Here is a 57671-nt window from a genome sequence, read left to right as displayed (position 1 = left end):
AGCACATAGAAAAAAGATGCTTGCTGCCTCCTTTCGCCTATTTGCAAGGTTTGGCTTTGACATGGGAGTGGCTGGACACATCACGGCAAGAGATCCTGAATTAACAGATCATTTTTGGGTAAACCCGTTTGCGAAGGACTTTAGTCAAATCAAAGTGTCTGATTTAGTATTAGTAAATCACCGGGGAAAAGTGGTAGAAGGGGACCAGCCGATCAATAAGGCGGCCTTTGCGATTCATTCGCAAATCCATGAAGCGCGCCCGGATGCAGTGGCTGCGGCTCACTCCCATTCAACCTACGGAAAAGCATGGTCAGCGCTGGGGCGACTGCTTGACCCTATTTCTCAAGACGCGTGTGCGTTCTACGAGGATCATAGCCTGTTTAATGACTACACGGGAGTGGTATATGAGACGGAAGAAGGACAGCGAATTGCTAATGCGTTAGGAGATAACAAAGCAGTCATTCTTCAGAACCATGGTTTGTTAACCGTGGGAAACTCTGTTGAATCCGCTGCATGGTGGTTCATATCCATGGAAAGAGCTTGCCAAGCGCAAATGCTGGCAGAGCAAGTGGGAAAACCAATTGCGATTGAAGAAGAAAATGCCAAGAAAACATGGGAGCAAGTCGGGTTCCCGCAAGCAGGTGTTATCAACTTTGAACCTCTCTATGAACGCATTGTAAAGGAAGAGCCAGATTTTATCGATTAATCATTAATGAATGACAGGTCGCGGAGGCTTTCTCCGCGGCCCCATTTGTATCTAGAGAAAGTTTTTTATATCATAGGAACATCTACTCATTTAGGAGGGTCAACATATGATTACACTGCAAGAATTGCTGGCTGGTAATAAGGTGAAGGCTCGAAACCATAACAAAACACTAGTGAACCATGTATGGGATCGCTACTGGGGATGTACTGATCATGTGAGCGAGGTGGAAACAGTACTTGTTCACCGGCCCGGAGAAGAGGTGTTAGAATTTCAGAATGCTTCCTATGATGAGAGATTTGATGCCCTCTTTCTTAAAGGGGAAAACGGAGAAATTAACAGTTACATACTCGGCGACACTCCCCCTGACCTTGAATTAATGCAAAAACAGCATGATACGTTGACAACAATTTATAGACAGCACGGCATTGACGTTATTGAACTAGAAGATAGTCCGAAACTTTTAACGAACCGTTTGTTTCCAAGAGACGTTGGTATGGTCATCCCTGGAGGGGTCGTACTGTCACGTTTTGCCCTCCCTATGAGATATGCAGAAGTAAGAAACGCCCAAAAAACATTTGCCAAACACGAGATACCTATACTCGGGACGATTCAAGGGAAAGGGACCATGGAAGGCGGCAGCTTTATTATGATTGACCCTAACACCGCTGCAGTTGGGACATCGGTCCGCGTCAACCAGGAAGGAGTTCAACAACTTCGATCCATACTTGCAATGCAGGATATCGAATTAATAGGTGTAGACTTGCCTTCTAATTTAATTCATTTAGATGAAGTGTTTATGATGGTGGATCATAAAACGGCATTGGCCGATTATTCAAAACTTCCTCACTGGTTCATAGAAACGATGAAAGAAAAAGAAATAGAATTGATACCAACGGATAACAGAGATCCAGAATTAACAACGAATTGTCTGCCGATTGCTCCGGGGAAAGTTATCTTTTCCACGAACGGCACTTATACCATGCAACGTCTTAAGGATCATGGCATTGAAGTGATCGAGATTGATATATCGGAAATTAATAAAATGGGTGGAGGTATTCACTGCAGTACGCTCGTCTTAAAGCGGAAATATTCAGCATGGGCTGACATGGAAGAAGAGTGAGCTATCAGAGGATAGTCTGTCGTAGTATAATGAGGTGGAGACGTGTCTTACAAAGCTGATATCAGCATGTTAGCTTACGGTTTGAAGGGCCGTGCGTCGTCCATCTTACATCCTTTCCAGAAGCAACAACTTTGTTAGAAAATGAAGGAGGATCATCATAGTGTCTTTACAGCACGTACAAACAACAAGAGTTCCTGAAGCTTCCATTGTATTTAAACGTATGATGGAAATGGATGAATTTGAAAGGCTAGAGTATCTGACAGAAGTACTTGTTTCGATTCCCAGCGTAAACGGAACAAGCGGCGAAGCGGACATCGCTGAATACTTGATAGATTTACTTCGTCAGGCTTCTTATTTTCAACAGAATCCCGAATATTTGTGGAGCGTACCATTGAAGGATGATCATCTGGGCAGGAAAAACATATTTGCTTTTCTGAAAAAAGAAAATGCAGAAAAAACGATCATTTTTCATTCTCACATGGACACAGTAGGTGTGGAGGACTTTGCAGATCTGCAGAAGTTTGCTTTTTCTCCCCGGGACCTACAAGAACATTTTAAACAACAGACTCAGTTTCCAGAGCTGAAAGAATGTGCCGAAAGTGGCGAGTGGATGTTCGGACGCGGGGCGACGGACATGAAATCAGGTGCGGCAGTCCACATCTCTAACTTATTGTATTTTATGGAGCATCCAGAAGAATTAGAAGGTAACCTACTTCTTATGCTTAATCCTGTAGAAGAAAATGAACATACAGGTGTAATTGAATCTGTAGCTGAACTGCAAAGCTTGCGTGAGAAACATAACATAACCTATAAAGCAGCGATTAATAATGATTTTGTGACAGATTTATACGAAGGGGATTCTTCTATTAATATATACACTGGTGCGGTAGGGAAACTTCTCCCGTGCTTTTCGATATATGGCAGAGAAGCTCATGTCGGAGAGACACTGCATGGAGTGGACCCGTCTCTCGTATCGGCCGAAATTAACCGACGCATTAATAACAATATGGATCTTGCGGAAAAGATGGAAGGAGAACACATGCTGCCTCCCACTTGTTTACAACAAAGAGATTCCAAAGATTTTTATAATGTCCAAACGGCGTTAAAAAGCCGCTTATACTTTAATCTGTTTATTTATGAACGATCTCCGAAAGATGTAATGGATCAATTAAAAGAACAAGCGGCGGAAGCATGCCGTGAAGTTGAACAATACATGAAAAAACAATACGAAGCTTTCATGCAAAGGGGAGGATACCCTCGTGGAGAGACTCCGGATTGGAACGTAGATGTATTTACGTTTGATGAATATAAGGAGTATCTACAAAATATTGGAGTCCAAGCAAATCAAATCATCAATGATATGACTGCGGATTATAAAGGAGAAGAAAAGCGTGAAGTAGCCTTTGCCATTGTAGAAGCGTTACAACAAGCAGATCCAAACAGAAAACCCAAGGTTGTTATTTTCTTTGCTCCGCCATATTGCCCACATAATTATTTGCGAGAAGAGGTCGAGGAGGAAGAACGCCTTCTTCACATTCTGAAAGATATTGCTGAAACCTATGAAGGAGCTCTTAAAAAACAACTGAATAAAGAGTTTCAAGTAAAGAAATTTTTCCCGTTTTTATCTGATAGCAGCTACCTCTCACTGCACGATACAGAAGAAGAGATAGATTCATTAGTAGAAAATTTTCCTGGCTACGAGACGATTTACCCCGTCCCAGTCAAAAAGATCCGCGAAGCTAATATTCCGGCTATTAATTTAGGTGTATATGGAAAAGACGCCCATCAAAGAACAGAACGGTTATATAAACCATATTCTTTTGGCCTTCTGCCGGAATTAACGAGGGAAGCGGCAAAATTAATGCTAAAATAGAAGAAAGATACGCGACTAACGAACGTTTGTTCTGTTTAAAGTTCTATGCTATAATCAAAACAGCTGTTATAAAGGGAAACGGCGGTACCTTGCTTTCTGTTGTTCTCCTCTCCGGAGACGGGAAGGGGGTGCCGCTATTGGTAACTCTGTTCGAAATGCTGATGGTGATGATTGCTTTTGGCGCTCTCGTTGCAACCATTGTTTCGGAAAAAAGAAAAAAGTAACCCCATTATCCTCTGGCCGGAGGCAGGTTACTTTTTCCAGTGATCCGATTTTCATTACCGCCGCTTCTCTTTAGCAGCCGTCTTGAACGTCAGAGGACAATGTCCCTGGCGTTCCTTTCTTTTCTCTATTTATTATAAGCCACCTTCCCGTGAAAATCAAAAATTGCTGCAGGTTAAACGCTTTGTTGTAACTGTAAGAGAAAGAGGAGGATGCAAGTGAAATGCCGGATTGGGATACTTATTGCCGTCATAAGCATGGTATTTACTATGCCGCTCCATGCTGAAGAAAATAATACACTTACTGTAGCGTATGATCCTCATTTGCCGCCAATGCATATAAACGAAGATGATCGTGTCACAGGGTTTTCTGTTGAATTATTAAATCACGTCGCTAAACATACAGGTTATTCCGTGGAATATATCCCTATGACCCAGGAAGAATCATTGAGAGCGATGGCGAATAATGAAATCGACATGATTCTATCTATTCCTTTTTCAGACCGAAACGCAGAAGTGGTGGAATTTAGTGATTCTATTTTATCCACCTCGTCAGGACTTCTCGTGCCGAAAGAGGCGGATATACATGGAATTTCAGATTTGTCGTCTCACACGGTTGCATTGCAGCGACATAGTGTAGAGGAGGAGTTTTTAAGAAATATTAGAAGGCTCCGCTACCAAGCTACGAGTAACCAAGAGACGGCGCTGCGTGTCTTTTTGCAAGGAAGAGCGGACGCTTTTGCTGGAAACGTGTTAATGGCTGAATACTATGTGCAAAACCATGCTCTTCACGATTCGTATACGTTTGTAGAAAAACATATGTTACCGCTTGAATATACTATTGGCGTCGGCAAAGAACGTTATTCATTGTTAAATACTGTAAATGAAGGTCTTCGAGAGGTAAAGAGCAATGGGACATACCTTGAGTTGTACGAAAAATGGTTTGGTGAAAGAGAGAGCCTCATCGTTGATCAACTGTGGAATGCCGTCCGAATTATAGGGACATTGCTTGTCATTGCTGTTATACTCATACTCATTTGGGTGAGATGGAATCGGCAGCTCCAAATAGAGGTAAAACGAAAAACAACTGATTTGAACGTTCTCAACCAATCTCTGCAAGAACAAATCAAACAAACGAAGAATAGCACGGAATTTCAACGACAGATATTAAATTCCAGCCCGCGAGGAATTATTACCATTGATGAGGAAAAAAAGATTACCTCTATTAACCCGAGAGCAAAGCATATTCTTGGTATGGAAGGAAAATATACAGGCAAGTTTTACACAGAGCATCCATTTTTAAAGGAGGTACTCCATTCCAAGTTCTCTCCTGTGATTGAAGGAGACGGAACACAATATTTAGGGTTAGAAACGACTTGGATAAGAAACGGCGATCAGAAATTATACTTACGTTATTATGTTTATCCTTTAAACGATTTTACCGGTGACGTGAAAGGGATAATTTTTGGATTAGAAGATAATACAGAAGAACAGAAGATGAGGATGCAAATTTTTGAGCAAGAGAAGAGCCGAGCGTTGATTCGAGTAGTGGCAGGAATTGCTCATGAAATCAGGAACCCTTTATCCTCTATAAAAACATTTGTGGAGTTGCTCCCGAAAAAGTTTCAAAATGAAAAATTTAGAGAAAAGATGAGTACATTTTTACCACAAGAAATTGATCGAATTAACCAGCTAATTGAAGGATTAATGAATTACTCACGACCACCTCGACAAAAAAGGGAAGTAGTCAATGTAGCAACTATCATTCAAGACTGTGTCGTATTGTTTGAAAGTGCTATGGAGAAAAAGGGCTTTATCCTTTCTTGGTCAGCTCCAGAACACTTATATGTTAAGGTAGATGCAGACCAATTAAAGCAAGTCATTATTAATTTAATGATTAATGGAATGGATGCCATGGAGGAAAAAAATAGAGAAGGGTTAACTTTTACTATTCGGGCATGGAAAACAACGAAAATGGTTCACATCGTTCTAGAAGATGAAGGAACTGGCATCTCCGACAATGCAAAACAAATGTTATTAGAGCCATTTTATACAACGAAAGAAAAAGGAACTGGGCTTGGCTTATCGATTGCCCATCAGTACGTGACAGAGAACAAGGGACAGCTAATAATAGATGGAGAAGAAGGAGAAGGGACGCGTATTGAATTAATATTTCCATTCGTCGAAACAAGAAAAGATGTGATAAATGACTAGAGGAGGTGCGATATGGCCAATATTCTTATTATTGATGATGAGCCATCCATTTGTTCTGCTTTGGAGTTTGCGTTAGAAGATGAGTACAGTGTGACAAGTACGACAGACCCCGATAAAGGCCTTCAATGGATGAACGAGAATACGATTCATTTATGTTTATTAGATTTGAAAATAGGGAATCGGGATGGCTTGGAAATACTAACTGAAGTGAAAAAGCGTCATCCTGATACGCTAGTAGTAATGATCACCGCTTATGGTTCCATTGACTCGTCTGTTGAGGCTTTACAAATGGGGGCCTACTCTTATTTAACCAAACCGATCAATACGGAAGAGTTAAACTCAGTCATTGAAAAAGCACTTCATTACAGTGAACTTAATCGAAGAGTAGAGTACCTTACGGAAGAATTAGAGAGAAAGTATAACGAGGAAGGCATGATTGGGACAAGCCGATCAATGACTGAAGTGTACCAGATGATTCACAAGGTGAAAGAAGTAGATACGAATGTATTAATCACTGGAGAAAGCGGCACAGGAAAAGAACTCGTAGCCCGTTCCATTCATTTTTCAGGGAAGAGAAGGCAAGGCCATTTGGAAACCATTAATTGTGCAGCAATTCCTGAGAATTTGCTTGAAAGTGAATGGTTTGGTTATGAAAAAGGAGCTTTTACAGGCGCTGAGGGAAAAAAGCAAGGTAAATTCCAACTGGCTGATGGTGGAACGATCTTTCTTGATGAAATTGGAGATATGCCCTTATCTTTGCAGGCAAAACTATTAAGAGTTCTTCAATTAAAAGAAGTTACGCCATTGGGGTCAAATAAAACAGAAAAAGTAGACGTGCGAGTGATTGCAGCAACTAACAAAGATTTGCAGCAAGCAGTAAAAGATGGATCCTTTAGAGAAGATTTATACTTTCGCCTTCACGTCATCCAAATCGAACTTCCTCCGCTACGAGAGAGGAAAGAGGATTTGCCTTATTTAATCAAACACTATTTAACGATATATAACAACGAAATGGGAATGAGAATAAAAGGATTATCAAAAGAAGCGGAAGAATGTCTCTTTCAATATCATTTCCCGGGAAATGTACGAGAACTGGCAAACATTGTCGAAGCTGCGATGGTAATGGCGGATGGAGAAATAATAGAAAAAACAAACTTACCTTCCTACGTGCAAGGAGTACACATGTCGCCGTTATCGAAAGAGGAAGCAGCAGAAGCGTTTGTAGGAATGACGATGAAAGACGTGGAAAAAAGAATCATAGAAGCTACGTTAAAAGCAAATGATGGACATCGAAAGCGAACAGCATCAATGCTTGGAATTAGTGAACGCAGCCTTCGTGACAAAATAAAAACATACGATCTCTCTTAAATGAAACGGCAAAAGATGCCACTTCGGCATTATTTGCCGTTTTTATAATGTTCAAAGAGAGTAAAAAAACTGAATTGAAAGCGTTTTTATTTTGGCATAAATATTGCAATGTAATGATGTAGTAATAAATAAGGGGGAAACAACATGAAAAAATTATTGACGGCAGTGTTATCCAGTGCGCTCTTACTTACGGCTTGTGGGGAAGATGGAAGTCAGTCAGCCGATGGAGGAAATTCCGGTGGAGCAAGTACTAGTATTTATACAATAGCTACAGGCGGTACGTCCGGAGTATATTATCCAATCGGAGGTGCGATTGCAAATATTTTGGAAGAGAGTGAAGTAGCAGATACTTCTGTACAAGCAACAGGAGCTTCTGTAGAAAACATTAATCTCTTAGATACAAATCGAGCGGAGCTGGCATTAGTAATGTCAGATAGTGCATTACAAGCGTACGAAGGAAGTGGCGCGTTTGAAGAAGAAGAACCTCGAGAGCATTTGACAGCTATCGGAAACCTTTATCCGAACTATGTGCAAGTAATTGCTCCTGCAGATTCTGGCATTGAAAGTGTTGCTGATTTAGAAGGGAAAAAAGTCGGTGTTGGTGCAGCCGCGTCCGGTACAGAGCTTAACGCACGCCTTATCTTGGAAGCGTATGGCTTAAGCTATGATGACATTGAAGAAGATTATCTTTCTTTCGCTGAATCTGTAGACCAAATGAAAAACGGTATGATTGATGCAGCTTTCATTAACAGTGGGGTACCGAATTCAGCTGTTATCGATTTCTCTACTCAAAATGATGTGAATGTGCTTCCGATCGAAGGAGAGGAAATGCAAGCTCTGTTAGATAAATATCCATTCTTCCAAGAAGGGGTAATTGAAGCTGGAGTATATGAGAATGAGGAAGATATAAATACAGCAATTATTCAAAATGTGTTAATGGTAAACTCCGAACTAGGTGAAGAGGAAGTATATAATCTCACGAAATCTATTTTCGATAACATTGAGTCCTTGCAAAACGCTCACAATGCTGCAGCTGATGTTTCGCTTGAAGGGTCGGCAGATGGTGTTGTTATACCTCTCCACCCTGGCGCTGAAAAGTACTACCAAGAAGAAGGTGTGCTTGAATAGAATGAATTGGTATAAGGATGGAAAGGCCTCTGTGAAGGCCTTTTCATCCATCCTATTAGCATTACCTATATTGCTTGCTTCCTGTCAATCCACTGAGTATTGGGTTGTAGTCAAGCACCAGGAGACGGGTGAGACATATTGGGAAGAAGAAGCGGAAATAGGAGAAAAAATCACTATCAGTTGGACTCATTCCGTTGAAAAAACATTATGGGAGGACCAATTGAAAGTAGACGAAGAAGGAGAATTAATCCTTACGCAAACTCGCTTTCAATCTTATGGAGCGGGTGTAGATCATGAAAATGATGAAAAGGTCACGTTTAAAGATGGAAACGTTGTCTATGAAGATATCAACAAAAAGTTAGACTGCTATCAATGGATTCATTCGCATGATGCAGAACACAAGGTTACTTTCCGTGAGGAGCACTCGCTTATGAAAGAATTACCTCATCATGAACCAATCGAAATATGTATAGAAAGTAGGTGAACGGGATGGAAAAAAAGGAGAAAAACGTTACGTATGATCCTGACCTCACCCCGGACAACAGTGTAGATGAAGAAACATTAAGAAAATATGACAGTGAGTCACGATTTCGTACATTTAAGAATCCATTAGTACCAAAAATAGTCACTATACTAGCCGTGTTTTTATCTGTTTATCATTTATATACTTCTTATGCCGGGATGCCGCAGACTCTTCAGCATCGCTCCTTGCATGTGGCAGTGGTACTTGCCTTAATATTTATTCTTTACCCGCCTTTTAAAAAGTCGAAATCAAAAAAAGTACCGATTTATGACATTGCATTTGCTCTTATCGCATTTTCTACCACCATTTATTTCTTTATCGATTACACAGCAATCATGAATCGCGGAGGACTGCCGAACAGTACCGACTTAATTTTTGGTATTATTCTCGTATTGCTTGTATTAGAGGCAGCTAGACGTGTGACAGGCTGGGCTCTCCCTACCCTAGCCATACTGTTTTTCCTCTATGGAATGTTCGGAAACTTAATGCCTGGTATTTTCCGTCATCGCGGATATACATGGGAAGATTTAGTTGGTTTTATGTATGTGACAACCGAAGGGGTTTACGGTACAGCTATTGGAGTTTCTGCGACTTATATATTCTTATTTATTTTATTTGGAGCTTTTCTTGGAAAATCAGGGATGGGTCAATTTTTCAATGATTTGGCATTAGCTGTAGCAGGACAGTCAAAAGGCGGTCCAGCAAAAGTGAGTGTAATCGCTTCAGGTTTTCTTGGCAGTATTAATGGCTCTGCTATTGCGAATGTTGTAACTACCGGTTCATTCACTATACCGCTCATGAAGAAAATTGGGTATAAACGAAACTTTGCCGGAGCCGTGGAAGCTGCAGCTTCGGTAGGAGGTCAAATTTTACCTCCTATTATGGGGGCATCGGCATTTATTATGGCCGAAATGTTAGGCATACCATATAAGGACATTGCATTGGCTGCGTTGCTTCCGGCTATATTATTTTACGTAGCAAGCATTGTTCAAATTCATTTGAGAGCTACGAAAGAAGGATTGCAAGGTATTTCTCGAGATAACTTGCCGCAAGTGAAGCAAGTAATGAAAGAACGAGGACACTTGCTTATTCCATTGCTGTTTTTAATGTATATGTTGTTTTTCAGTGGTCGCACGATTATCTTCTCTGCATTGCTGACGATCGTTGTAACAGTCGTAGTAGCCATGTTTAGAAAAACAACCAGAATGTCGTTGAAGGATATTGTGGAAGCCCTTGAGGAAGGGGCTCGTACGGCGCTTGCTGTTGCTATTGCCTGTGCCGCTGTTGGGATCATAGTTGGTGTCGCCACAATGACTGGTTTTGGTATTAAGCTTGCCAACGCCATTGTCACATTAGGAGGAGCCAACTTATTGCTGACACTGATCTTCACGATGCTTGCATGTATCGTGTTAGGAATGGGACTTCCAAGTATCCCAACATATATCATTACTGCAACGATGGCTGCGCCTGCCTTGGTGGAGCTTGGAATTCAACCACTAGTTGCTCATTTATTTGTATTTTATTTTGGTATTTTCGCAAACATTACGCCACCGGTTGCTCTTGCTGCTTTTGCCGCAGCAGGTATAGCAGGCGGGCAAGCCATGAGGACAGGGTTCATATCGATGAAACTGGCAATAGCAGGGTTCATCGTACCTTACTTGTTCGTATTTAATGAGTCTCTTTTACTCACAAATACGACGTTAGGAGAAGGCATTGTTGTTGTTATTACGTCCGTGCTAGGGGTAATCATGCTCGGAACAGCAACAGAAGGATTTTTTATGACACATATAAACCCGCTGCTGCGCGTTTTATTATTCGCAGGGGCCTTGATGTTTATGACCCCGGCACTCCTTCAAGATATTATTGGATTATCTATCATTATCGTCGTTGTCGGCTTGCAGTGGCTGAGAGCGAAGAAAGAAGGAGTTGCGTCCTTAAAAGCAATCTAAATACGATGAAGGGCTGGGACATAACTAGCCAAACATGACTTGAAAAGGGTTCCAATCATCAATTCTTGATGGTTGGAACCTTTTCTGATTTGAATGTTTGTCATCATCTCAGGTAGGATTTGTCTTCTCGGCGAAGGTATCCTTTTTGTGGGAAAATGAATACTTTCCATCTATAAACGCATGGATTGTCAAAAATCATGAGACGCCTGCGGGAAAAGCAAGAGCGGAAGATCCACCGACGATGGTTTTCCGTCGGTTAGCTGACGCCTTGCCCGAGGCAAGCGAATGTATTTTTATACAATCTATACTTAGACGCAGAACACACTCACTTATTGTGAGCGCATTATTCATTTACTGGGTTTGGTCCCAGGCTCTTTTACGTGCTTCGGGCATATGGACCTCCTTTTCAGGGAAAAGTGTTAGTACATAGTTAATGACATTTGAAAAAATAGCATGTTATGAGTAACGCAAGACTATAATGAAGGTGGAAAATGAATAGAAAAGTGGGGCGTCATGATGAATGGCATGAATCCAGCGGAAGAACGAATCCTTGTGTGCGTTGATTATGGACATACCGGGAGAAAATTAATCAGACGTGGCGGCTATCTAGCCCGAAAATTAAATGCTGAGCTCATTATATTGGTTTTCGATTCCTTGCCTGATGAAGAGTATGAATATCACAAAGAAGTCGATATTCCCATTTTTAAGCAGTTGGCAAAGAAATATGGGGCAAAAGTGATCATAAAGAAAGCAAAAGCTATTGATATCACAAATGTTGTGATAGACACTGCTCGTAAGGAAGAAGTTACTCAAGTCATCATCGGCCAAGCTGCGGAAAGTGTATGGACTCATTTGCTCGGTCGCTCCATCATTGATTTATTATTAAAAGAGCTGCCTGATGCAGATTTACATGTCGTACCTAAGGAGCGATCGGAAGAAGAAGAGGATTGGGAATATGCGAAAGGAAGAAAGGCTTATTTATTCAAAAGGGATGATGGTACGTACACGTTAAAAGATACAGACCCAAATGAGAGAGCGAATTATGAGGGAGTGTTTTTCAGGCACATACACACTGACTTTGATAATGGAATTTTTGCTTTCGTAGCAAATGAGGATAAGACGATAGAGGTAAGAGTGAAAGAAGGCATTGTTTATTCTCTCAAAGACATAGAAGAGGATACGTAAGAATAAGAGAAAAAGAGGAAGGCGCCTGTCCGTCGTGACAAGCGCGGAAGAGACCCTGCTGGGACAGAACATGGTTTCTCTAACATCTGAGTAACGGCTGTCCCTGCTTTCGACAGCCTTCTCCTTTCTCTATGACCTACCCGACGCGAGACGGAGCAGGTACCGACTTCTGATTGATACCATTTTTTCGTCCCTTCTCATAGCCAGTCACGAATGCTTCATCGACAGAAAGATCAGCTAGTTCGAAAGCTGCTTCAAGACACTCATCTAGTAAACGGTTGTCGACTTCCTTCTCTTTCAGTTCTGCTTGAAGGATGTGGAGTGCTTCTGTATACTTTTCCCACTTGTCTTCAAACAAAATATGCCGTACAGGAAGTTCTTGCATATTTATCCCTCCTACCTAAATGGTATGGTGTTGTCCGGTCTTGTATTCTATTTCTATTCTAAACAAGAAGGGAGAATTCTAAACAAATGGAAGGCAATAAAGATTTTAAGTCTAGGAAAGTATGATTATTTGTTTATTTAATAAAAAATTTGTAAGATACAAGTAGAGAAAATCATATCCTGATCACGAAGCGGGGGCTGGCCAATGAATGTGAATCCTGAAGAAGAGCGCTTGTTAGTGTGTGTTCGTTATGGCTATACAGGAAGAAAACTGATAAAAAGAGGAGGACATCTGGCAAGGAAATTAAACGCTGACCTAACGATTCTCATCTTTGATGCGATGCCTGATGATGAGTATGCTTATCACAAGGAGATAGATATTCCTATTTTTAAGCAGCTTGCCAAGGAATATGGGGCAAAAGTAATCATAAAAAAAGCTCGTTCCTTTGACATTACTAGAGTGATAGCAAAAGCCGCGGAAAAAGAAAAAGCCACTCAAATTGTTATAGGGCAAGTGGTAGAGAGCGTGTTGACGAACTTGTTAGGTCGTTCCATCGTAGATGTGCTCCTAAAAAAACTTCCGAACGCAGATCTTCATGTTGTCCCAATTGAAAGGTCTTTCGGCACAGAGTTTGATTATGATCTTGGAACGAAAGCGTATTTATTGGAAAAGCCAGACGGTACTTATCATATGACATTCATTGATCCAAAACATCGAGCTGCAAAGCAAGGTATCTTTTTTAAATCGCTGCACACCGATTTTAATAATGGAATATTTGCGTATCATACGGAAGACGATCAAATTATTGAGACGAGAGTCAAAGAAAATATTGTTTATTCCTTAGAAGATATCGATGTGGATGAAGATCATTAACGAAGGAAGCGGAGAACAAGGGAGTTCTTGTCCTCCGCTTTTTTACGTCTTTGGATTAGGAAATGACAAAGCCGATTTTTCCAAACTGTTCCGCCTCGTCTAACCGTTGAAATGCCTCTTTGTATTGATGTAATGCGTATGTTTTATCCATCACAGGCTTAATATGATGTGTTTCAATAAATTGAAGCATTTCTTTGTACTCTTCTCCGCTCCCCATCGTAGAGCCGAGCATGTTAAACTGTCCATAGAAAAATGTACGCAAATTTATTTTAATCTCGTCACCTGCAGACGCTCCAAATGTAACAAGAGTACCACCTGTTCGAACTTGTGACAGGGACTGATTAAACGTGGCAGCTCCGACTGATTCAATAACCAAGTCCATTTTTTCACCGTTTAGTTCTTTTTCCCAATCACTATTGCTGTTTATTGCTCTGTCGGCTCCTAGCTCAAGCGCTTGTTGAAGTTTTGTTTCTGAACGGGAAGTAACGTACACTTCGGCGCCAGCTGCTTTCGCAAACTGCAGCAAAAATGTCGCGACACCGCTTCCGATTCCAGGAATGAGTACTTTCATGCCTGGTTTTACGTCTCCTCTTGTGAATAACGCTCGGTAAGCTGTAAGGGCAGGAAGCGATAAGACCCCAGCTTCTTCCCAAGTTAAGTGAGAAGGCTTTGTAACTGCATTTTCCGCTGGAATTACAATTTGTTCGGCAAACGTTCCATCGTCTGGCAGCCCGATAATTTCAAAGCCTTTTGGGGGGGCATCGCTATTTTTATGCCAACCCAATCCGGGGTTTATTACTACTTCATCTCCAGGGCGAATCCCTGCTACACCTTCACCTACTGATTCCACGATACCCGCCCCATCGGAACCAAGGACGAGGGGAGGATCTTCTGGCTTGTGACGATGGAGCACAAACAGGTCTCTATGGTTCAAACCAGCTGCTTTTACATTCACTCTCACTTCACCAGCTGATGGAGAAGGTGCTTCGGCATCACGATAAGACAAGCCTTCCATTCCTGGCGTTTTTTCATGAATTAATGCTTTCATTTCTATCACTCCTGCGTTATTATTCCATTGCCATCGTACCATAAAAAAGATTCTGACGACGATAGGAATGTGCTGGAGACCGCTGACAACGTCCGCGAATCATATTATCCTAGAAGAGACAAGCTTTCATACGCCGCTAGTTAAGTGGACGTTGGAAACGCTACAGGGAAGGAGTAATAGAATTTGCCCGCTATATACTGAATAAGAAAGGAGGCATCTATAAATGACGCAGTCAAGTACGGCAGCTGGTGAAGATTCTTTTATAAAATATAAAGAAATAGCCAAACGAGCTATCTTCCATTATCCGGGTAATGATCAGGCAACAGTAGAGTTACTAGATTACTCCGAAAACTATACATACCTTGTAACCAATAACGAAAATAGGAAGAAAAAAATACTGCGTGTCTGCCGCCCGAATTATCATTGCAAACTACAAATTGAGAGTGAGCTGAAATGGATCCAAGCCGTCGATGAGCAAGTGCCTGTCGAAGTGCCCATTCCTATTGAAGGCAAAAATGGGAAACTCATACAAACGATTAATATGGAGAATGATCCTTTTGAATATTATTGTGTCATGTTTACTTTTTTAGAAGGAGAAGCACCAGACGAAAAGAAAGAAGAAGAATTAATGATTCAATTTGAGAGGTTAGGAGAAATCACAGCTCGACTTCACAACCATACGCAACACTGGAAGGAAGCCGCTACCTTACATAGGGAGTCGTGGGATTTCGATGCGATTCTTGGGGACCATCCTAAGTGGGCACGATGGCAGGATGGGATTGGTATTACTCCAGAAATAAAGGAACTGTTCCAAAATGTTTCGAATATAGTAAAACATCGTTTGGAACGATTCGGGAAAGGACCGGATCGTTTCGGTTTAATTCATGCGGATCTACGTTTGGCAAATCTATTAATAGAAGGAAAATCAATAAAAGTGATTGACTTTGATGACTGTGGGTTCGGCTGGTATCTATTTGACTTAGGAGCAGCCTTAAGTTTCATCGAACACAAACCATATGTTCCTCATCTCGTTCGAGCGTGGGTGAAAGGATATCGTAAATGGAGAGCGCTCTCTAAGGAAGAAGTAAATGAAATTCCGACATTTATTATGATGAGACGTCTTATGCTTATTTCCTGGATCGGCAGCAGAAATAATAACACAACGAAAGAATTAGGAGAAGAGTATACAAAACAAACGATTCCGCTAGCAAACAAATACGTAAAAGACTTTAAAGAATAGTAGAACTAGTAGTTACAAATATAGATAGATCGGGTACAGATGAAATAACTCGCTGTCTACATGTTGTACGTCATATGATGAAATGATTGGAATTTCTATTTTTCCTTTGAAGGAGAGGGGAATGTGTATGCTTAAAAAAGCAAAGTTGTGGCTTGTTACAGGTGCCGTATTTATGGGGTTGACGCCGGTTGTCGAGGCGGAAAGAAGTTTCCAAGACATCCCGGAGTCCTACTGGGCTTATGAAGAGATGGAGGAAATGGCGGAAAAAGGGATCGTAAATGGTTATCCGGATGGTACATATCGACCGCAAACCCCTGTCACTAGGTCACAAAGTGCTGTCATTATTGGACGAGCTCTTGAGATAGACGTAGGAGGACGGCCAGATCCCGGTTTTGAAGATGTTTCAAAAGAGATGAGCAGTTCTCCATATATTGCAGCCTTAGTCGAGGAAGGGGTATTCGATCAAGCGAGTCATTTTCGACCAGGGGAGAGCTTGACTCGAGCCCAAATGGCAAAGGTATTAACCGAAGCATTTGATTTAAAAGGAACAAGCAGTCACTCTTTCAGAGACGTGGATGAGGATCATTGGGCTTACAGTTATGTTAATACTTTGCTTTCTAATGACATCACGACCGGAACGTCACCAACGACATTCAGCCCAAACGATCCGGTAACACGTACACATCTAGCAGTGTTTATTTATCGTGTACTAGACGAGGAAAGTGATGAGCCTCCTCAGGAGGATCCCCCTGATGAAGAGGATACCGAGGAGCCAGGAAACAACCAACCTAGTGTTATAGAAAATATCGATGATATCCGTGAGGCTTACAGTAGTGAGATGACAACGATGGAAGCGGAAGTCTTACGCTTAGTGAACGATATTCGCAGGGAGCATGGCTTGCAACCTTTGAAAGCGGAGCCGGATGCTGTGCGTTTATCACGTTTTAAATCAGAGGAGATGAGAGATCAAAATTACTTTGATCACGTTTCACCTGATTATGGTATGGACATTGGTTATGACGAAACATTTGATGCTCCTATACAAATCCACGGTTCGAACATTGCAGCCGGTCAGCCTACCCCTGAAGCAGTCGTCGATGCGTGGATGAACAGTCCGGGGCACCGTGAGAATATATTAAGAGATTATTATGATGGTATTGGTATCGGGCTTGCTGAGGGAGGAAGCTACGGGTATTATTGGACACAATTATTTACAGTAGATTGATAGGAGAGGATCTGGCTAATAAAATAAAACTGTCAAAAAATATATCAATATATATTTGCGTGAAAAAGGAGGCTGGCACAAAACTAGAATAGTCAACTCTAAAGACGAACGATCACATGTTGAAGGAGTCACCCGTTTCATAAACGCAGTGTATCAGCGTAGTCAAAATACGTAGACTCCAGCGGGAACAGCACGAGCTGAAGATCCCGCAGGAAAGCCGTTTTCGCTTTCCTAGGAAGCTGAAGCCGTGCCCGCGGAAAGCGAAGTATTTTGACAAAGCGACAACATAAGTTGTTCGGATTTATCTTTCATTTAAATACTTTTGTCCCAGCCTCTTCCTTATTGTTTACTCCAATGAAAACTTCCACCAATCATGGTAGCTTCTACGCTCATTTCTAACAGTTCTTCCGGAGGGACATCTAAAATGGGTTTGTCTAAAATGATAAGGTCAGCCACTTTTCCTGATTCAATACTGCCTTTCCAGTCTTCTTCAAAACTGGCATAGGCTCCGTTGATCGTATACTGTTCAATGGCTTCATAAATAGAAATTTTTTGGTTTTCCCCGACACTTTGTCCTGACTTTGTTTTTCTTGTTACGGCAGCGTAAAGGCCAACAAAAGGATTAACAGTAGTGACCGGATTATCTGAACCGATAGCGGGGCGGACTCCTAAATCAACAAGATCACGTGCTGGGAACATATCATGTACACGTTCGCCGTAATCTTTCAGGTAACCATCCCCGAACTCATAGAGAAAAGCCGGGTTTAGAATAGGAGTTGCTTTTGCTTGTTTTATTCTTTCTCTCAGATCAGCTGGGGCGATGCCGCAGTGTTCAATCCGATGTCGAAGCCCCTCTTCACTTATTTCGTTGGCTTTCTCAATACAATGTAAGAGCATGTTGACTCCTTTATCCCCCATCGCATGAGAAGTGATTTGATTTCCCATTCTACTCGCTTTTACAAGCGTTTGTTCCAGTTCTTCCTGTGTATAATAAAGAACTCCGGAGTCTTCAGGATCACTGGTGTAAGGGTCGCGAGTGGCAGCTGTCGGACCGCTGCTGCTTCCGTCAATAAATAGCTTAGCAGGACCGACAGTTAAATGACGATCTCCCATTCTTGTAAGTAAGCCGCCTTCTAGTGCTCTTTCTAGTACTTCCCTCGAACGGCTGAGCGATCCCATCATCATATATAAGCGAGTGGGAATACTATTATTAAGAACCCCTTTCTGCAGCCATTGAAAATGAATATTTCCATACCCTCCGGCTTCGTGCACACTTGTTATCCCGTTCTCTAAGTATTCCCCGGAAGCTAGCTCGTAACCTTTCATAATTTCTGATTCGCTGTACTGGGAAAATTCATACATATCCATATGAATCGACTCGAATAATTGCCCGTTAATGATCCCATTTTCACGGCCAAGTTTGCCGCCTTCCGGGTCTGGAGCGTCATCGGCTAATCCGAAGCGGGAGAGGGCTTCACTATTCACAACGGAAATATGATTACATGTCCTTGTTATCATAATAGGATGATCAGTAGAAACTTCGTCAAGCTCCCAACGTGTAGGATGTCTTTGTTCGGTTAATTGTTTATGATTGTATCCCCAACCGCGTATCCATTCCCCGGCAGGAGTATCAGCGGCTCGCTTAGACAAGGATGCTTGGATGTCTTCAATCGAGTGTAACTCTTTACAATTCACACCTAACTTATTCGTGCCATTGATCTCAATATGGGCGTGCGAATCAATAAATCCGGGTAGCAAGCTGTTTCCTTCTAAATCTATTCGTTTTGTTTGTTCATCCGCATAAGCTAAAATTTCCTCATTAGCCCCTGTATCTAAAATTGTCTCTCCTTTTATTGCGACAGCCTGATGGATATTACGGTTGGCATCCGCTGTTACTATTTGTCCATTATAAAATACGATGTCCGCTCTCATGAGGACTCCCCCTTCTCCCAATTACACATTTTTCTATGGTTATCAGTAAGTATATAGGGACCGTTCGTTTATTGTCAAAATAGATTAAAAATATATTTTATTTTTATATCAGATCGTAAACTACATAAAAAAGCCGCACTCTACGTGATGGATCTCACGTACGAGAGCGACATTCCACTAATTATGACTCAGGGAGAACATAGCGGTTTCTGGATGCTTTTAATCCGGCAGTAAGAATGATAAGCACAGCAACAAATAATACAATAAGGAACGGTTTCCAAGTTCCGAATACGTCATACAAAAAGCCCATAAATATAGGTCCTGTTGCTGCAAGTAAATATCCAAATGACTGAGCCATTCCTGATAGCATGGCTGCATGCTTTGCGTTTGCCGCTCTGAGACTTAAGAGAGTGAGCGATAAACTGATGGCGGCTCCTTGAGAAATGCCCATCAGAAGTACGGAGATAATAATAACGGTAAAATTAGAAATGAAGAGAAGTCCGAAAATACCAATGATATACAATGTACAAATAGTAATGACAATCGGAGACTGATTCTCCAACTTATCCGCCAGGATAGGAGTGAAAAAACTAAATGGTATCCCGATCAGTTGAAGAAGAAATAACATCCAGCCGCCTATTGTTAAGCTAACATTTAATTCTTGCAAGACATCAGGAATCCAAGTAATCAAAGAGTAAAATAAGAACGATTGAAACCCCATGAATAGAGTGACTTGCCATGCTAAAGGGGAAGACCAGATCGATCTTCTTGATTGTGGTTCCGTTTCTGGCTTCACTGTTTTATCTCTTTTTTTATCTTTTCTAATTTGAGGAAACCAAACGACTAATGCTAAAAGTGCCATTAGTGACCAAACTCCGAGTGTGATTTCCCAGCCAAGTCCTATGTTTTCAGAGAGAGGGATGCTTACACCTGAGCCAAGACTTGCGAATAACCCCATTGTCGCTGTATAGAGACTTGTCATAATACCGACTTTTTTGGGGAAGCTAGATTTAATAATACCTGGAAGTAGAACATTGCAGATAGCAATACCAATCCCCACCATAGCCGTCCCTAGAAATATAACCGCTATAAAACCGGTAGCTCGTATAGCTGCGCCTGTCGTTAATATAAGTAACGCTATAAAAATAGCGGTGTGATTTCCGTATCGTAATCCAAGTCTCGGAGCCAGGAGAGAAAATACGGCGAAAGAAAGCAACGGTATAGTAGTCAGGAGTCCAGCTGCGCTATTACTCATACCAGTATCTTCCCGAATAATAGGTACGAGTGGCCCGACTGCTGTAATGGCGGGTCTTAAATTAAAAGCAACAAAAATAACTCCAGCTATTAATAAAAACTGGCGTTTTCTCTGTTCCTCTTCTTCTGTTTGTTGAGACGAGAGAGAAGTCATAAATTTCATAAGTTCCTTTCTACGAATAGTGGCGTGCATTATTACCATTATATATCTTACCTAGAAGTAAAGAAAGCCGACGAAAAGACAATACTTTTCGTCGGCATCACGTCCGAGTTTAGAATTAAACATTAAGCATACTGTTGGAGATGCTGGTTGCGGCAAATTTCTTCGTATGCATCAACTAACTTGGTTAAAGCTTCTTTCCTTGTTTCTGGATCAATACTGCCTTCTTTACGGATGGTGTGTGATAAAGCAAGAAAACTAACATGTGGATTGGAAGAGGATAGCATGAGTTCAACGTACAGCTTGTCATCTTTCATTTGAAAGCCCCCTATTTCTAGCTGGTAAAATATTCATTATAAATACATATTATCATGTAATATGTTTGTAATAAACATTAGGATAGTCGGATTTTTAAAAGGTTAATAGGGAATATATAGGCGGATGGACGATCAGTTTTAATTTTATTATGGTAGGTAATGGTATTCCATCAAGAAGGGAAGGATTATTCATGTTTAGAGAGCTATTGGGGACTAGCTGGAACAACCTATGGTCATCCCATAACCAGGTGAAACAATTATTAACTTTTTCATTTGGCCGCGATAAAAGAGAGAATTCACGTATTCTTCGGCCTGATACGGCGGTGGGAAGTGGTCCAGGAGGGCCAGGCGGAAAAGGTCCTGATGGAGGTAAGAAGAGACCCGCTTACACAAAAGCACAACTTGTTGGTCTCATACTAGGTCCATTACTATTTCTTATAACCATGTTATTTTTCCACCCTGAAGGACTAAGCGGGGAAGCAAGAGCAGTTCTTGCATCGACACTGTGGATTGCGACTTGGTGGATTACAGAAGCTATCCCTATTCCTGCAACATCATTATTACCTATAATTTTATTGCCTATTACAGGAGCTCTGGATGGCGATACTGTAGTCTCTTCTTATGGTAATGATATTATATTTCTTTTTTTGGGTGGTTTTTTTATTGCGGCTGCCATGGAGAAGTGGAACCTTCACAAGCGAATGGCTTTAACTATTATTGGCCTTATTGGGACAAGCACTCGAAAGATTATATTAGGATTTATGATAGCCACCGGATTTTTATCTATGTGGGTATCTAATACAGCTGCTGTTATGATGATGGTGCCCATTGGACTAGCTATCACATATCAAGTTAGTGAAGCGCTGAAAGGGGAAGAAGCGAAAGAGCTGCCTAAGTTTGAAAAGGCTATTATTTTTGGTATCGGTTATTCAGGAACGATAGGTGGCCTTGGGACACTGATCGGAACACCACCGAACATTATTTTAGCGGGAACGGTGAATCAGTTGTTTGGAGTGGAAATCACATTTGCGAGTTGGATGCTGTTTGCCGCACCACTGGTCTTTATTCTTATTATAAGTGCGTGGATGTACTTGACTCGTATAGTGTATCCATTGAATCTTCAACAGCTCCCTGGTGGAAGAGAGCTGATTCAAAGAGAAAAGTCAGCACTTGGTACCATTACTTATGAAGAGAAAGCTGTATTAGGAGTCTTTTTGTTTGCGGCTTTCATGTGGATTACTCGAACGTTCATCTGGCAAGATATCGTGGGCGTTCCCAGGATTAGCGACGGAATTATAGCAGTGACTGCGACTGTGTTGCTTTTCTTAATCCCTGCCAAAAAAACGGAAGCCACGAAAATACTAGAGTGGCACGACTCAAAAGAGATACCTTGGGGCATTTTATTGCTTTTTGGCGGTGGTCTCGCCATTGCGTCAGGATTTAGTGAAACCGGTCTCTCTAATTGGATTGGGGAGCAATTGACGATACTAGAAGGAATGCAGTTTATTGTTATTGTTTTAGTGGCTACTACGATTGTATTGTTCTTGACTGAAATCACTTCCAATACGGCTACAGGGACGATGATTCTACCAGTGGTGGCATCCTTGGCTCTTGCGCTGAATGTACATCCTTATGCTTTAATGGTTCCCTGTGCGATGGCGGCTAATTGTGCATTCATGCTTCCTGTTGGTACACCACCAAACGCCATCATTTTTGGAACCGGGAAATTAAAGATTATTGAGATGGTGAAAAATGGGTTTTGGCTGAATATCTTGGCTGTTATTTTAATTGTTCTTGCTGTGACATTCTACCTTCCAGGAATTTGGGGGATTGATCTGCAACACGTTCCATTATCGTTCCGTTGAACTACCTAACACTTAGCTAATGATTGAAGTCAGGGCTTCCTACGAACACAATTCTAATCATGAGATATTAAGCAGGCTACTATTAGTAGTCCCTAAGGTGATGTACGCTGGACTTTCCACTCGTCCGACTCCGTTTGATTTTCGCTAATTTAATTGAAAAAAATTTTGTATTGACATTAATCTGACATATAAGGATCGTAAAGTAAGAATTGTGATCGGGAGATGACCGATCCGCACACCATCCCATACACATTACAGGAGGGAAGAGAGGTGCTGCTGGAAACGAAAACCTCAAGTAGAAGATCGATGACGATTACGGAACTGGAAAAGAAAGCTGCGGAACTTGATATCGACACAAGGTACAAAAATGTCTATGAAGTAGCAAGAGAAGTGAAAGAAGTCGAAATGAAGATCGATGCTGCGAGACTTGGTATTTCGACAGACGGTAAAGACTTGGATACCCTTGCATTAGACATCCGCAAGGCTAGAGGTAAGCTTTAGATCCTGTTACATTAAGGCGTGTTCCCCCCACAAACTGCCTTAAAAGTACAACCCTAAGCCAGGGCATATTGCTTATATAACACCATACTTGGTTTCTCTTTTTCATAAAACCCCCCTATTTAAATAGCGGAAATCCCTGAAGCGGAATCAGGGGTTTCCTTTTTGTATAATGAGAAAAAGGATGGAAGGGAGTGATGGATTAGTGGCCACTATTTTATTAATTGAAGATGAAGTTGCTATTAGCAAAGTGATCAAAGCATATATGGAAAAAGAAGGATATCAAGTCAAAGCAGTTTTTCACGGTAATGAAGCAATTCCTGCATTTGAAGAAATACAGCCAGACTTGGCTTTAGTTGATGTGATGCTTCCAGGAAGGGATGGCTGGGGCATTTTAGAGGAGATTCGGGAGAGGAGTGCTTGTCCGGTTATTATGCTCACTGCCTTAGGGGAAATAGATAACCGGTTAAAAGGGTTCGACAGCGGAGCTGATGATTATATACCAAAGCCGTTTGATCCGGAAGAGGTAGTTGCTCGTACAAAAGCTGTTCTTCGTAGAAGCGGGCCTTCCATTATAGAAGAAGATGTGAACCAATATGGAAGATTACACATCAATCAAAAAGCGCATACCGTTAAACTAAATGGCATAGAGGTTCCATTTACTCCAAGAGATCTATCTTTGCTCTTGTTTTTAGCTAGACATCCAAATCAAACATTTACTAGAGAGCAGCTCATTGAACATGTTTGGGGAATCGACTATGATGGCAGTGACCGGGCGGTCGATTTATCTATTAAACGTATTCGTAAATCGTTAAAGAATTGGCCGGAGAATGAAGGTCAAATAAAAACTATTCGTGGATTGGGGTACCAGTTCTGTGTATATAAGTAACAAGTTTCAGAAAGAGACAGCGGAGAAAACAACGAGTCAAAAAAAGATATCATTGCTTCGTTATTGGACGACCCGCTATTTTATTACACTTGTCATTGGATTGCTGGTAGTTGCTTTTTTATCTGTCCTGTGGATCCGTCACACGAACTTGGAAAATAGGTTGAACATGACTCAATATCTAGTCCAGGAAGTGGCAGACCGATTTGTAGAAGAACGTTCAGGTAATACTGTTCCACAGGAAGGAATCCTGGAATACATGGAACAGAGAAAAGCTCTGCTGGAATCAGAAATAGATCCTATTATTTATGTCGTGAATGCGGATGGACGTGTCATTGCTAATCCATTTGAACGGAACCCGTTTACAGAAGAATATTTCCCCCTTCCTTTATTACGGGCAGAGCATGACACACACAAACTTCAGTTAGAGAACGGAGATCAGTCCTACATTGTAAAAACACCGATTGATGCAGGAGGGGTAACAGCAGGCTTGGTTGTGGCTATTCAATCCGCTCAAGAGTTAACGGAAATGAATGAAGAGTATCGATTGTTGGCCATATTAGTTGTGGCATTAGCACTTATTGGCTGGGCAACCATTTATTTTCTGTCCAAACGGTTAACAAGGCCCATCGAGCAGGTAGCATCAGCTGCCAAGCATGTAAAAGAAGAGAATTACGACTTTACCCTTCCTGAACATATGAGAGAGCAAGAAGTATATGAACTTGTTCATTCCTTTAAGGAAATGGCAGGAAGGCTGCAACAACTGGAATTATTACGGTCTGAAATGATGGCAGGTGTGACGCATGAGCTAAAGACTCCGATAACGTCTATGACTGGGCTCATTCAAGCTGTAAGGGATGACGTCGTCACAGGTGAAGAAGCGAAAGAATTTCTCAATGTATCCTTGAACGAAGCGAACCGTTTAAAAACGATGGTGGCGGATCTATTGGAGTTTAATTCATTTACAGCTAGGGCGGTCCCGATGAAAACAGAACGTCGTGAAATAAATGTATTATTGAAAGAAATTATGTATCAATGGGAAGTCGCTAACGATGAAGAACATCTCCATGTTTCAAAAGAGCTGCTTCCACACTCGGTCTACGTAGAAGTGGATGCCATTCGAGTACAACAGATCGTTGTCAATTTGATGAACAATGCAAAGCAAGCATTAGAAGGAAAAGGGAGTATTCACGTTTCTTTATATCTTAAGAAAGAAAATACGGTTGAAATAAATGTGATGGATAATGGGGAAGGAGTGGCAGAAGAAGAAAAAGATCTTATTTTCGAACGGTTTTTCCGAGGAGGAGAGAAGAAATATCATACCCATGGGTTAGGATTAGGGCTGCCTTTTAGTAAAATGATGGCTCGGAGCATGGGAGGAGATCTTTTACTAAAAGAAAGCAGCCCCGGGCGCACCATCTTTACATTTCAGTTGCCAGTTTATGAATGAAAGGATTAATAGTTCTCTAAGTCGCGGAAAGTTGCCATGTCTTTCACCATAGCGCAAGCCGCTTTAAGGATAGGAAACGATAATGCAGCCCCCGTTCCTTCTCCTAATCGCATGTCTAGCTCGAGAAGCGGCTTTTGAGTCAACAGTTGAAGAGCGACATCGTGACCCGGTTCAGTCGAACGATGTCCCACAAACATATATTCAGCGGAGTTAGGATGAAGTGCCTTCGCAACTAGGGCAGCGGTGGAGCTAATGAAGCCATCCAGTATTATGGGTGTTCTTTGTGAAGCCGCAGCTACCATAGCACCAGCCATCGCCGCTATTTCAAGTCCTCCAACTTTTGCTAATACATCGAGAGGGTCGTCTCGGTTTATTTTTCGGTTCTTTAATGCTTGGGTTATGACGTGCTGCTTATGTTGAACGCGATCTTTCGTCAGACCGGTGCCCATTCCTGTGACCTCAGAAATTGGCTTTTTGCTCAGAGCGGCGATGACAGCACTGCTGGACGTCGTGTTTCCTATTCCCATCTCCCCGAGGATAAGACATTTTACACCTTGATCTGTAATCATTTTCTTTCCTTCTTCATATCCCGCATCCAAGGCTTTCATTGCTTCTTTTTTCGTCATCGCATCAAGGTGTAGAAAGCTTTCCGTGCCGTGTTTAACTTTTCTCGAGATCATCCCCTCTGCGTTCATTTCGGTAGCCATTCCAATATCAACTAGTCGAAAATGAGCATCGATTTGGTCCGCAAACACGTTGATGGCGGCACCGCGATGCAAGAAATTTTGAGCCATTTTTGCTGTGATTTCTTGAGGAAAAGCAGAGACCCCTTCGTCGACAATGCCATGGTCAGCCGCAAATACAAGGATTCCTGGCGGGGACACGTCCGGGAAAGGGGAAGCAGTCATAGCTGCTAAATCAGTTGCAATGGTTTCAAGCCGACCAAGACTTCCTGGAGGCTTAGTTAAATGATCGATGTATGTTGCCACCTGTTTTTTGATATTTGTATCCGGTGATGGAATATGTACATTTAAGCAATTTTGCGTAGTCATTTGGTGTCTCCTTTATGTGTTCTCTCGAAAATAAAATAGATAATAGTAGTTTATACACGAAATATGTGTTGTGTCTCCCGAGATGCCAACACAGACTTCCTTCTAAAAACGTAAGCTGGATTTTTCTGTACAACGGGGCTGTATCAAAAGGGAGACATATTCATATTTAATAGGCGGCGTCGTCTTCGGCGAAAAGCGTCCGCCGATAGCAAATCTCATTTTGCGTTCAAAGCAACAAGTATTGAAGAGAACAGCCATTTTCTAAATCTAATGTCTCAACTAAATAGTATCTTTTGATACAGCTCATTTCGATCACGTTGACAGCAAATTTAAAGTTGTAAAAGCTGGTTCGTTAGTTCATAGACAACTAATTTTTGGTAGTCTCCATTCTTTCCGTAGCGTGCAAAAATACCTTCATAGGCTTTCTGACGTTCTTCATCTAGTACAGGATTATCTGCGTCAAGGTTAAGCTGTTTAAATGCAATCATCGGTTCTTGTATATATGCCGGACGTGGTCCCCAGCTAAAAAGAACATCTCCTTCTTGATTGGTGAGAATCACTTTTGGAACAGAGCGCCCGCCCATAGTAAGAAACTGTTCCATTAAGTCATCGTGCTCTTCCATGATAAATATTTCTGTCGGAATTTCAGCTTCTTTCATAACTTCCAAAATAGGACCGAGGTTGCGATGGACGTCACCACACCAATCTCCTGCAAGGATACTGCACTGTATATCCTCTCTTTGCTTCAAGGGTGCGATCGCTTCTCGGTTGTGGGCTTCCCACGTAAATAAGTTGTAATAGCGGTCAAGTGTTTCTTTGTATTTTGGCCTCATTTTTTCAATGAAAGACTCTGGGGTTATCCCTTTTCCAAGTTTACTGTGTATATTTGTACTAGATAGCATGATTATCCCTCCTCGCTATTATTTTAACATTTGTCAGAAAAAAGTCATGGAAGGAAGATTTAGCGAAGGAAGTATAGAAGCAGAATTGTTGCTGTCCCGACTCGTTGTCGATAAAATGGAACATGGAATAGTAAAAAGATTCTATCTTTGCATAAAAATAGGAACTAGGAAAGGATGAAGTGTAGTGTACGATATAATCGTTATTGGAGCAGGGCCAGCGGGAGCCAGTGCTGCTATTTACACGGCAAAAGCAGGGAAGAAAACACTTGTACTAGAAAATGACCAAAGTGTAACGAAGCCGGCGTGGATTCGAAACCATTACGGGGCACCGGATATTGATGGGCCGGAATTGTTAAAAGTCGGACAAGAACAGGCGAAATCATTCGGGGCTGAAATTGTTAGTGAAGAAGTCACCGAGGTTTCTAATGAAGGAAATGGGCAAGTGAAAGTGAAAACAGAGAATAATGAGTATGAAGCGAAGTATGTTATTTTAGCCACGGGTAATTCTGCAAAGCTTGCAGAGGCCTCTGGAATTACTACGAAAGAAGGCACAGAGCCACGTATCAAAACAATAGTAGATGCGGATAATGATGGCCGTACTAGTATGGAAAATGTATGGGCCGCAGGTGTGACAGCAGGTGTTAGTGTACATACTATTATCACAGCAGGAGACGGAGCGAACGTAGCTATAAACATTCTTTCTGAAATGAATGGCGAGCGTTACGCGGACCATGACATGTTAAAAGACAAAGAATAATAATCAAAACCAGGCGATAGAGAAGGATCTCTATGAGCCTGGTTTTTATGTGACTGCGGAAAAGTGAAATATCAAGTCACCTGGCGGGCCTACACGCTTCTCCTCTACAGCGAATCACTTTCCGCTCTTAAATCAAATGTTTCAGCAAGTAGTTCATAAGAATGTAGTTTGTCTTCAAAATCATACACGTTGGTGATAACCATGATTTCATCTGTTTGGTAAGCATCGGCTAATTGTAAAAGCTTTTTCTTGACTTGGTTGGGCGAACCAATGACGGTACGTTGCCGGTTTTCTATTATTCGTTTCTTATCCGCTGAAGAAAGTGGAATTCGTTTTGCTTCTGCGATGGATTTTACTTTTGTGCTTCTACCTTTTTCGACTGCTAATAACCACAAATCCTGGCTAATAGCGATTTTTTCCGCTTCTTTTTCTGTTTCGGCACATATGACAAATACACAAGCATTTACTGCAGGTTTGGGCATGCGTTCAGATGGTTGAAAGTGCTCGAGATACGTTGCTATCGCTTCCTGCCCTTGATGAGGATGGATGAAGTGTCCGTAAGTGAACCCTGTACTGTTATGGGCGGCATGTTTGGCGCTGCGGCTGGATAGGCCAAGTACCCATGTCGCAGGGAGAGTTTTCGTAACGGGAGATGTTTTGATTTTGCGATAATCATGCCCTATAGGAAAATTGTTATCAAGAAAGCCTTGTAATTCAGTCAGTTGTCGTGGAAATTCAATTAAATTCTTTTTTATGCCGTCGGTTAGAGCAAGCCTTATTGTCTCCCCACCCCCTGGGGAACGACCGACACCAAGGTCAATTCTTCCTGGAAATAAGGCTTCTAGTAGTTTGAAGTTTTCAGCCACTTTATAAGGGCTGTATTGGGGTAATAGCACACCCCCTGAGCCGAATCGAATACGTGTAGTCATTGTTGCCAGATGAGGGATTAATACCTCTGGCGATGTAGAGGCAAGCCCGCTCGTACTATGATGTTCTGCTACCCAATATCTGGTGAAACCAAGTTGGTCTGCAACTTTGGCAAGACGCCGTGTGTTTTCTAAAGCCTCGGCTGTATCTGACCCCTCAGAAATAGGAGATTGATCAAGAATACTTAATTTCAATAGGAATCCACCTCATTTATATTGTCTACCCTTATTATTGTAGAAGGTGAAGAGGAGATGCAACGATATTGCGCAATGTTTAGCAAGTGTCATAAAAGGAAATGGTTAAGTTAGACCTATAGTCGAAGGTTATGAATGAAGGAGCGATACGATGGCTGACGAATTCGTTTATGGAAATACACCATGTTTTTTGAACAGTAAAAAGATACATTCAAAAGAAGATGCAGAAGAGGTAGATGCTGTGATTTACGGGGTTCCTTGGGAAGGAGGCGTCACATGGGGAAATTACACAAGTTGTGAAATGGGTCCAAAATCAATGAGGCTTGCTTCCGGCCGGTATTCAGGATTTCTCCCAGAGCTTGATGGTATAGACGTTTTTGAACATATGGCACTTGGGGACATGGGCGATGTAACAATCAATTGGAATGATCCCGAAGAGACGATGGATCGTATTACACGTTTTACAAAAGAGCATCTTTGGAGTCGGTCTGTTTTCCCTATAGGATTGGGTGGCGACCATAGTATAACCTATCCGATTATTAAAGGACTAGTGGAAGAGAGAAAAAAGAAAGTAGGGATCATCCATCTCGACGCTCATTATGATAACGCGATGACTTTTGGAAATGATAAATATGCTCGAAACACACCATTTGCCCGTCTATACGAATTGGACGGTGTCAGAAATGAAAGTCTCATTCACACTGGAATTCACGGACCAAGAAATAAACCCGAAAGTGGGAAGTATGCGAACGAAGCAGGAGCCGTAACGATTACAGTTCGAGATATCCGAGAGTGTGAGGACATCTATCAAATGGCAGATCATATTTATAAAAAAGCCAGCAAAAACGTGGATGTCGTATACTTATCTATTTGCAGTGATATTCTTGATTATGCGTTTAATCCGGGAGGTCCCCCTGATGCAAATGGACTCACTTCCTATGAATTATTGACATTAGTACATGAATTTGGAAAAAAAGGAATCGTTGGTATGGATTTTGTGGAAGTATATCCCGAAACCGATGTCAATCAATTTTCCGCTCATCTCGCATCAACTATTATATTGTATGCGCTAGCAGGGGTTGTGAAGAGTGGAAGTTAGGGTGTGTCGCGTCTTAACACCGTAAAGGTACGTTAAAGTAACCGGAATCATTGTCTTGCCAAAAAACCGGATTGAAACAAATGAGAGGAGATTCCTCGTCTGAAGTAATGAAATAGACTGCCTCTAAGAAAGTAAAAAGATAGAGACAGTCTTAGCCCCTTTTATTTTCTCTGGTAGCTTTCATAATAAATAAGTTCACTATTTTCCGGAGGCTCTTTAGAACCGGGATGAGCCGCTGGATATCCAAGACCGATAATCGCAAGAATTCGAGTATCCGATGGAATGGACAGCGCTTTTCTGACAAAGTCTTCTCGTATTTTTGACTCTTTCTCATCGTGCGCATGATAAACGGCACCAAATGCTGCTCCGAGTCCTTGGTCAACTGCGGATAACCAAATGTAACTGCAAGCAATCGATGCATCTTGCAGCCAATACTTACTCACGTCTGGGCGACCTGTGACGACAATCGCAGCAGCTGCTTCTTTTAACCAAGGCATGAATGGAGTAGTTCCCTCTAGATGGTGTAGTCTCTCCTTCTCACGTACAACAATAAATTCACGGGAAGGAAGGCCGTTTCCGCTAGGGGCGAGAAGTGCGGCATCTAAAATGTTACGCAATGCATGATCGGGGATGGCATCATTGGTATATTGGGTAATTTCTCTTCGTTCCCGTATAAGCTGATTAAATTCCAAGAGTAGATCTCCTTTCCTTATAGGATAAATAGGGATTAAATAAATTATAACACACCTTACATATATAAGGATTTACACATAGTATCAAAGTTTTTGTCATAGGAGGGGCACAAGGGTATGAAGAGGAGACCTTGTCCATACCTAGAAACAGGAGGACACTAAGTCGACCTCCTCCTGTCTGATGATAGCTCCATTGCTCATTTTTTGGGGATAATATCGAAAATTCCTCCATTTTCAAAAAGGTTAATGACCTCATTCAGCCAACTATAGTAGCGAACCGCTTGATCTAATATCTCAAGGTCCTTTTGAATCTCTTCTCGTAAAGAGCCCTTTCCTGTTATTTGAAAAAGAAATTCTAATTCGGATTTAGCTTTCACTGCCGCATTCTTGTTTTTATCCGTAGACTCTCGCCACCGGTTAACAAAAATAGAAGTAAACGATTTATACCAATCATCGTCCGTCTGATATAAGTCTTTTCTTACACCTTTTTCCCAAACGCGTGATAACATGCCAGCTTCTGTTAATGAGCGAACCCCTGTACTCATACTTGTTTTGCTCATTTCTAATGCTTGACTCATATCATCGAGTGTCATTGGTTTATCCGAAAAGAGAATGGTGCCGTATAACCTTCCATTGGTCTCGCTTAATCCGTATAAGTCCATATTTTGAGCTATGGAAGAAATGAAATTGTGGCGCGTATCGTGAAGCTTCTGACGACCTTCTGTTTCTTCGCTCTCTAGATGTTCCATGATGTGGGCCTCCCTTTGCCAATAAATAGAGGGATATATTTTTAGGTCTATCCTAATACAATCACCAAAATTTTAACAAAATAATATAAACCGTCCAAATCGAATATGTAGAAGGAAAGGTTACGAAATGAGGAGGAAATTGTCGATATTGCCTAATAAAGTTTGTACGGTAAAAACTGTACGTACGAAACGAACAATAAGAAGTTCACATGACGTTTGATACTTTGTTACTACTCGCGTATAGTAAAATGGGTGTTTGATCAGTACGGAAAAAAACGGATTGTAGAGGTGTTGAATGGTGGCCAAAATTGAAGTGGAAGGCCTGACCAAAATTTTTGGCAAAAAGCCGAAACGGGCTTTAGAACTTTTACAAAAAAATAAAACCAAAGATGAAATTTTGAAGGAAACAGGTAATACAGTAGGTGTAAATCGTGCGTCCTTCTCGGTGGAAGACGGCGAGATATTTGTAATTATGGGTTTATCCGGCAGTGGTAAATCAACATTAGTTCGTTTATTAAATCGGCTAATAGAGCCAACAGCTGGAAGCGTGTGGGTAGATGGAGAAGATCTATCAACCATGGATGAAAAAACACTGCGCGAGACACGCAGGAAGAAAATGAGCATGGTGTTTCAGAAATTCGGACTGTTCCCTTTCCGTACTGTTCGCAGCAACGTAGAGTACGGTTTAGAGATTCAAGGGGTCAGTCAAGAAGAAAGAAAGGAAAAAGCGATGACTGCATTGGAGCTTGTCGGCTTGAAAGGATACGAAGATATGTATCCGAATGAGTTATCAGGTGGAATGCAGCAACGGGTCGGTCTTGCACGAGCACTTACCAATGATCCCCAAGTGCTTCTCATGGATGAGGCTTTTTCCGCTTTGGATCCATTGATTAGAAAAGAAATGCAAGATGAACTGATGGATTTGCAAGAGAATATGAAGAAGACGATTATCTTTATTACCCACGATTTAGATGAAGCTCTTCGAATCGGGGACAGAATTGCGCTTATGAAGGACGGATCGATTGTCCAAGTAGGAACCCCGGAAGATATCCTAATGAATCCTGCCAATAATTATGTAGAGAAGTTTGTGGAAGATGTCGATCGTTCGAAGATCCTGACAGCGCATCATATTATGAAGAGGCCGGAAACCATTGACATTGATAAACACGGCCCTCGGGTAGCTTTAGAGCGTATGAGACAGGAAGGGTTATCGAGTATATATGTAGTCGATAGAAAACGTAATTTAAAAGGGTACGTAACAGCCGATGACGCTTCGGAGGCACGCAAGAAAGATATTAGAGATTTACAAGAGATTTTAACAACAGATGTTCCAACAGTGACGAAGGATACACCAATGCATGATATTTTTAATGCTATTTACGATTCTTCCGTACCGATCGCTGTTGTAGAAGATGGTAAGTTAGCTGGCATTATCGTTCGTGGTGCGGTAATTGCTGCGCTTGCGAGTGATAGTGAGGTGACATTAGACCATGCTTGATTTTATGAAAAATGTACCTGAATTACCGATAGCAGATTGGACGAGTAACTTTACGGATTGGCTTACAGATACGTTTGCTTTCCTATTTGACCCGATAAAAAATCAATTTGGCGATTTTATGGAATTCACAGCGGATAAGTTAGCTGCGATTCCTCCAGTAATTGTTATACTTATCGTAGCAATTTTGGCGTTTTTTGTGTCAGGTAAAAAATTCGGACTTGCTGCGTTTTCGATTGTCGGCTTGTTACTGATTTACAACCAAGGATTATGGGAAGAGTTAATGTTTACTTTCACGCTTGTTTTGATAGCGAGTGTGCTGTCTGTAATTATTGGTGTACCAATAGGAATTCTGATGTCAAAGAGTAAGACAGCTGAGACCATTATCACTCCAGTACTGGATTTCATGCAGACGATGCCGGCTTTTGTCTATCTCATTCCAGCAGTTGCTTTCTTTAGTATCGGCATGGTGCCGGGGGTGTTTGCATCTCTCATATTTGCAACCCCGCCGACTGTGCGTTTGACTAATCTTGGGATAAGACAAGTGCCTACAGAGCTCGTGGAAGCATCTGAAGCTTTCGGTAGCACAGCCTCTCAGAAATTGTTTAAAGTGGAACTTCCTATGGCGAGGTCAACCATTATGGCTGGCGTTAACCAAACAGTTATGTTAGCTTTGTCTATGGTTGTTATTGCTTCGATGATCGGTGCACCTGGTTTGGGAAGAGAAGTGCTTTCCGCCTTGCAGAGAGCTCAAGTAGGTACTGGGTTTGTAGCGGGACTCGGTATTGTTATACTCGCTATTATTATTGACCGCTTCACACAAAACGTAAACAAATCAAAATAGGGGTGAAACTTACCAGCTGCACATCCTTCAGCTGGTAAGTAAACCATAGATATTATTAACTAAAGGGGGATATTTTACAATGCGTAAATTTAACTGGAAACGTCTTAGTGTAGCAGCTGGACTATCTTTTACTCTCGTAGCAGCAGGCTGCGGAGGCGGAGAAGAATCTGGAGAGGAAGGTTCTGAAGGAGGAGAACAAACGACGGAAGAAACGTCTGAGGAATCCGGTGGAGAATCTTCTGAAGGCGGTGCAGCTTACGGTGAAGAGCTTGACTATACGATTACTGGTATCGAACCTGGTGCCGGCGTAGTACAAGCCTCTGAAAATGCAACAGAAGAATATGAAAGCTTGGCAGGATGGGAAGTAGAAACATCTTCAAGCGGTGCAATGGCTACGGCGTTAGGAGAAGCGTTTGATAACGAAGAACCTATTGTTGTGACAGGTTGGAGCCCTCACTGGAAATTTGAGGCGTATGATTTGAAATACTTAGAGGATCCACAAGGGGTCTTTGGTGAAGCAGAAGAAATTAAAACAATGGTTCGTGAAGGCCTTGAAGAGGACTTGCCAAATGCTTATACAGTTCTTGATCAGTTTGAGTGGAGTGAAGATGATATGAACTCTGTTATGCTCGAGATCAATGAAGGCGCTACCCCTGAAGAAGCAGCAGAGAATTTCGTAGAAGAGAATCAGGATGTCGTTGACACTTGGACAGAAGGTGCAGAAGAAGTAGACGGTAAAGAAATCGAGCTCGTGTATGTAGAGTGGGATACAGAAGTTGCCTCTACGAATGTAGTAGCTAATGTTCTTACTGATCTAGGATTTGACGTAACGATTACTCCTCTTGATAATGCGGTAATGTGGGAATCTGTTGCGAATGGTGATGTGGACGGAATGGTAGCTGCATGGCTTCCGGCTACACACGGGGATTTGTATGAACAGCATAAAGATAATTTAGTAGATTTAGGTGCTAACTTAGAAGGTGCTAAAATTGGGTTGGTCGTACCTGAATATATGGATGTCGACTCTATTGAAGACCTTGATCCAGCAAATTAATCAAAAACCGGACATGGGCATGAAAGCCTTTGTCCGGTTTTATTGTTCTTAAGAAAGCATTAAAATTTGTGTTATATTCAGCTTTAAACAGTCTTGGCTAGACCAGGCGTTCCTCCATCTCACCCTCCGCTAACGGGGGGAATAAGGGCAACGGTGTCTCCTTCTGATAATAAAGCGGAGTCATCTGTGTAATTTTCATTGATTGCGGTCATCGTGTTAGAAAGCGAGGTTAAACCATATTCTTTTTCCAACCATTGTTTCAACTCAGCTACCGACATATCAGATTGCGGAACAGTAAGGCTATCCGTACCTGCTTCTTCTTGAAGGCGGGCGAACAGTAATACTTTAACCATGGTGTGCTCCTTTCTGAGGGGCACCTTCTGGATAAGGAACCTTTTCTAGCTGATCGCCTACCCAAGTAGTGCCATCCTCCCAATACTCTTTTTTCCAAATCGGAACAATTTGCTTAATTCGCTCGATAATGTACTCGTTTGCTTCATATGCTGCTTTACGGTGAGGAGAAGAGACTGCGATCACAACAGCTGTCTCCGTAATTTCTAACGTGCCCACACGATGAGTAATGGCTGTTGTTACTCCGGGCCACTTGTTGCTAACTTCTTTGTCAATTTCAGCGAGCATTTTTTCAGCCATACTTTTATACGCGTGATACTCTAAGCGGATAGTTTGTTTTCCCTGAGTAAATTCTCTTACGGTTCCCATAAATGTCGTAACCGCACCGCATTCTCGGCGGATCACTTTTTGAATAACATCCTCTGTTGAAATTGGCTCCTCAGTAATGAGGAAACGTTTTTTTTCAGTCATACTGAACTCATCACCTTTTGATAGATATGTTTGGGTGTATGTGGATCGTCCATACGATAGAACGGGAATTCGTTCATGTAACAGGCTATAGAACTTGGTCCCACAGCACAAAATATATTGGAGCATTCCGATAACAAGTGAAGGTCATGTTTGTCTCTAAGAAGCACCACTTTTGGATAATCCTCTCTCTTATACCCTTCTACAAAAATGATGTCCGGCTGAAACTGGCGGTACAGATGGAGGAGATCTGCGAGGGACCAGCTTTCTTGGACGGCCTGTAAATACAACTGCCCGTCCCCTTCGACAGAGGAAAGGAAGGCACCGGCACGACTGTGACGGGAGCTGTCAGTAGGAGGGAAGTCGTTTGCTGGATACCCTCCATGTCCATGATGTTTGATAGTAGCCGCCTGCAAGCCATCTTGGGCGCTGAAGTGAATTAATTTTTCCATCAGGGTAGTTTTCCCGCTGTTTTTATGTCCTACTATCTGTAGGATGGAACAATGTTGCTCCAAGGCCATTCACTTCCTTTATGGTCTTCGAGGAAAAGAACATCAACCGACATTCCCTTTTCATATCCTCTCGTCCCACCTGGGAGCACAATAAAGACATCTGCTTGTGAAAGGGAAGTGACCGAACCTGATTTGTCTAAACCGGTAGGAACGGCAGTATATTGGCCATCAGTGTCTATTATGGAAGCTCTTACAAAACGAGTAAATGGATTTGGTTTAGGAAAGTCACTTCCTAACACTGCTTTTGTTTTTCGTAGGTGCGGCGTCTGGGAACTTAAGGAATGGCGGATAACCGGTCGAGTAAACACTTCAAAACCTACGTAACAAGCAGATGGGTTTCCGGATAAGCCATAAATAAGTTTATCGCCGACGGCCGCTACTGTGGTCACGCTTCCTGGCCGCATTGCCACTTTATTAAATAAAACAGTTGCGTCCAGGCTTTCAAGAATGGCAGGGACATAATCAAAGTCGCCAACAGAAACACCGCCCGTTGTTATGAGGATGTCTACTTCGTCAAGGGCGTCTCGAACCGCTTGTAGACATTCTTCAAAATCATCCTGTAGCTTTCCTAAGTACTTCGCTTCCGCACCCGCTTTTTTTATTTGAGCTAACATCATATAAGAGTTACTATTACGAATTTTTCCCGGAGATAGTGGCTCGCTCACATCGAGTAACTCACTTCCGGTTGCGACCACCCCAACGACAGGCTTTTTCGCAACAGGAACCTGATTGTATCCAAACGTAGCTAATAAAGCATTCACACCAGGATTGATGCACGTCCCTTTTTGGACGAGCGGGGTTCCTTTCTGAGTGTCTTCTCCTTGGAAAGAAATGTTATCTCCTTCTTGTAAAGACCGTTTTACTTCAATATAGGGCTTACCATTCTCCATGAACTCATGGACGAGCTCGAGCATGATGACAGCATTACAGTCATCAGGAATTTTTGCCCCCGTCATAATACGAACGGCTTGATTATGTGTGACGTGTCCTTCAAATACATCTCCCGCACCTATTTCGCCAATGACTTCCAAGGTAACAGGGTTCTCTCTGGAAGCCTCCGATGTATCACCGGCAATAATAGCAAAACCGTCATAAGGGGAACGGTCGAAGGAAGGAACGTCATGATCAGCGATTAAATCTTCAGCGAGATATCTACCATATGCCTCTTCCACTGAAACCCATTCTTTTTCAGGTGGTTTGGTGTGCTCCATTACTCGTTCTACTGCCTCTGAAATGGGAAGAGGAGTTCTTTTTTCTACTGTCATTCTGCTATTCCTCCTTTACTGCGATGTTATCTTATATATTGGGTTATCGAGTTCAGGATCCGGTATGTTCAAAGAAACGCTGGTATAAAAGTTTTGCTCGTTCCACCTCATTAACGCCGTGGATGAGCACTCTTCCATCGTGAAAAACATTCATTCTGCATTCCGGCAGAACACAAGTCAATATATATTGATTATGGTGGACATCACCGTGTTGCTCGAGTTCCCTGGCTAGTGTGGAGAAATTATAAGAAGTGATGTTTGGGGGACGAATTTGGACAGTATCCCGCCCGCAAAGAACTTCAAGTTTCGTATTTCCCTCCGCTTGTAAGTAAGGATAAGAGGGGTGGTCTCCACAAGAAGAACAACTAGCTTTTTTTACACCTTTCATTCCGATAGATTGGTGCTGTGCCTTCCAAACGTCAAATAGTAAGAGCGTCTGGCGCAAGTCCGAGGTATTTTCCGTCAATATTTTCATAGCTTCAGCTGTTTGGTAAGAGGCGGTCACTTGAACAGCAGGAGCGATAATTCCAGCAGTTTCACAGCTCATTCCATCGGTCGGAAGAGCAGGGAGCAAGCATTGAAGGCAGGGGGTCTGACCAGGAATAAAAGTATGACTCATCCCAAAGCTTCCTGCAAATGCTCCAAAAATCCAAGGGATTCGGTACTTTAAACTTAAGTCATTGATAATAAAACGTATATCAAAATTATCACTGCCGTCGATAATCACATCGGCCTCTTTAACAAGCTTTTCTAAATTATCTGCTTTTGCGTCTATGACGTATGACTTGATAACCGTCTCTCGGTTCAGATTTTGCAATCGCTCTTTTGCAGCGATGGCTTTTGGTGTCTGGTTTTCTGCGTGCGTTTCCGTGTACAGCTGTTGGCGGTGCAGGTTGCTCCATTCTACGATGTCACGGTCGATAATAGTTACCGTTCCCACACCGGCACGTACAAGCATCTCTGCATTCGCGCTTCCTAAAGCACCTACGCCAAGTATGAGAGCATGCTTTTCACGCAGCCTTTTTTGTCCTTCTTTCCCGATTCCTTTAAATGTTTCTTGACGTGTATAACGACTGTTCAATGCTTTGCCTCCTTTCTGCAGCCGTCTATAGTTAGCCGCCGATATAAGACATTTCAATTTTCTTTCGATTTTTTACCGTTTCTTCCGTCCGCTCATCAGAATAACGGTCGGTTCGTTTGCTCCAGATAGAAGCAAGTGTTTGTCCTATTTCTTCTGATGTAGCATTGCTGCGAAGCATATCACGCAAGTCAAATCCAGACTCGGCGAAGAGACAGGTAAATAATTTACCATCAGCAGAGATACGTGCTCGCGTACAGCTAGAACAAAACGTTTCAGAAACGGAAGAAATGAACCCAACTTCCACGTCAGAATCTTCATAGCGGTAGCGAGAAGCTACTTCCCCAAAGTAAGCTTTTTCTAATGGAATAAGCGGGGAGATGTTCGTTAATTTGTCGTACATCTCTTTCTTGGTAACAACGTGAGAAAAATCCCATCCATTGGTCTGTCCGACATCCATGAACTCAATAAATCGGAGAATGATCCCTTGTTCTTTACAATATTTAGCCAGCGGGATAATTTGATTATCATTCTCTCCTTTTTTAACGACCATATTTACCTTTACTTCCAAACCAGCTTCCATGGCAGCGTCGATTCCTTTTAAAACAGCACTAGGTTTAATGTTGCGTCCGTTCATTCTTTGGAATACTTCCTCTTCGATAGCATCGAGGCTTATGTTAACGCGCTGCAGGCCTGCTGCTCGTAATTTTTTAGCTTGATGAACAAGCATTACACCATTTGTCGTTAAAGCGATGTCATTAATTCCTTGTATAGAAGAAAGACTTTCTATTAAGTCAGGAAGATTTTTTCGGAGAAGAGGCTCTCCTCCTGTTAATCTTATTTTTTCGACACCTAACGATGCAAACTGTTTAGCAAGTGTCGTGATTTCTTCAAAGGAGAGAAGGTCTGATTCGGACATAAATGGATAATCATCTCCAAATATCTCTGCTGGCATACAATAGGTGCACCGAAAATTGCAGCGATCAATCACTGAAATGCGAAGATCACGTAAAGGGCGTTTCCAGTAGTCCGTGACTGGTTGTAGTGGCACAATCTCCCTCCTAGAAAAGTAACATTTTCATGTATTTTAACATCTTTTCAAAATAATTTGCCTCTTTTTGATTAAATGCTAACATAAGAGACGAAGAAATGAATTGAATATAGTTTAACAGAAATCAGGAACGGAGGATAATATATATGCATGAAACAAATGAAGGAATTAGAGGACGCATAGGTATTATTACAGTAAGTGACACAAGGACGGAGGAAACGGACAAAAGTGGTGCCATCATTCGTCAATTAGCAGAAGAACAGGGTCATGAAATTACTGCGTATGACATCGTAAAAGATGAGAAAGAGAAAATGCAAGATTTATTACATACATGGTTGCAGGATGAACCAGTGGATGTCGTAATTATGAACGGGGGTACCGGTTTCTCTCCTCGTGACGTCACGTATGAAGCAGTGAACGAGTTATTGGATAAGGAGATGGAAGGATTCGGTGAACTGTTTCGTATGCTCAGTTATGAGGAAATTGGAGCAAAAGCGATGTTCAGCAGAGCAATTGGGGGGAGCGTAAAAGAAAAAGTGATATTTGCACTGCCTGGCTCCTCAAATGCTGTAAAACTTGGAATGAATCAATTAATTTTGCCTGTGCTTTCTCATTTTATGGAAGAACTGAACAAATAGCCAAAAAAACAGGCTCCAGTATAACCTGGAGCCTGTAAAGAAATGGCAGAACCATTTCGGGGCATCACGGTTTCCTGTGGTGCCCCATATATAAGAGGTATGGGGGTGGGGTAGTAATGGTATACCCGCTCTGCAGAAATTTAATCATAAAAAAGAGCCCGATTTCGAAAAAAATCGGACTCTTTTTTTTAGAGGTAGCTGTAGCCCTTGGTATATCAAGGATTTTACTAAAAAATATTTTTAAAAGATTTTAGTTGCTGCCATAAAATTCTTTTGCCTTTTCCAAGAAAGGCTCCGTCTCAGGTGTAAGCTCAGTGTCTTCCACAATCGCTTCCACCGGACATACTACGATGCAAGCACCGCAGTCGATGCAAACATCAGGATCAATGAAAAATTGATCTTCTCCTTCTTCAATACAATCAACCGGACATACATCTACGCAGTCGGCGGCTTTTTCCCCAATGCAAGGTTCAGTGATAACAAAAGCCATACGATCCACCTCCTTATCAACGTGGCCCCATGTAAGTAACCCCATGGTGTCTTCCATACTGATGAATATAAAAGCTATATGGCAGGATATAAGTTATCCATAAACCACAAGATTAGTGGGCAGGATGAGCAAAAATACTTTTCCTGTTCCCCGCTTTCATTTTAACAAATAACTCTTCAAATTCCGAGAATGAAAAGCAAAAAGAATTCAAATCATTCGCTTTTCTACCATGTTAGGAAAATTTTACTTGGAAAAACAATTAAAATTCATTACAATTGGGTAAAAATCAAGTAGTGATTAAAGAAACACACTGTCTATCATATAAAATTTATTAAATGAAAACAAGGAGGAGGAGGAGACATTGGAAAGAAAGAAACAAGTCATTGCTTTAATGGAACATCTGCTAACGGACTCCGAAAAAAACCCAGATAAAACCGTGGAAGAAGTGCTTCAAGAAATTTCCTGCAAGTTACGCAAGATTTATAGTGACCATCCAGTCGATTCACAAGAAGGTTGAAGATGCGGAAGAAAGTAATGTACGCTCTTCCTCTCCTTTTGGTGGTGAGTGTGATAGTTACTGCCTCATCCATGTCTTATGAACAGCAGGATCTTCGTGAATATATCAATAGGTTACCGCTGGAATGGGTAGAACATGCATTAGGTTCCATATCTTTTACATACTCAACGGGAACAGTAAGTATCGAAGAAAAAGGCACGGCAGGGTTTATCGAATTTTTTATCCGAAAAGGTACACATTTTGTTGTCTATGGTTTAATGATGATAGGCTCTTATTTAGCTTTAATACCATATCGGATTAATTTTGTTTGGAAAATTATCACTTCTTATTTATTTATCACATTGTTTGCTGTGATCGATGAATTAAGACACTTTTACCATCCAGACCGAACAGGTTTATGGCAAGATATTGTTCTTGATATGACAGGCGGCTTATTTGCTGTCCTCGTCATCGTAATTGATCATCATCGTACGAGCACGAAAGGAAGATAACACAATGAGCCGTTGGCTGGCAGCGTTTACTGTCGTTTTAGCTATAGCTATAGGGGGAGTCGGCTGGTTGCACTGGAATCATTCTACGTCAAATTGGACAACCTCTTCCGTTTCCTCTGCGAAGGAAGTTAATGATGAAACAGAAGAAACACAGGAGGAAACGACCTCTCCCGCGAAAAAAAATAAAGACAAATCAGATAGAGACCCCCGTTCTGTGCAAGATATCGTATATCCATACGCGGTGAAATTCGAACGAATGAATGAGAAATACAAGAAGGAATTGGAAGGGTATCTGCAAGCTGCTGAAGAAGAATATTATGCAAGCTTAAAAACGCAAGACGATGCCCACCAAACCATCGTCGACAAATATCGGAAAAAAGCAGATGATTTAGAAGATCAGCTGGATAACATGCATGAAAAAGAAATAGAAGAACTTAAGCACCAACTTATGGAAAAAGAGTACGAGCCATCTTATGCTTGGGAATATGAATGGGAATATGAATCAGTAAAAGAGAGCAGTCGACTTGCTTTTATCCGAGCATTAATTAATCTTCGCAGTTTTGAGTAATTTTCTGGATCTTGTATATTTCTTCCAACGATTATAAACTAAGAGTTAAGAATTAGCTCCAAAAAAGGAGTTGGATGGATGAAAAAATGGATTGGCCTTGGAGCGATATTCCTCGTTATTTTGACAATTACCGGAATGGTTACATTCAACAACAAAGTGGAGAAAAGTCAGGCTGATATAGGAGAAGTAGATCGAAGCTCAGAGGAAAAAGAATCTTTACAAGCTGCGGAGAAAGAAGACGAAGAAGACTCTGCAACGGCTTCATCTACGGAAAGTTCTGAAGAGCAGACAAGTTCTGATCGTACAAACTCAACCAGCACAGAACCGACGTCCAAAAATGAAGAACGAGAAAGTGAAAATGATTCCGAAAATAATGAGAGGAATCAGCATTCACAATCTGCGTCAGACACTTCTGATTCATCGGGAGCAAAAGCCGGGACTTCTCAAAGCCAGCCCCATAGTGAAGGGAACAGCAGCTCAGGGAATCAAGGAACAAATGAGAACAACAATGATAACCAAAGTACCTCCAGTAAGAGTGCTGAAGCGATATTAAACAAATATGAAGCAGAATTCAGAGCTATGGAATCACAACAAAATGCAAAACTCGACAGTCTTGTCGATGAAGCATACAATGACTTTTTAAATGAAGGTGTTAATGTGGAAGCTTATAAATCACGTGCACAATCAATGGAAGCTCAAAGTGATTCTCAATTTTATTCGAAATACGAAGCTTTACAGTCAGAATTAGTTAAAAATGGTTATAGTCCAAGCCTTGCCACACCATTTAAGAACACATATGAGTCAAAAAAAGCACAAAAAAGAGCTGAGCTAGAAAGCTATACCCAGTGAAAAAGCGGACATGTCCCTTGTTCGCTTTTTAGTATGAACAAGAATAGTGAGTAAATATATTATACATTTTTGTAATATTTTAAAATTTAATAAAAGTGTGTTTAAATGCAAAATGTATATTTTGTTTTTGTAAACATAACAGAAGAGGTGAAAGGAAAAGATGAAAAAGTATCCATTTAGCAAACAAGCAATCAAGGTCATGTTAGCTGCAGCTTTAATAACTTCACCGCTTACAGCTAGTCTTCCGCTTTTCAATGGGAGTGTAGTAGAAGCTAAAGAAGTAGATGTTGCAGAAATTATTAATGAGGAACTAGGTGACGGAACAGCTGAAGAGATAGCAAAAGATGTAGCTGCAATTTTATACGAATCCGATCCAGATACTATAGAAAGCAAGTTACAAAACTTGAAAGAAGATCACGAGGATAACCTATCGTCCCTATTTGATGATGACATTGATATAGATACATTACTCGATTTTCTTACAAAGCTTGAGGGGAAATTAAAAGAAGAAATTAACGATGGTAATAAGGATGATATTGTCAGCCAGATTTTTGCAAAAGGATTTAATAATTACATGGAAAAGCATATAAACAAAGTATTAGAAGAGAACCCGGAATTGGATAACGCAAACGATGTAATGAAAGAAAAAATAGGAATTGAATTTTCTTCTTTTTTAAAGATGAAAGATCGTTTAGAAAGTAAATTAGAACTAAGTTCAAGTGAGAAAATCAATTTAATGACAGGTCTAGCCTCGGCATATGTTGCGTCAGAGGATGAATTTGAAAACCCTGACGATAAGGTTGAAAACATTGCCAACAAGTTAGCTACCATCCACGAGAACTTAGATGATGAGGAAAAAGAAATTGTAAAAGAAATCAATAAAGACATTGCAATCTTGGATGAAAGTGATTGGAGAGAGATCTTAGGTAAAGGAAACATTGATGACGACTCGTCTAGTGGTGGTTCTGGAGGGTCTGGTGGTTCATCAGGCGGGGGTTCTGGCTCCGGTGGTGGCGGTAGTGATGACGATGACTCTGACCAAGATGAAACTCCGGGAACTCCTCCAGAAGACACGTATGAAGATGAGCGTGTTACCGATGAAGATGGGACAGAGCGTGTGATTCGTCATGTCGATAGCGATAAGCTTGAGGATTACTTAGATAACCAAGAAGAGGTGGAAACGGTAAGGCTTACCGTGGAAAAGGAAGAAGGGGAGCAAGGTGAGATCCGGATCCCACAAGAAGCTATTGGTTCCATTCATGAAAAGAATCCGAACGCGACAGTAGAAGTACGTTCAACGGAAGGATCCATTTATCTTCCAGTTAGCACGCTAGTAACGACGGAGGACGGATCGACGGTACGGGTTGCTGTTAACTCAACTACAGAAGGTACAGAAGTATTGGAAGAGAATAATTTAACTGCTACCTCCCCTATTGTTGAGTTTCGGGCAAGTATAATTTCTTCTGATGGGGAAGAAAGAGAGCTCGATAATTTTGATCGACATATTACACGGGAAATTAACGGGGACGAAGCCTTCGATCCCAATGCCGTTGTCCTTCGATTAGGAGAAGATGGTGACTTTGTTGCTGCTCCTACTATCATTAATGAAGAGACTGCGACATTTAAAACTCAGTATTTCAGTAGGTATGTGGTGGTAGAGCATGAAAAAACGTTTGTGGACGTGCCAAACGATTATTGGGCAAAAGATCAATTTGATAAATTAGGGTCTCGCTTTATTTTCCAAGGACGCTCGGACGGTACGGTGGCACCTGGTGAAGAAATGAGACGTGCCCAATTTGCCGCTTTAATTGTCCGGTCTCTTGGTCTTTCTGCGGAAAGTGAATATGCCGGTGAGTTCGTAGACGTGGACGAAGATGATTGGTTTACGGAAGAAATTCAGCCAGCAATTGAACAAGGAATTATCCAAGGTCGAAAAGACGGGACGTTTGCGCCTAATGACCGGGTAACTCGGCAACAGGCAGCGGCTATGCTTTCAAGGGCTATGGACATCACAGGCTTCAATGAAGAAGAACTTGATATCGAACGAACCATTCAATCCTTTGAGGATGTAGAGCGTATTGGGGAGTGGGCTCAACCTCACGTGGAGCGTTTAATGCAAGCTGGAGTGATCGATGGCCGTGATGATGGTAGAATCTTTGATCCAAAGACGGGTACAAGTCGAGCTCAAATGGCAAAAATGCTGGATGAGTATCTGACATTCATTGATTTCATGAACTAAAAAAATCACAAGTCGCTCCTCTGGAGGAGAAAGGCGTAGACGTAGTGCGGTTTACAATGATCGCCAAGCCGGATCCTTGAGGATAATACTTCGTGATTGCTCTGAAAAACCACCTCTTGCTATGTTAGCAGGAGGTGGTTTTGGTGGCTTATGCCTATGTCAGCTATATTTTCTTTTGGAAAGAAGACTGCTAACATGAAGGAAGGAGATAAAATGAGGAGGAATCCGTATGACTCTTCCTTTGCGGCAAGCAGAGCAGAACTTTCTTAATCGATATGTAGAATGGTTGGAGCTTGTAAAAGAAGGCTTATCTTCCATCGTATATTTTTATAGAGAAGGATTTATAGAAAGCGGAGACCGTCTGCTTCATCAGATGATAGACGGGTTTGAACCTTTTTCAATGGAAACGATGACGATGCGTTATCTGTTCGGAAACGTTCCTGAATATCAAGAGGAAATGAAGTCTATTCATCATATCTTGGAACAGACGAAAGAAGGACTGTCGGATAATACGATCACTGACCGAATGTTTTATGTGACTGCGACGTTTATCCCTGCCTTTGAACGCTGGACTGTGATTGCGCATGTCGTACGTGAAAGAGCTGTTGGTGAACAGGCGACCAACAGCTTTTATGGAGAGGAATACGAGAAAAGAGAGTAGAAGGTAACTGGGAGAGGAAAATGAAAGAGGGCCTGTTTTGATTGCTAGGAAAGATAAGACAAACGGTCGTGCTTAATTACTATGTTCTCGAACGACAGTACCTGCCGTAGTGTCAGTAATGGGTGTCAATGGAGGTTTTTCTAACAAGGAAGCAGGGGACGTATTCTTGTCTGGATTAATTTTTAGAAAGCGTACTTGTTCTGCATTTACATCGATTACTTGCACTTTCTTTTGTTCTTTATTTTCATAGGTTCGAGTATGGATCCGCCCGTTTATTCCTACAAGGGCTCCTTTATGGCAATAAATAGCAGTGTTTTCTGCTTGTTTGCGCCATACCGTGACGGGAATGAAGTCGGCATCGAACTCGCCCTGTGCGTTACGAAATGAGCGCTGCACTGCAAGGGTGAAATTACAGACAGCAATCCCATCTTTCGTATATGTCAGCTCCGGGTCACGTGTGAATCGCCCTACTATTGTCACTTGATTAAACATATGGAAAAAGGCTCCTTTCTGCATAGAAGAAGACACGGCTTTAGGAGATAAGATTTAAAAACTTCTGGAAAGCCTGATGTTTTGGATGGGGAAAAGGAGATAATGTGCGGTCCAGAGATAGTACGGGATGAGGAGGATCGCCTTCTGGTTGGGGAGATAAATAGTCTCTCGCGCTGCACCACCGGTAAGACGATATATCTTCTTTGGGTTTTTCTTCGAGAGGAGTTAAGTGAATGATACGGCTCGTTTCGAAGAAGTGAGTTTCGTCTAGGATTAATTGGGAGACGAAACGCCCATTGAAAACATGTCCACTTTGTTTGTGCCTCCGATTGTAATACATGGCATAGCTCGTGTGGAGGCGCTGTATTAATGATGATATTTCTTCGGTTACGGTTTCTATTAATAGATGAACTTTTTTAGGAAGAAGAGCATAAGCATGAATATCAAAATTTTCCCGTAGTTTGTGTTTTGACAACAAGAACAGGTAGTGAGCGTAATCTTTTCGATCACAGAAAAGAGGAGCATTCTTCAGCCCACTTGCTTCCACGTGGAAGGTAGCACCAGGGAACCAAATACGCTGAGGGCGGGCCACAATTAGCATCACCTCCGATTAGTATAGAAATGTTGTTAAAAAACAGGAATAAAATCGGATAGATAAGGGTAGAGCATTGGGGGTAAGCTTAGGGGGAGCTTACATAGGGGATAACACTTTTTAAAACGGCCCTCCTTCCTTAGTAAGTTATCTTTAATATAACAGATTTTTCAAAAAAAGGCACTATTAATCTTTTGGGAATTTTTGCGGGGTCGGACCTCGAGAAAAAAACCATAATCGTAAAGAGGAGGATGATTTCAAAAAGGTAGAACACGGTCTGAAAAGAAGGATATCTTAGTCAGAGAGGAGGACATGCTGTTGGAACTAGATATTTCACAGTACATACGAAAATGCGGAAAGGTGGCTGCAACGGCTGCATTAGGCTCTATTTTATACATAACTTCAGTTAACGATTCTACTGCTGAGCCTTCCGAATCATTTCCAGATGTGAAGAACGATTACTGGGCGGCAGAAGAAATTTATTGGGCGGAAGATAGAGAGCTGATCCAAGGTCATAAAGACGGCACATTTGGACCAGGAGAGGAGATGACGGAGGCCCAATTTGTGACGATGCTCAGTCGTTATTTTGGTTTCGAGACGAACAGAGTAAATGATGATAACCATTGGGCCCAACGTGCTTATCAATCTCTTTCTCATAACAAACTACGCATGCCTGGATTACGTGATAACTCGATAAAAAACAGGGAAGTTACAAGAGGGGTTATTAGTCAAGCATTCGCTCATTCGCAAGGCCAGGAACAAGGGTTGGAAAATTCAGTAGCTTGGATGTTTGCTGAGAATATAACTACCGGGAGAAAACAAGGCAAATCACAGATGGAGCGTTATGATGTCAACGGAAAACTGACCCGTGCGCAAGCGGCAGTTTTCTTTAAACGTTTTCATGATCAATCGATGTCTGAGTGGCAGGCCCATTCTCTTTTAGATCTCACTCCAGAGGGGTCGAATCAATATACCGAAAAAGTTCGTGAGCTGTACGAGGAAAAAGGTATAACGGTTTATGCTAGGGGAGAGAACGGATTTGGAACGGCAGACCCCGAATTTTATCATCTATTCCAAGCGTATCAACTCGATGTAAGAGAATATGCGGTAGCTCGAACGACAGAAGAAAACTTTTCCTTGGCGGCTCGTGTTGGGGAAGCATTAGGAGCTCCTGTCTCTGCAAATGAATTGCGACAAGCACTCATTCGAGCGAACGAGACAGAGGAGGAAATTGTTATTTCTGGAGTGGAGATTATACCACAAAAAAGTGATATATTTATTTTGTGGAGCGAGGAAGAGTAAAAGACTGGAGGGTATGACGTGAAAGTTAGAAAAGCAATCATCCCGGCTGCCGGGTTAGGAACGAGATTTTTACCAGCAACCAAAGCACAGCCAAAAGAAATGCTTCCCATTGTCGATAAACCAACCATACAGTATATCGTAGAAGAAGCAATTGATTCCGGGATTGAAGATATTATCATTGTTAGTGGACGCGGTAAACGTGCGATGGAAGACCACTTTGATAAATCATACGAACTCGAAGAGACATTGGCCAAAAAAGAGAAGTGGGCTATGCTGGAAGAAGTACAAGCTATTTCCAACATGGCGAACATTCACTACATCCGTCAGAAAGAGCCGAAAGGTTTAGGACATGCCATAGCATGTGCCAGCCGATTTGTGGGAGATGAACCGTTCGCTGTACTGCTAGGCGATGACATCGTAAAATCAGATACTCCTTGCCTCAAGCAATTAATTGATACCTTCGATCGCTACCATTCTTCCGTCGTTGGCGTACAAGAGGTTCCGGATGAGGATGTGTCTAAGTATGGCATTGTCTCTCCTAAAGGAGAAGAGGTAGAAGATGGAGTTATCCATTTGAATGATCTGGTCGAAAAGCCTGCCTTAGATCATGCTCCATCAAATTATGCCATTATGGGCCGTTATGTTCTACGTCCGGAGGTCTTTTCTATTTTGCATCAGTTACCGCCTGGCTCTGGCAACGAAATCCAATTAACCGATGCGATTAGAAAGTTAAATGAAACACAAGCTGTCCTCGCTTATCAATTTGGCGGTGTCCGTTACGATGTTGGAGATAAGTTTGGTTTTATCAAAGCAACCATTGATTTTGCGTTAGAACGGGAAGATTTACGAGAGCCATTAATGGGTTATTTAAAAGAGACGCTTTCAGACCATGTGAATAAATAAAAGAGAACCAGCTGTGTCGATTCACACAGCTGGTTCTTTAATTCACCATTCCTACCGCAACTTTTAAATTGGCATTTCTTTCTCGAATCGCGTCCATTAAATCTTTATCCGAGATCCCTTCTTTTTTGGCAATCAAATAAGTTAATTGATACATCGTTCCTAGATTGGTGGTTTCCACCATATTTAATTGATAATAGTCCAAGTACTCCTCGAATATATCATCAAATACATCCTCGTAGTGCATGTTTTCTGGAATTGTGATTTTCAGCGACTTATACGAGCTTTTTATACCCCCGTAATCAAACGCATAAAGAAGGTAAATTAATACGGATAACATAATGGTAAATACGATAGCTAGTAAGTAAAAACCTAACCCGCATGATATACCTGCTGCCATGCCGAAAAAGATAAATGCAATGTCTTTTGGATCGCTCATGGCACTGCGGAAGCGAATGATAGAAAAAGCACCAACCAGTCCAAATGCCACAGCGATATTATTGCCAATCACTATCATAATAATCGCCACAACGACAGACATGATGATAATGGTATGTACAAACGATTGCGAATAACGGCCGCTTTTGTGTGTCTTCTTATATAAGTATGTAATAATTAAACTCAATACAAAGCTTAGTACAATAGCAGTAAAACCTTCAATAATACTAGCTCTCGTGGTTAAGTCGGATATATTACGTATCTCATTCATAAACTGATTCATTATGCAATCTCCTCATCCTATACTTCGAAAACATGGAGAGGCTGTTTCCTGATGGAGAAACAACCTCTAAGAACGTCCTATTTCATTATAGAGATCAGTACTTACTCTTTCAATGGTATAAAATCTCTAACATAGAAGAATAGGGCATACTTTGAAAGCGAACATCAATCAAAACGTTTTCCTGTAGCTTAAATAATGATAGAGGCATTGTCAGGATTTCTCAAAGCTGATGAAGAGGAACGCAGTTTTTTTGCAGCAATGTCTTCCATTAAATCAATGCTAGTGCAAAACTTAGACACGCTTTGACGAGGACACTGAAATTCACTTAATAACCTTGAAAGCCAAAGGGGGACACTTTGCGACACTTTAACTTCCATGACGACTAGGTTCGGATCTACAAAATGCACTCCATCAGGACCGTCCTCGATACGCAAGTTATTATCACGAGCCATAAGATTATAATCAAATGTCACCCGCAAGTCAGAATCTTCGATGCCATGAAACGCTTGTCTGTCATAGCTCACAACTACTCGAGGTTGAAGATGATAAAGAGAACGAAATGATTCAGCTTCTTTCATGATTTGAACATTCGTAGGTTCGAACTGACTTACATCATTTTTTGCTTCTGCTTTCAAATATTCATAAGCTTTCCGTAGAGGGAGCTTCGTTCGCCTTTTATTAACTACTTTGTTAAATTTTTGTTTCACTTCTAAGAAAGAAGGGCTGTCTAAGGTGGCATCATCATAAACACGAAGGCGAAGCTTTTGCCTGAAATTCAGCTTATTACGAGTTTCATAGTATATCTTCTTGTCTTCAGAATCGAAGTAGAGGCTGACAATATTGTAGCGGCCAAGCCCGTCTCCAAACTTATCATATCTCATTTTATTAGAACGGATAAGTGTTTCCGCAATTTCTTCATATACGTGAAAAGGGATTAAATATTTGAGCTCATATCGCTGAAATATTTCCTTAGCCTGCATGTACAACCACCACCTATCTATACACAAACTTAACAACATCTTTACAATATTAAAATTATAACATTAGCAAATACAGATGTCAGCTTAAAGGAAGTTGTGGTATCAGAACTGTTTGTCGAGACAACCGTTTGCTATAATAGGTGTGGTCCGCAATTCATGGATAAGATAGAAGATCGAGTAGAAAGGCGGGACATCCCTTTGAATAGCAAAAACAGTAAAATCACAGCAATTATGCTGATTCCTATCGCACTTGCAATCAGTATTATTGCTCTTTATATGGCACAGGAAACAAATATAAATTTCGAGGATGAAAATTTGGAGCTCGCAGTACGAGAAGAATTAAATATAAAAGAAGGACCGATTAGAAAAGAGGATGTAGAACAAGTAGATAAATTGGATTTAAGTTACAGCGGGATTGAGTCCTTGCATGGCATAGAAGCGATGATAACCGTCAGACATCTTAATCTGGAAGGGAATCGGATCAAAGATATTTCACCGTTAGAGGAGCTTACTTATTTAGAGGAGCTGAATCTGCGTGAGAACCGTATCAACGACTTCTCTGTGTTAAGTAATCTTAAACGTATAACCTCCCTTGACTTGAGAGATACGGGGATGGATACATTAGATCCAGTGGGAGAAATAATACAGCTCACTGATTTGAATGTTCGTGGGAACAATATCAAATCTCTTCAGCCGTTAGAGAACCTTGAGCAGTTATCTGTGTTAAATGTCCGTAACAACCAAATTGAAGATATTTCAGTACTTACGAACTTAGAAATGCTGGAAGATATCAATCTAAGAAATAATCGCATTCAAGATTTCTCTTCTGTATTTCACTTGCCCAATCTCACAACCCGTTTGTACGTGATGGGTAATCCAGGGGTAGACATAAAAAAATTTGTACCTTTGTACGAGAAGATAGAGAACATGGATATCGATGAACCGGAGCTAGCTTTAACTTTTAATATGGAAGGAGGGGTTTATCCCAACCCTCAAACCATTGAATTAAGCCAGGTTATCGGTGCGGAAGGAACCATCCGGTACACGTTGGATGGAAGTGAACCATCAGAACAATCCAAGGCATACAAGAACCCTATTCATTTAGAAGAGACTACGGTTGTAAAAGCTCGATTTTACGACCAATACGGGAATGCAGGAGAAAGGGTGTCGAATACGTATGTCATTGGAGAAAACAGCACCTTGCCTGTCGTTTCTCTCTCGGGAAATCCCGAAGACTTTTTTAGTGAAACATTTGGTATCTATACGGAAGGCGCGCATACAGAGGGTGGAGAAGAATATAATGAGGAAGCAAACTATGCGCAAAGTGGAGATCTTTGGGAGAGGGAAGCTACGGTGGAAATGTACAAACCGGATGGCACAGAAATGATTCATCAGCAAGCGGGTGTAAGATTGCATGGGAATAAGAGCCGTAACTATCCGAAAAAGTCGTTTAGGCTATATGCGCGTTCTGATTATGATACGGAAAACACGTTTAATTATCCGTTATTCCCTAAAGAAGAGGAAAGTGAGTTTAACCGCTTGATCTTGCGAAATTCGGGGAACGATTGGGACGAAACTTTATTTCGAGATGCATTTCTTCAGGAATTAATTGGTGGATTTGACGTAGAAACACAAGCATTACAACCTGTCAATCTGTATTTGAATGGAGAATACTGGGGCGTATACAACCTTCGTGAAAGGATAGACAATCATCATTTTGAATTCAAATATGGTATTACGGAAGATCGTTTAGAATACCTTGAACATGATTCTAAGGTTAGAGTCGGGGATAATCGTCATTACGTGAATATGCTTACTTATATAAAAGAAAATGATATCAAGGATCCCAAGGTATACAAGTGGGTCTCTGAACAGATGGATATGAACAGCTTTATCGATTACAATATCGCTGAGATTTATGTAAGTAATCTGGACTGGCCCGCTAATAATATTAGGTACTGGAGAGAAAAGCCTAATGGGAAATGGCAATGGACAGTGTATGATCTGGACTTTGGTTTCGGAAAAGATGGAGTGGAAGAAACAGTTGCACATCACACGCTAAACTTCGCGACAGAAGAAGGAAATACTGGTTGGCCGAACCCGGATTGGTCGACATTTCTACTCCGCAGTTTACTTGAGAACGAAGAGTTTCGCGCACGTTTTGCTGGAACATTTTCTCATTACTTAAATACTCATTTTAATGAGGATCGGGTAACAAACAAATTAGACAAATTTGCTTCTATTTATCAACCAGAAATAGAGCGTAATATAAAGCGTTGGAACGCCCCTGAAAGTATGGAAAAATGGCAGGAAAACGTTAATGTGATGCGTGAATTCGGTCTCGTCCGCGATGATTATATGTATGCACATTTAGTAGACTTTTTTGATCTTAGTGGTTATGCAAACATGACTGTTACGGTTGAATCAGATCAACAAGTAGAAGTCTATGGCAAGGACATCCCTATGGATAGCAACAAGGAATGGACAGGAATGTACACGGCAGACACTCCATTGGAAATCCAAGTGGAAGGCAAGAAGGCAGTACTGACAGCAAAAGAGAATGAGGGAAATCTTATTGATGAAAAAGGTCGTCTCGTATTACCTTCCAAAGGGAATGGAGAACTTGTCATTTCTGATCATGAAGGAAACCGAGTAGGGACCATTTCTGTAGAAGGAATACCTGTTGAGAAAGATACCATTTCACTTGACGTAGGAGAGGAGTTCAACTGGTCGGAGGTTGCTTCTAGCAAAGGGACATATGCCACCATTGACAACCCTGATTTAGGAGATGTGAACGATCGTACATTTACAGCCGAATCAGCGGGGGAGGGACTTCTTACAGTACACAATGAAAAAGATCAAGTTGTTTCTATGATGAGAGTGAAAATTGTCCAACCAGCGAAAGAACCAAGTGTATATAATGAAGGTCACCCTTCCGCAACATATCAAGGTACTTGGCATGATACTCAAAACGAAAATCATCACCGAGGAACAGCTTCCTATAGTGAGGAAAGAGGGGGCGAGATAACAATCACATTTGAAGGCACAGGAATTCGATGGTATGGCTATAAAGGGCCTAGTCAGGGAATTGCTACCATTCAAGTAGATGGAGGAGAGACAGACTCCGTAGATACGTACAATCAAAAAGGGATGTTAAATACGGAGATTTATTCTGTGACAGGCTTGGAGAAAGGAAGACATACGATGACGATCACCGTTACAGGAAAGAAGAACGAACAAGCTAAAAACCATCGTATTCATATTGACAGTTTTGAAGTAATTGGGTGATCAAGAAAAGCGCAAGACGCCCACCTATCGGCGACAAGCGCTGGAGAAGGAAGTTCGACTGTGTTGGTGAGTACTTCTACTAAAAACGCCCACATCTTGTGGGCAACGTAGAAGCCACCGCCTCCTGCGGAAGTTCCTGTGACAACATCGAACTGACTTGCACAGGATGTTTATGTTTTTAGCAAAAGGTCATTCAACTGTGGGCCCCGAGCGATTAGGAGCTGTAGCTAGACATCACTCCGTGCATGCTATACATTCCTATCTTTGAACAAAACGCTTCCGTTTATCGCATTTGATAAGCGGAAGCGTTTTTATATTATTGAGAGATTTGTATGAGAATTTTGAAAGAGCAAACATTTGTCATCCATCTTCGGTTCTGCCAGTTCTAGGCGGGTGGCACGTTTCATTGCTTAAAGCCGGAAGAACGACAAAATCTGCTATTTTTGATAAGTTACCTATCTTTTTTCCTATCTTCTTGATATGGAATTGACACAATATGACAAGTAACATATCCTACAAATAGATTATTAGAATCAAAGATTTTACATAAAACGGGAGAGGGTTCATTTCATGTCAATAAAAACGAAATTACACCGCGGCGCAGTATCTGTTCTGTCGCTTGGATTTTTATTTACGGCGACGCAGGCAGATGCTTCTTCTTTTGAGGTCAGTCCTGGGGTTACGTATGAAAAGGATGCTGGAACAGGAGCAAATATACTGAAAGTAGATTTAACGAATGATTACAGTCAGCTAGATGTAGGGGTTCCGACACCGTTAAACCATCTAGAAACAACATCTCAGCAAGCGAGAAAGGCAACAAGCGAAGGGCATCACGCCGTCGGGGCGATTAATGCCACATTCTTTGATATGGGAGCCGGTAATTCGAAGCTGCCATTTAGTATCATTACGGTTGATAATGAGATTATTAGCTTTGGAAGAATCTCAAAAGGGAGAGAGCATTACCGCAGCAAACCGATTGTCTTTGGAGAACGTTCGAATGGCAAGGCATCTATTGGAGACTATCAGGCAAATGTTTCTGCTCAAGTGAATGGCAAATCTATTAAGATTGATACGATCAATAGTGACCGACGAAGTGATGAAGCTGTTTTATTCACACCATCTTACATAAGTAATCGCACGGAGACCAATGAATATGGAATGGAAATAATTGTAGAACGTGCTTCTGGAAATCCAGGAAGCTTTTCATTTGGTGATGAATTAACAGGAACTGTCACAGCAGTTCGGGGCTATAAAGAAGCTGGCAACTCTCGCATCCCGGAAAATGGATTCGTAATCTCTGCAGTAGGAGATAAACTACATTCATTAGATAGTGTTAAAGAAGGAGATACAATCACAGTTAACGCGTCTATTAATGATCGTTGGAAAGATGCCTCGTTTATTTTAGGAAGTGGACCGCAGCTGGTTAAGAATGGGGAAGTAAATATAACAATGGATCCGAACAGTTGGCGTTACACTTCACAAACTGCTAGAACGGCTGTTGGAGTAGATGCTTCTGGGGACAATGTATATATGGTAACAATGGATAAAGCAAATATTAGGCAGTTGGCCGAATACATGAAAAAGATTGGATCGGACCGGGCATTGAATTTTGATGGAGGCGGCTCCACCACATTGGTTGCACGTAAACACGGCGATAAATATGCAAGTGTCATGAATAACCTTTCAGCAGGAAGCGAACGTTCTGTTTCGGCAACACTTCAAGCTATAAGTACAGCACCTACCTCGGATCTAAGCCGGCTGATCCTTTCAAGAGAAGGGAATGGAACAGTAGAAATTGGTGATCAGATAAAGGTTTCTTATCTATATGGAACAGACCAATATTATAACCCTGTAGATATAAATGAGAACGATGTGACCTGGACAGTAACAAATGATGTGGGAAGAATGAAAGGTTCTACGTTCATTGCTGAAAAAGCAGGAGAAGGAAGAATTCGAGCTCATTACAATGGAGAACAAGTTGGGTCTGTATCTGTTAAAGTTGTCAAACCAGCACTGTTCAAAGATGTAAGTGCAGACTATTGGGCAGCTAGTGAAATCGAGTATCTGTACGAGAGAGAAATTATAGGAGGATACGGTGATGGAACGTATCGTCCCGGAATGGGCTTAAAACGCTCCCAAGCAGCAAGCATGATGGCTAGAGCGTTTGATCTTAATACGGCTAATCGATCTAACCCAGGATTCACCGATGTTGATACAGACTTCCATGCATTTGAAGATATTGCAACGGTAGCGGATGAAGGGTTAATGCGGGGAAGTGGAAATGAATTTCGGCCGAATGGAGAACTCACCCGTGCCCAAATGGCTGTGATTTTAACTCGCGCCTTTAACCTAACGAGTGATTCAACGTCAAGCTTCCGTGACGTAGACTCTGATTTCTGGGCATACGAGGAAATAGAGGCCTTGGCTGCTCATGGTATTGCTAAAGGCAGCAATGGGAAATTCCGGCCTGGAGAAACAGTATCCAGAGCACAGTTTGCTGTGTTTATGAAACGGGCTCTCGAAAAGTTCAATTAATATATGTATAAAAGGGGCTGTATCAAAAGCCCTTAATGTTAAAATACCATGGACGCCATCCATCTAGATGGTGACCATGGATTTTTTAAAATCCAACTTATGCAGCTGGCTTCATTTTGCGGCGTCTTGCCACCGCCATCTTACGTATATTGTGAGCGAGAGCCACCCAACCAAACTCCACCTGAACTTTTTCCAACCCTCTCAGGTGGAATCGCTGGAAGCCAAGATTTTGTTTGACATGACCAAATACACTCTCCATGTCCGTTTTTCGGCGCGCGTAGAGTGTTCGTCCGAACTCGCTTTTCAGTTTGATCGCTTCTTTCGCTTTGAGTTCCTCGTAGACCGGATTATAATAGACCTTCCGGTTTCCTTTGGCGGTGGTGCAGTCCGCTTTGAATGGGCATTCTTCGCAGGATTCACATTCATAGATTTTAAAGTCCCGCCTGTATCCGTATTTATCTGTACGGCGGCGGTAGTGACGGAAGGTGACCTTTCGCT

General features: G+C 41.6%; 54 protein-coding genes and 1 pseudogene (1 of these 55 running past the window's edge). 32 read left to right on the top strand and 23 right to left on the bottom strand.

Features of this window, described 5'->3' with window-relative positions:
* From BM095_RS04400 to BM095_RS04390, 3 genes are all read left to right on the top strand, one after another.
* Positions 1–706: the 3' portion of a class II aldolase/adducin family protein gene (locus tag BM095_RS04400; RefSeq protein ID WP_091658080.1), read on the top strand. The gene continues 62 nt to the left of window position 1, outside the view; the window shows 706 of its 768 coding nt (coding positions 63–768); its start codon lies off the left edge, out of view; its stop codon occupies positions 704–706.
* A gap of 106 nt (positions 707–812) precedes the next feature.
* Positions 813–1826: a dimethylarginine dimethylaminohydrolase family protein gene (locus tag BM095_RS04395; RefSeq protein WP_091658077.1), complete on the top strand. Its 1014-nt coding sequence runs from the start codon at positions 813–815 to the stop codon at positions 1824–1826.
* Positions 1827–1986: 160 nt separating this feature from the next.
* Positions 1987–3699, top strand: coding sequence for a M20/M25/M40 family metallo-hydrolase (locus BM095_RS04390; protein ID WP_245757808.1), 1713 nt, complete (start codon positions 1987–1989; stop codon positions 3697–3699).
* Between the two features lie 66 nt (positions 3700–3765).
* Here the strand turns inward: BM095_RS04390 and BM095_RS16315 are convergent, their stop codons facing one another.
* A complete protein-coding gene (locus BM095_RS16315) occupies positions 3766–3978 on the bottom strand; it encodes a hypothetical protein (RefSeq protein WP_143083179.1) in 213 nt (70 codons plus the stop codon).
* Between the two features lie 161 nt (positions 3979–4139).
* On the opposite strand from BM095_RS16315, the gene BM095_RS04385 reads away from it, so the two are divergent.
* From BM095_RS04385 to BM095_RS04360, 6 genes are all read left to right on the top strand, one after another.
* Positions 4140–6134, top strand: coding sequence for a transporter substrate-binding domain-containing protein (locus tag BM095_RS04385; protein ID WP_177194688.1), 1995 nt, complete (start codon positions 4140–4142; stop codon positions 6132–6134).
* Between the two features lie 12 nt (positions 6135–6146).
* The gene (locus BM095_RS04380) at positions 6147–7502 is read left to right on the top strand and encodes a sigma-54-dependent transcriptional regulator (RefSeq protein ID WP_091658072.1); all 1356 of its coding nucleotides are present in this window, start codon (positions 6147–6149) and stop codon (positions 7500–7502) included.
* A 144-nt stretch (positions 7503–7646) separates the two neighbouring features.
* Positions 7647–8630, top strand: coding sequence for a TAXI family TRAP transporter solute-binding subunit (locus BM095_RS04375; protein WP_091658070.1), 984 nt, complete (start codon positions 7647–7649; stop codon positions 8628–8630).
* Position 8631: 1 nt separating this feature from the next.
* Entirely contained in the window at positions 8632–9114 is a 483-nt protein-coding gene (locus BM095_RS04370) for a DUF1850 domain-containing protein (protein ID WP_177194687.1), read from the top strand.
* A 5-nt stretch (positions 9115–9119) separates the two neighbouring features.
* Positions 9120–11102, top strand: coding sequence for a TRAP transporter permease (locus tag BM095_RS04365; RefSeq protein WP_091658065.1), 1983 nt, complete (start codon positions 9120–9122; stop codon positions 11100–11102).
* A gap of 513 nt (positions 11103–11615) precedes the next feature.
* Entirely contained in the window at positions 11616–12287 is a 672-nt protein-coding gene (locus tag BM095_RS04360; RefSeq protein WP_245757807.1) for an adenine nucleotide alpha hydrolase family protein, read from the top strand.
* 136 nt (positions 12288–12423) lie between these two features.
* Here the strand turns inward: BM095_RS04360 and BM095_RS04355 are convergent, their stop codons facing one another.
* A complete protein-coding gene (locus tag BM095_RS04355) occupies positions 12424–12672 on the bottom strand; it encodes a hypothetical protein (RefSeq protein ID WP_091658062.1) in 249 nt (82 codons plus the stop codon).
* A gap of 204 nt (positions 12673–12876) precedes the next feature.
* Between BM095_RS04355 and BM095_RS04350 the strand changes: the two genes are divergently transcribed.
* Positions 12877–13545 (top strand): adenine nucleotide alpha hydrolase family protein, encoded by a 669-nt coding sequence (locus BM095_RS04350; RefSeq protein WP_091658059.1) that lies wholly within the window; start codon positions 12877–12879, stop codon positions 13543–13545.
* A 55-nt stretch (positions 13546–13600) separates the two neighbouring features.
* On the opposite strand, the gene BM095_RS04345 is transcribed toward BM095_RS04350, so the two are convergent.
* A complete protein-coding gene (locus BM095_RS04345; protein ID WP_091658056.1) occupies positions 13601–14593 on the bottom strand; it encodes a zinc-binding dehydrogenase in 993 nt (330 codons plus the stop codon).
* Positions 14594–14816: 223 nt separating this feature from the next.
* Here BM095_RS04345 and BM095_RS04340 point away from each other — a divergent pair, with 223 nt between their 5' ends.
* Both BM095_RS04340 and BM095_RS04335 read left to right on the top strand, forming a co-directional pair.
* A complete protein-coding gene (locus BM095_RS04340; RefSeq protein ID WP_091658054.1) occupies positions 14817–15833 on the top strand; it encodes a phosphotransferase enzyme family protein in 1017 nt (338 codons plus the stop codon).
* A 127-nt stretch (positions 15834–15960) separates the two neighbouring features.
* A complete protein-coding gene (locus BM095_RS04335) occupies positions 15961–17058 on the top strand; it encodes an S-layer homology domain-containing protein (protein WP_177194686.1) in 1098 nt (365 codons plus the stop codon).
* A 339-nt stretch (positions 17059–17397) separates the two neighbouring features.
* Here the strand turns inward: BM095_RS04335 and BM095_RS04330 are convergent, their stop codons facing one another.
* The 3 genes from BM095_RS04330 to BM095_RS04320 form a co-directional block, all read right to left on the bottom strand.
* Positions 17398–18990 carry an amidohydrolase gene (locus BM095_RS04330; RefSeq protein ID WP_091658048.1) on the bottom strand — a complete coding sequence of 531 codons (1593 nt, stop codon included), beginning with the start codon at positions 18988–18990 and terminating at the stop codon, positions 17398–17400.
* 181 nt (positions 18991–19171) lie between these two features.
* A complete protein-coding gene (locus BM095_RS04325; RefSeq protein WP_407639133.1) occupies positions 19172–20407 on the bottom strand; it encodes a CynX/NimT family MFS transporter in 1236 nt (411 codons plus the stop codon).
* Between the two features lie 122 nt (positions 20408–20529).
* On the bottom strand, positions 20530–20721 hold the full coding sequence (locus tag BM095_RS04320; RefSeq protein ID WP_091658047.1) for a hypothetical protein: 192 nt from the start codon (positions 20719–20721) through the stop codon (positions 20530–20532).
* 191 nt (positions 20722–20912) lie between these two features.
* On the opposite strand from BM095_RS04320, the gene BM095_RS04315 reads away from it, so the two are divergent.
* From BM095_RS04315 to BM095_RS04300, 4 genes are all read left to right on the top strand, one after another.
* Complete coding sequence (locus BM095_RS04315; RefSeq protein WP_091658044.1) at positions 20913–22586, top strand: SLC13 family permease; 1674 nt, start codon at positions 20913–20915, stop codon at positions 22584–22586.
* A gap of 270 nt (positions 22587–22856) precedes the next feature.
* Positions 22857–23087: a hypothetical protein gene (locus BM095_RS04310; protein ID WP_091658042.1), complete on the top strand. Its 231-nt coding sequence runs from the start codon at positions 22857–22859 to the stop codon at positions 23085–23087.
* Positions 23088–23289: 202 nt separating this feature from the next.
* Complete coding sequence (locus BM095_RS04305) at positions 23290–23973, top strand: response regulator transcription factor (RefSeq protein ID WP_091659736.1); 684 nt, start codon at positions 23290–23292, stop codon at positions 23971–23973.
* Positions 23960–25420, top strand: a complete 1461-nt coding sequence (locus tag BM095_RS04300) for a HAMP domain-containing sensor histidine kinase (protein ID WP_245757806.1) — start codon at positions 23960–23962, stop codon at positions 25418–25420. The genes BM095_RS04305 and BM095_RS04300 overlap by 14 nt, the downstream gene beginning before the upstream one ends.
* 5 nt (positions 25421–25425) lie before the next feature.
* On the opposite strand, the gene cobT is transcribed toward BM095_RS04300, so the two are convergent.
* Together cobT and BM095_RS04290 are read right to left on the bottom strand one after the other, a co-directional pair.
* Entirely contained in the window at positions 25426–26472 is a 1047-nt protein-coding gene (gene cobT / locus BM095_RS04295; protein ID WP_091658039.1) for a nicotinate-nucleotide--dimethylbenzimidazole phosphoribosyltransferase, read from the bottom strand.
* A 329-nt stretch (positions 26473–26801) separates the two neighbouring features.
* A complete protein-coding gene (locus BM095_RS04290) occupies positions 26802–27374 on the bottom strand; it encodes a thioredoxin family protein (RefSeq protein ID WP_091658035.1) in 573 nt (190 codons plus the stop codon).
* A gap of 184 nt (positions 27375–27558) precedes the next feature.
* Between BM095_RS04290 and BM095_RS04285 the strand changes: the two genes are divergently transcribed.
* Positions 27559–28131 (top strand): NAD(P)/FAD-dependent oxidoreductase, encoded by a 573-nt coding sequence (locus BM095_RS04285; RefSeq protein ID WP_091658032.1) that lies wholly within the window; start codon positions 27559–27561, stop codon positions 28129–28131.
* Between the two features lie 104 nt (positions 28132–28235).
* Here the strand turns inward: BM095_RS04285 and BM095_RS04280 are convergent, their stop codons facing one another.
* Positions 28236–29252, bottom strand: coding sequence for an LLM class flavin-dependent oxidoreductase (locus tag BM095_RS04280; RefSeq protein WP_091658029.1), 1017 nt, complete (start codon positions 29250–29252; stop codon positions 28236–28238).
* Between the two features lie 151 nt (positions 29253–29403).
* On the opposite strand from BM095_RS04280, the gene BM095_RS04275 reads away from it, so the two are divergent.
* A complete protein-coding gene (locus tag BM095_RS04275) occupies positions 29404–30351 on the top strand; it encodes an agmatinase family protein (protein WP_091658027.1) in 948 nt (315 codons plus the stop codon).
* Positions 30352–30512: 161 nt separating this feature from the next.
* Here BM095_RS04275 and BM095_RS04270 read toward each other — a convergent pair whose 3' ends face one another.
* Both BM095_RS04270 and BM095_RS04265 read right to left on the bottom strand, forming a co-directional pair.
* Positions 30513–31043 (bottom strand): nitroreductase family protein, encoded by a 531-nt coding sequence (locus tag BM095_RS04270; RefSeq protein ID WP_091658024.1) that lies wholly within the window; start codon positions 31041–31043, stop codon positions 30513–30515.
* Positions 31044–31240: 197 nt separating this feature from the next.
* Entirely contained in the window at positions 31241–31792 is a 552-nt protein-coding gene (locus BM095_RS04265; protein WP_091658022.1) for a GbsR/MarR family transcriptional regulator, read from the bottom strand.
* Positions 31793–32090: 298 nt separating this feature from the next.
* Here BM095_RS04265 and BM095_RS04260 point away from each other — a divergent pair, with 298 nt between their 5' ends.
* From BM095_RS04260 to BM095_RS04250, 3 genes are all read left to right on the top strand, one after another.
* Positions 32091–33290 carry a quaternary amine ABC transporter ATP-binding protein gene (locus BM095_RS04260; RefSeq protein ID WP_091659730.1) on the top strand — a complete coding sequence of 400 codons (1200 nt, stop codon included), beginning with the start codon at positions 32091–32093 and terminating at the stop codon, positions 33288–33290.
* Complete coding sequence (locus BM095_RS04255; RefSeq protein ID WP_091658020.1) at positions 33283–34131, top strand: ABC transporter permease; 849 nt, start codon at positions 33283–33285, stop codon at positions 34129–34131. Before BM095_RS04260 ends, BM095_RS04255 begins: the two co-directional genes overlap by 8 nt.
* A 79-nt stretch (positions 34132–34210) precedes the next feature.
* A complete protein-coding gene (locus BM095_RS04250) occupies positions 34211–35185 on the top strand; it encodes a glycine betaine ABC transporter substrate-binding protein (RefSeq protein WP_091658017.1) in 975 nt (324 codons plus the stop codon).
* A gap of 119 nt (positions 35186–35304) precedes the next feature.
* Here BM095_RS04250 and moaD read toward each other — a convergent pair whose 3' ends face one another.
* Genes moaD through moaA form a run of 6 tightly spaced genes read right to left on the bottom strand, consistent with a single transcriptional unit; the run spans position 35305 to position 39910 of the window.
* Positions 35305–35538, bottom strand: a complete 234-nt coding sequence (moaD, locus tag BM095_RS04245; protein ID WP_091658014.1) for a molybdopterin converting factor subunit 1 — start codon at positions 35536–35538, stop codon at positions 35305–35307.
* A complete protein-coding gene (locus tag BM095_RS04240; protein ID WP_091658011.1) occupies positions 35531–36007 on the bottom strand; it encodes a molybdenum cofactor biosynthesis protein MoaE in 477 nt (158 codons plus the stop codon). Before BM095_RS04240 ends, moaD begins: the two co-directional genes overlap by 8 nt.
* Positions 36004–36456, bottom strand: coding sequence for a molybdopterin-guanine dinucleotide biosynthesis protein B (locus BM095_RS04235; RefSeq protein WP_245757805.1), 453 nt, complete (start codon positions 36454–36456; stop codon positions 36004–36006). The genes BM095_RS04240 and BM095_RS04235 overlap by 4 nt, the downstream gene beginning before the upstream one ends.
* Positions 36457–36488: 32 nt before the next feature.
* Positions 36489–37781 carry a molybdopterin molybdotransferase MoeA gene (locus BM095_RS04230; RefSeq protein WP_091658006.1) on the bottom strand — a complete coding sequence of 431 codons (1293 nt, stop codon included), beginning with the start codon at positions 37779–37781 and terminating at the stop codon, positions 36489–36491.
* 52 nt (positions 37782–37833) lie between these two features.
* Positions 37834–38862, bottom strand: coding sequence for a ThiF family adenylyltransferase (locus BM095_RS04225; protein ID WP_091658003.1), 1029 nt, complete (start codon positions 38860–38862; stop codon positions 37834–37836).
* A 31-nt stretch (positions 38863–38893) separates the two neighbouring features.
* The gene (moaA, locus tag BM095_RS04220) at positions 38894–39910 is read right to left on the bottom strand and encodes a GTP 3',8-cyclase MoaA (protein WP_091658000.1); all 1017 of its coding nucleotides are present in this window, start codon (positions 39908–39910) and stop codon (positions 38894–38896) included.
* A gap of 146 nt (positions 39911–40056) precedes the next feature.
* Between moaA and BM095_RS04215 the strand changes: the two genes are divergently transcribed.
* Entirely contained in the window at positions 40057–40548 is a 492-nt protein-coding gene (locus BM095_RS04215; RefSeq protein ID WP_091657998.1) for a MogA/MoaB family molybdenum cofactor biosynthesis protein, read from the top strand.
* A 250-nt stretch (positions 40549–40798) separates the two neighbouring features.
* Here the strand turns inward: BM095_RS04215 and BM095_RS04210 are convergent, their stop codons facing one another.
* Positions 40799–41038, bottom strand: coding sequence for a DUF362 domain-containing protein (locus BM095_RS04210; RefSeq protein WP_091657995.1), 240 nt, complete (start codon positions 41036–41038; stop codon positions 40799–40801).
* 361 nt (positions 41039–41399) lie between these two features.
* Here BM095_RS04210 and BM095_RS16490 point away from each other — a divergent pair, with 361 nt between their 5' ends.
* From BM095_RS16490 to BM095_RS04185, 6 genes are all read left to right on the top strand, one after another.
* Positions 41400–41555, top strand: coding sequence for a hypothetical protein (locus tag BM095_RS16490; protein WP_177194684.1), 156 nt, complete (start codon positions 41400–41402; stop codon positions 41553–41555).
* A 2-nt stretch (positions 41556–41557) separates the two neighbouring features.
* On the top strand, positions 41558–42046 hold the full coding sequence (locus BM095_RS04205; protein ID WP_091657991.1) for a VanZ family protein: 489 nt from the start codon (positions 41558–41560) through the stop codon (positions 42044–42046).
* A 4-nt stretch (positions 42047–42050) separates the two neighbouring features.
* Complete coding sequence (locus tag BM095_RS04200; protein ID WP_091657989.1) at positions 42051–42614, top strand: hypothetical protein; 564 nt, start codon at positions 42051–42053, stop codon at positions 42612–42614.
* Positions 42615–42692: 78 nt separating this feature from the next.
* The gene (locus BM095_RS04195; RefSeq protein WP_091657986.1) at positions 42693–43463 is read left to right on the top strand and encodes a hypothetical protein; all 771 of its coding nucleotides are present in this window, start codon (positions 42693–42695) and stop codon (positions 43461–43463) included.
* Positions 43464–43623: 160 nt separating this feature from the next.
* The gene (locus BM095_RS04190; RefSeq protein ID WP_091657983.1) at positions 43624–45702 is read left to right on the top strand and encodes an S-layer homology domain-containing protein; all 2079 of its coding nucleotides are present in this window, start codon (positions 43624–43626) and stop codon (positions 45700–45702) included.
* Between the two features lie 229 nt (positions 45703–45931).
* The gene (locus tag BM095_RS04185) at positions 45932–46363 is read left to right on the top strand and encodes a hypothetical protein (RefSeq protein ID WP_091657980.1); all 432 of its coding nucleotides are present in this window, start codon (positions 45932–45934) and stop codon (positions 46361–46363) included.
* A gap of 72 nt (positions 46364–46435) precedes the next feature.
* Here BM095_RS04185 and BM095_RS04180 read toward each other — a convergent pair whose 3' ends face one another.
* Together BM095_RS04180 and BM095_RS04175 are read right to left on the bottom strand one after the other, a co-directional pair.
* Complete coding sequence (locus tag BM095_RS04180) at positions 46436–46855, bottom strand: single-stranded DNA-binding protein (protein ID WP_091657977.1); 420 nt, start codon at positions 46853–46855, stop codon at positions 46436–46438.
* A 40-nt stretch (positions 46856–46895) separates the two neighbouring features.
* Positions 46896–47447 carry a transposase gene (locus tag BM095_RS04175; RefSeq protein ID WP_091657974.1) on the bottom strand — a complete coding sequence of 184 codons (552 nt, stop codon included), beginning with the start codon at positions 47445–47447 and terminating at the stop codon, positions 46896–46898.
* Positions 47448–47765: 318 nt separating this feature from the next.
* Between BM095_RS04175 and BM095_RS04170 the strand changes: the two genes are divergently transcribed.
* On the top strand, positions 47766–48749 hold the full coding sequence (locus tag BM095_RS04170) for an S-layer homology domain-containing protein (protein WP_177194683.1): 984 nt from the start codon (positions 47766–47768) through the stop codon (positions 48747–48749).
* Between the two features lie 18 nt (positions 48750–48767).
* Positions 48768–49652, top strand: a complete 885-nt coding sequence (gene galU / locus BM095_RS04165) for a UTP--glucose-1-phosphate uridylyltransferase GalU (protein WP_091657969.1) — start codon at positions 48768–48770, stop codon at positions 49650–49652.
* A gap of 37 nt (positions 49653–49689) precedes the next feature.
* Here the strand turns inward: galU and BM095_RS04160 are convergent, their stop codons facing one another.
* Both BM095_RS04160 and BM095_RS04155 read right to left on the bottom strand, forming a co-directional pair.
* Positions 49690–50370, bottom strand: coding sequence for a DUF4956 domain-containing protein (locus BM095_RS04160; protein WP_091657967.1), 681 nt, complete (start codon positions 50368–50370; stop codon positions 49690–49692).
* A 188-nt stretch (positions 50371–50558) separates the two neighbouring features.
* Positions 50559–51350: a polyphosphate polymerase domain-containing protein gene (locus BM095_RS04155; RefSeq protein WP_091657964.1), complete on the bottom strand. Its 792-nt coding sequence runs from the start codon at positions 51348–51350 to the stop codon at positions 50559–50561.
* Positions 51351–51506: 156 nt separating this feature from the next.
* Here BM095_RS04155 and BM095_RS04150 point away from each other — a divergent pair, with 156 nt between their 5' ends.
* Together BM095_RS04150 and BM095_RS04145 are read left to right on the top strand one after the other, a co-directional pair.
* The gene (locus tag BM095_RS04150) at positions 51507–54638 is read left to right on the top strand and encodes a CotH kinase family protein (protein ID WP_091657961.1); all 3132 of its coding nucleotides are present in this window, start codon (positions 51507–51509) and stop codon (positions 54636–54638) included.
* 570 nt (positions 54639–55208) lie between these two features.
* Positions 55209–57173: an S-layer homology domain-containing protein gene (locus tag BM095_RS04145; RefSeq protein ID WP_091657959.1), complete on the top strand. Its 1965-nt coding sequence runs from the start codon at positions 55209–55211 to the stop codon at positions 57171–57173.
* Between the two features lie 106 nt (positions 57174–57279).
* Here BM095_RS04145 and BM095_RS04140 read toward each other — a convergent pair.
* Positions 57280–57671, bottom strand: a pseudogene (locus BM095_RS04140) (transposase); the annotation flags it as partial.

The sequence above is a fragment of the Alteribacillus iranensis genome (genome assembly GCF_900113025.1).
GTDB classification, from domain to species: domain Bacteria; phylum Bacillota; class Bacilli; order Bacillales; family Marinococcaceae; genus Alteribacillus_A; species Alteribacillus_A iranensis.
This window is presented reverse-complemented; position numbering and strand designations above follow the sequence as displayed.

Coding starts and splice junctions, on each gene's coding strand:
- BM095_RS04240 (WP_091658011.1), bottom strand. CDS start 36,007: ATGACTGAAAAAAAACGTTTCCTCATTACTGAGGAGCCAATTTCAACA.
- BM095_RS04210 (WP_091657995.1), bottom strand. CDS start 41,038: ATGGCTTTTGTTATCACTGAACCTTGCATTGGGGAAAAAGCCGCCGAC.
- BM095_RS04185 (WP_091657980.1), top strand. CDS start 45,932: ATGACTCTTCCTTTGCGGCAAGCAGAGCAGAACTTTCTTAATCGATAT.
- BM095_RS04160 (WP_091657967.1), bottom strand. CDS start 50,370: ATGAATCAGTTTATGAATGAGATACGTAATATATCCGACTTAACCACG.
- BM095_RS04250 (WP_091658017.1), top strand. CDS start 34,211: ATGCGTAAATTTAACTGGAAACGTCTTAGTGTAGCAGCTGGACTATCT.
- BM095_RS04345 (WP_091658056.1), bottom strand. CDS start 14,593: ATGAAAGCATTAATTCATGAAAAAACGCCAGGAATGGAAGGCTTGTCT.
- BM095_RS04360 (WP_245757807.1), top strand. CDS start 11,616: ATGATGAATGGCATGAATCCAGCGGAAGAACGAATCCTTGTGTGCGTT.
- BM095_RS04265 (WP_091658022.1), bottom strand. CDS start 31,792: ATGGAACATCTAGAGAGCGAAGAAACAGAAGGTCGTCAGAAGCTTCAC.
- BM095_RS04380 (WP_091658072.1), top strand. CDS start 6,147: ATGGCCAATATTCTTATTATTGATGATGAGCCATCCATTTGTTCTGCT.
- BM095_RS04195 (WP_091657986.1), top strand. CDS start 42,693: ATGAAAAAATGGATTGGCCTTGGAGCGATATTCCTCGTTATTTTGACA.
- BM095_RS04335 (WP_177194686.1), top strand. CDS start 15,961: ATGCTTAAAAAAGCAAAGTTGTGGCTTGTTACAGGTGCCGTATTTATG.
- BM095_RS16315 (WP_143083179.1), bottom strand. CDS start 3,978: ATGAAAATCGGATCACTGGAAAAAGTAACCTGCCTCCGGCCAGAGGAT.
- BM095_RS04255 (WP_091658020.1), top strand. CDS start 33,283: ATGCTTGATTTTATGAAAAATGTACCTGAATTACCGATAGCAGATTGG.
- BM095_RS04200 (WP_091657989.1), top strand. CDS start 42,051: ATGAGCCGTTGGCTGGCAGCGTTTACTGTCGTTTTAGCTATAGCTATA.
- BM095_RS04365 (WP_091658065.1), top strand. CDS start 9,120: ATGGAAAAAAAGGAGAAAAACGTTACGTATGATCCTGACCTCACCCCG.
- moaD (WP_091658014.1), bottom strand. CDS start 35,538: ATGGTTAAAGTATTACTGTTCGCCCGCCTTCAAGAAGAAGCAGGTACG.
- BM095_RS04180 (WP_091657977.1), bottom strand. CDS start 46,855: ATGTTTAATCAAGTGACAATAGTAGGGCGATTCACACGTGACCCGGAG.
- BM095_RS04395 (WP_091658077.1), top strand. CDS start 813: ATGATTACACTGCAAGAATTGCTGGCTGGTAATAAGGTGAAGGCTCGA.
- BM095_RS04315 (WP_091658044.1), top strand. CDS start 20,913: ATGTTTAGAGAGCTATTGGGGACTAGCTGGAACAACCTATGGTCATCC.
- cobT (WP_091658039.1), bottom strand. CDS start 26,472: ATGACTACGCAAAATTGCTTAAATGTACATATTCCATCACCGGATACA.
- BM095_RS04350 (WP_091658059.1), top strand. CDS start 12,877: ATGAATGTGAATCCTGAAGAAGAGCGCTTGTTAGTGTGTGTTCGTTAT.
- BM095_RS04235 (WP_245757805.1), bottom strand. CDS start 36,456: ATGGAAAAATTAATTCACTTCAGCGCCCAAGATGGCTTGCAGGCGGCT.
- BM095_RS04320 (WP_091658047.1), bottom strand. CDS start 20,721: ATGAAAGATGACAAGCTGTACGTTGAACTCATGCTATCCTCTTCCAAT.
- BM095_RS04370 (WP_177194687.1), top strand. CDS start 8,632: ATGAATTGGTATAAGGATGGAAAGGCCTCTGTGAAGGCCTTTTCATCC.
- BM095_RS04215 (WP_091657998.1), top strand. CDS start 40,057: ATGCATGAAACAAATGAAGGAATTAGAGGACGCATAGGTATTATTACA.
- BM095_RS04375 (WP_091658070.1), top strand. CDS start 7,647: ATGAAAAAATTATTGACGGCAGTGTTATCCAGTGCGCTCTTACTTACG.
- BM095_RS04340 (WP_091658054.1), top strand. CDS start 14,817: ATGACGCAGTCAAGTACGGCAGCTGGTGAAGATTCTTTTATAAAATAT.
- BM095_RS04150 (WP_091657961.1), top strand. CDS start 51,507: ATGGATAAGATAGAAGATCGAGTAGAAAGGCGGGACATCCCTTTGAAT.
- BM095_RS04155 (WP_091657964.1), bottom strand. CDS start 51,350: ATGCAGGCTAAGGAAATATTTCAGCGATATGAGCTCAAATATTTAATC.
- BM095_RS04190 (WP_091657983.1), top strand. CDS start 43,624: ATGAAAAAGTATCCATTTAGCAAACAAGCAATCAAGGTCATGTTAGCT.
- BM095_RS04325 (WP_407639133.1), bottom strand. CDS start 20,407: ATGAAATTTATGACTTCTCTCTCGTCTCAACAAACAGAAGAAGAGGAA.
- BM095_RS04275 (WP_091658027.1), top strand. CDS start 29,404: ATGGCTGACGAATTCGTTTATGGAAATACACCATGTTTTTTGAACAGT.
- BM095_RS04205 (WP_091657991.1), top strand. CDS start 41,558: ATGCGGAAGAAAGTAATGTACGCTCTTCCTCTCCTTTTGGTGGTGAGT.
- BM095_RS04145 (WP_091657959.1), top strand. CDS start 55,209: ATGTCAATAAAAACGAAATTACACCGCGGCGCAGTATCTGTTCTGTCG.
- BM095_RS04290 (WP_091658035.1), bottom strand. CDS start 27,374: ATGCTATCTAGTACAAATATACACAGTAAACTTGGAAAAGGGATAACC.
- BM095_RS04230 (WP_091658006.1), bottom strand. CDS start 37,781: ATGACAGTAGAAAAAAGAACTCCTCTTCCCATTTCAGAGGCAGTAGAA.
- BM095_RS04355 (WP_091658062.1), bottom strand. CDS start 12,672: ATGCAAGAACTTCCTGTACGGCATATTTTGTTTGAAGACAAGTGGGAA.
- BM095_RS04330 (WP_091658048.1), bottom strand. CDS start 18,990: ATGAGAGCGGACATCGTATTTTATAATGGACAAATAGTAACAGCGGAT.